Source organism: Methylobacterium terricola, assembly GCF_006151805.1.
In the GTDB taxonomy this organism is placed as follows: Bacteria; Pseudomonadota; Alphaproteobacteria; order Rhizobiales; family Beijerinckiaceae; genus Methylobacterium; species Methylobacterium terricola.
This window is the reverse complement of record NZ_VDDA01000017.1, coordinates 57,672-113,688: the sequence shown is the minus strand read 5'-3', so window position 1 is coordinate 113,688 and position 56,017 is coordinate 57,672. Positions and strand designations below refer to the sequence as shown.

49 protein-coding genes are annotated in these 56,017 nt (G+C 71.2%); 24 read left to right on the top strand and 25 right to left on the bottom strand.

Annotated elements, in window-relative coordinates; genetic code table 11:
- Window positions 1-106 precede the first annotated feature (106 nt).
- Window positions 107-1,156 carry a 30S ribosomal protein S2 gene (locus FF100_RS26620; protein ID WP_139038782.1) on the bottom strand — a complete coding sequence of 350 codons (1,050 nt, stop codon included), beginning with the start codon at window positions 1,154-1,156 and terminating at the stop codon, window positions 107-109.
- A gap of 286 nt (window positions 1,157-1,442) precedes the next feature.
- Here FF100_RS26620 and FF100_RS26615 point away from each other — a divergent pair, with 286 nt between their 5' ends.
- The gene (locus FF100_RS26615) at window positions 1,443-2,246 is read left to right on the top strand and encodes an ISAs1 family transposase (protein WP_139038781.1); all 804 of its coding nucleotides are present in this window, start codon (window positions 1,443-1,445) and stop codon (window positions 2,244-2,246) included.
- Window positions 2,247-2,368: 122 nt separating this feature from the next.
- Here the strand turns inward: FF100_RS26615 and FF100_RS26610 are convergent, their stop codons facing one another.
- Window positions 2,369-3,580, bottom strand: coding sequence for a glycosyltransferase family 61 protein (locus FF100_RS26610; protein WP_139038780.1), 1,212 nt, complete (start codon window positions 3,578-3,580; stop codon window positions 2,369-2,371).
- A 704-nt stretch (window positions 3,581-4,284) separates the two neighbouring features.
- Between FF100_RS26610 and FF100_RS26605 the strand changes: the two genes are divergently transcribed.
- Window positions 4,285-5,664, top strand: a complete 1,380-nt coding sequence (locus FF100_RS26605) for a glycosyltransferase family 2 protein (protein ID WP_139038779.1) — start codon at window positions 4,285-4,287, stop codon at window positions 5,662-5,664.
- Window positions 5,665-6,367: 703 nt separating this feature from the next.
- Here the strand turns inward: FF100_RS26605 and FF100_RS26600 are convergent.
- From FF100_RS26600 to ispG, 4 genes are all read right to left on the bottom strand, one after another.
- Window positions 6,368-6,574 (bottom strand): hypothetical protein, encoded by a 207-nt coding sequence (locus FF100_RS26600; protein WP_139038778.1) that lies wholly within the window; start codon window positions 6,572-6,574, stop codon window positions 6,368-6,370.
- Window positions 6,575-6,640: 66 nt separating this feature from the next.
- Window positions 6,641-7,870 carry a bifunctional phosphopantothenoylcysteine decarboxylase/phosphopantothenate--cysteine ligase CoaBC gene (gene coaBC, locus FF100_RS26595; RefSeq protein WP_139038777.1) on the bottom strand — a complete coding sequence of 410 codons (1,230 nt, stop codon included), beginning with the start codon at window positions 7,868-7,870 and terminating at the stop codon, window positions 6,641-6,643.
- 16 nt (window positions 7,871-7,886) lie between these two features.
- Entirely contained in the window at window positions 7,887-9,857 is a 1,971-nt protein-coding gene (locus FF100_RS26590; RefSeq protein WP_139038776.1) for a potassium transporter Kup, read from the bottom strand.
- 194 nt (window positions 9,858-10,051) lie between these two features.
- Window positions 10,052-11,362 (bottom strand): flavodoxin-dependent (E)-4-hydroxy-3-methylbut-2-enyl-diphosphate synthase, encoded by a 1,311-nt coding sequence (gene ispG, locus FF100_RS26585; RefSeq protein ID WP_139038775.1) that lies wholly within the window; start codon window positions 11,360-11,362, stop codon window positions 10,052-10,054.
- Between the two features lie 440 nt (window positions 11,363-11,802).
- Between ispG and FF100_RS26580 the strand changes: the two genes are divergently transcribed.
- Window positions 11,803-12,891 carry a patatin-like phospholipase family protein gene (locus tag FF100_RS26580; protein ID WP_246102395.1) on the top strand — a complete coding sequence of 363 codons (1,089 nt, stop codon included), beginning with the start codon at window positions 11,803-11,805 and terminating at the stop codon, window positions 12,889-12,891.
- 257 nt (window positions 12,892-13,148) lie between these two features.
- On the opposite strand, the gene FF100_RS26575 is transcribed toward FF100_RS26580, so the two are convergent.
- Complete coding sequence (locus FF100_RS26575) at window positions 13,149-14,426, bottom strand: alpha-hydroxy acid oxidase (protein WP_139038773.1); 1,278 nt, start codon at window positions 14,424-14,426, stop codon at window positions 13,149-13,151.
- Between the two features lie 138 nt (window positions 14,427-14,564).
- Between FF100_RS26575 and FF100_RS26570 the strand changes: the two genes are divergently transcribed.
- Both FF100_RS26570 and FF100_RS26565 read left to right on the top strand, forming a co-directional pair.
- Complete coding sequence (locus tag FF100_RS26570) at window positions 14,565-15,374, top strand: formate/nitrite transporter family protein (protein ID WP_139038772.1); 810 nt, start codon at window positions 14,565-14,567, stop codon at window positions 15,372-15,374.
- 155 nt (window positions 15,375-15,529) lie between these two features.
- Complete coding sequence (locus tag FF100_RS26565) at window positions 15,530-15,964, top strand: tellurite resistance TerB family protein (protein ID WP_139038771.1); 435 nt, start codon at window positions 15,530-15,532, stop codon at window positions 15,962-15,964.
- A gap of 4 nt (window positions 15,965-15,968) precedes the next feature.
- Here FF100_RS26565 and FF100_RS26560 read toward each other — a convergent pair whose 3' ends face one another.
- From FF100_RS26560 to FF100_RS26535, 6 genes are all read right to left on the bottom strand, one after another.
- Window positions 15,969-16,955, bottom strand: coding sequence for a GlxA family transcriptional regulator (locus FF100_RS26560; RefSeq protein WP_139038770.1), 987 nt, complete (start codon window positions 16,953-16,955; stop codon window positions 15,969-15,971).
- Complete coding sequence (locus FF100_RS26555) at window positions 16,952-17,512, bottom strand: isochorismatase family protein (RefSeq protein ID WP_139038769.1); 561 nt, start codon at window positions 17,510-17,512, stop codon at window positions 16,952-16,954. Before FF100_RS26555 ends, FF100_RS26560 begins: the two co-directional genes overlap by 4 nt.
- Window positions 17,513-17,612: 100 nt before the next feature.
- A complete protein-coding gene (locus FF100_RS26550) occupies window positions 17,613-17,978 on the bottom strand; it encodes a VOC family protein (protein ID WP_139038768.1) in 366 nt (121 codons plus the stop codon).
- A 71-nt stretch (window positions 17,979-18,049) separates the two neighbouring features.
- A complete protein-coding gene (locus FF100_RS26545; RefSeq protein ID WP_139038767.1) occupies window positions 18,050-18,739 on the bottom strand; it encodes a helix-turn-helix transcriptional regulator in 690 nt (229 codons plus the stop codon).
- A gap of 73 nt (window positions 18,740-18,812) precedes the next feature.
- The gene (locus FF100_RS26540; RefSeq protein ID WP_139038766.1) at window positions 18,813-19,424 is read right to left on the bottom strand and encodes a LysE family translocator; all 612 of its coding nucleotides are present in this window, start codon (window positions 19,422-19,424) and stop codon (window positions 18,813-18,815) included.
- Between the two features lie 66 nt (window positions 19,425-19,490).
- Entirely contained in the window at window positions 19,491-20,663 is a 1,173-nt protein-coding gene (locus FF100_RS26535; protein WP_139038765.1) for an MFS transporter, read from the bottom strand.
- Between the two features lie 97 nt (window positions 20,664-20,760).
- Here FF100_RS26535 and FF100_RS26530 point away from each other — a divergent pair, with 97 nt between their 5' ends.
- The gene (locus FF100_RS26530; RefSeq protein WP_139038764.1) at window positions 20,761-21,675 is read left to right on the top strand and encodes a LysR family transcriptional regulator; all 915 of its coding nucleotides are present in this window, start codon (window positions 20,761-20,763) and stop codon (window positions 21,673-21,675) included.
- A gap of 21 nt (window positions 21,676-21,696) precedes the next feature.
- Here FF100_RS26530 and FF100_RS26525 read toward each other — a convergent pair whose 3' ends face one another.
- The 4 genes from FF100_RS26525 to FF100_RS26510 all read right to left on the bottom strand — a co-directional run bounded on the left by FF100_RS26525 (window position 21,697) and on the right by FF100_RS26510 (window position 26,450).
- Window positions 21,697-22,593: an alpha/beta fold hydrolase gene (locus tag FF100_RS26525; protein WP_139038763.1), complete on the bottom strand. Its 897-nt coding sequence runs from the start codon at window positions 22,591-22,593 to the stop codon at window positions 21,697-21,699.
- A gap of 79 nt (window positions 22,594-22,672) precedes the next feature.
- On the bottom strand, window positions 22,673-24,910 hold the full coding sequence (locus FF100_RS26520) for a xanthine dehydrogenase family protein molybdopterin-binding subunit (RefSeq protein ID WP_139038762.1): 2,238 nt from the start codon (window positions 24,908-24,910) through the stop codon (window positions 22,673-22,675).
- An 8-nt stretch (window positions 24,911-24,918) separates the two neighbouring features.
- Complete coding sequence (locus FF100_RS26515; protein WP_139038761.1) at window positions 24,919-25,932, bottom strand: FAD binding domain-containing protein; 1,014 nt, start codon at window positions 25,930-25,932, stop codon at window positions 24,919-24,921.
- Window positions 25,929-26,450 carry a (2Fe-2S)-binding protein gene (locus FF100_RS26510; RefSeq protein ID WP_139038760.1) on the bottom strand — a complete coding sequence of 174 codons (522 nt, stop codon included), beginning with the start codon at window positions 26,448-26,450 and terminating at the stop codon, window positions 25,929-25,931. The genes FF100_RS26515 and FF100_RS26510 overlap by 4 nt, the downstream gene beginning before the upstream one ends.
- Before the next feature lie 338 nt (window positions 26,451-26,788).
- Here FF100_RS26510 and FF100_RS26505 point away from each other — a divergent pair, with 338 nt between their 5' ends.
- Entirely contained in the window at window positions 26,789-28,171 is a 1,383-nt protein-coding gene (locus FF100_RS26505; protein ID WP_139038759.1) for a M20/M25/M40 family metallo-hydrolase, read from the top strand.
- A gap of 121 nt (window positions 28,172-28,292) precedes the next feature.
- On the top strand, window positions 28,293-28,997 hold the full coding sequence (locus tag FF100_RS26500; RefSeq protein ID WP_139038758.1) for an aspartate/glutamate racemase family protein: 705 nt from the start codon (window positions 28,293-28,295) through the stop codon (window positions 28,995-28,997).
- 9 nt (window positions 28,998-29,006) lie between these two features.
- On the opposite strand, the gene FF100_RS26495 is transcribed toward FF100_RS26500, so the two are convergent.
- Window positions 29,007-30,362: an 8-oxoguanine deaminase gene (locus tag FF100_RS26495; RefSeq protein WP_139038757.1), complete on the bottom strand. Its 1,356-nt coding sequence runs from the start codon at window positions 30,360-30,362 to the stop codon at window positions 29,007-29,009.
- 142 nt (window positions 30,363-30,504) lie between these two features.
- On the opposite strand from FF100_RS26495, the gene uraH reads away from it, so the two are divergent.
- On the top strand, window positions 30,505-30,870 hold the full coding sequence (gene uraH / locus FF100_RS26490) for a hydroxyisourate hydrolase (RefSeq protein ID WP_171070337.1): 366 nt from the start codon (window positions 30,505-30,507) through the stop codon (window positions 30,868-30,870).
- An 89-nt stretch (window positions 30,871-30,959) separates the two neighbouring features.
- On the opposite strand, the gene FF100_RS26485 is transcribed toward uraH, so the two are convergent.
- Window positions 30,960-31,259, bottom strand: a complete 300-nt coding sequence (locus FF100_RS26485; RefSeq protein WP_139038756.1) for a hypothetical protein — start codon at window positions 31,257-31,259, stop codon at window positions 30,960-30,962.
- 363 nt (window positions 31,260-31,622) lie between these two features.
- On the opposite strand from FF100_RS26485, the gene FF100_RS26480 reads away from it, so the two are divergent.
- The 3 genes from FF100_RS26480 to FF100_RS26470 all read left to right on the top strand — a co-directional run bounded on the left by FF100_RS26480 (window position 31,623) and on the right by FF100_RS26470 (window position 34,569).
- A complete protein-coding gene (locus FF100_RS26480; RefSeq protein ID WP_139038755.1) occupies window positions 31,623-31,895 on the top strand; it encodes a DUF6894 family protein in 273 nt (90 codons plus the stop codon).
- A gap of 180 nt (window positions 31,896-32,075) precedes the next feature.
- On the top strand, window positions 32,076-32,306 hold the full coding sequence (locus tag FF100_RS26475; RefSeq protein WP_139038754.1) for a hypothetical protein: 231 nt from the start codon (window positions 32,076-32,078) through the stop codon (window positions 32,304-32,306).
- A gap of 562 nt (window positions 32,307-32,868) precedes the next feature.
- Entirely contained in the window at window positions 32,869-34,569 is a 1,701-nt protein-coding gene (locus FF100_RS26470) for a methyl-accepting chemotaxis protein (protein ID WP_246102393.1), read from the top strand.
- A gap of 29 nt (window positions 34,570-34,598) precedes the next feature.
- On the opposite strand, the gene FF100_RS26465 is transcribed toward FF100_RS26470, so the two are convergent.
- Genes FF100_RS26465 through FF100_RS26455 form a run of 3 tightly spaced genes read right to left on the bottom strand, consistent with a single transcriptional unit; the run spans window position 34,599 to window position 38,657 of the window.
- Window positions 34,599-36,800 carry a xanthine dehydrogenase family protein molybdopterin-binding subunit gene (locus tag FF100_RS26465; RefSeq protein ID WP_139038753.1) on the bottom strand — a complete coding sequence of 734 codons (2,202 nt, stop codon included), beginning with the start codon at window positions 36,798-36,800 and terminating at the stop codon, window positions 34,599-34,601.
- Complete coding sequence (locus tag FF100_RS26460; RefSeq protein ID WP_139038752.1) at window positions 36,797-37,288, bottom strand: (2Fe-2S)-binding protein; 492 nt, start codon at window positions 37,286-37,288, stop codon at window positions 36,797-36,799. The genes FF100_RS26465 and FF100_RS26460 overlap by 4 nt, the downstream gene beginning before the upstream one ends.
- A gap of 13 nt (window positions 37,289-37,301) precedes the next feature.
- Entirely contained in the window at window positions 37,302-38,657 is a 1,356-nt protein-coding gene (locus tag FF100_RS26455; RefSeq protein ID WP_205825034.1) for a cytochrome c, read from the bottom strand.
- 363 nt (window positions 38,658-39,020) lie between these two features.
- Here FF100_RS26455 and FF100_RS26450 point away from each other — a divergent pair, with 363 nt between their 5' ends.
- Together FF100_RS26450 and FF100_RS26445 are read left to right on the top strand one after the other, a co-directional pair.
- Window positions 39,021-39,269 carry a hypothetical protein gene (locus FF100_RS26450; RefSeq protein ID WP_246102391.1) on the top strand — a complete coding sequence of 83 codons (249 nt, stop codon included), beginning with the start codon at window positions 39,021-39,023 and terminating at the stop codon, window positions 39,267-39,269.
- 72 nt (window positions 39,270-39,341) lie between these two features.
- Window positions 39,342-39,806, top strand: coding sequence for a GNAT family N-acetyltransferase (locus FF100_RS26445; RefSeq protein WP_139038750.1), 465 nt, complete (start codon window positions 39,342-39,344; stop codon window positions 39,804-39,806).
- A 227-nt stretch (window positions 39,807-40,033) separates the two neighbouring features.
- Here FF100_RS26445 and FF100_RS26440 read toward each other — a convergent pair whose 3' ends face one another.
- The 3 genes from FF100_RS26440 to FF100_RS26430 form a co-directional block, all read right to left on the bottom strand.
- Entirely contained in the window at window positions 40,034-41,353 is a 1,320-nt protein-coding gene (locus FF100_RS26440) for an MFS transporter (protein WP_425463359.1), read from the bottom strand.
- A gap of 226 nt (window positions 41,354-41,579) precedes the next feature.
- Window positions 41,580-42,329, bottom strand: a complete 750-nt coding sequence (locus FF100_RS26435; protein WP_139038748.1) for an SDR family NAD(P)-dependent oxidoreductase — start codon at window positions 42,327-42,329, stop codon at window positions 41,580-41,582.
- 4 nt (window positions 42,330-42,333) lie between these two features.
- The gene (locus FF100_RS26430; protein ID WP_139038747.1) at window positions 42,334-43,194 is read right to left on the bottom strand and encodes a 2,4-didehydro-3-deoxy-L-rhamnonate hydrolase; all 861 of its coding nucleotides are present in this window, start codon (window positions 43,192-43,194) and stop codon (window positions 42,334-42,336) included.
- A 171-nt stretch (window positions 43,195-43,365) separates the two neighbouring features.
- On the opposite strand from FF100_RS26430, the gene FF100_RS26425 reads away from it, so the two are divergent.
- The 10 genes from FF100_RS26425 to FF100_RS26380 all read left to right on the top strand — a co-directional run bounded on the left by FF100_RS26425 (window position 43,366) and on the right by FF100_RS26380 (window position 56,007).
- Window positions 43,366-44,187, top strand: coding sequence for an IclR family transcriptional regulator (locus FF100_RS26425; protein ID WP_139038746.1), 822 nt, complete (start codon window positions 43,366-43,368; stop codon window positions 44,185-44,187).
- Window positions 44,188-44,504: 317 nt separating this feature from the next.
- A complete protein-coding gene (locus tag FF100_RS26420; protein WP_139038745.1) occupies window positions 44,505-46,316 on the top strand; it encodes a methyl-accepting chemotaxis protein in 1,812 nt (603 codons plus the stop codon).
- Window positions 46,309-47,613: a chemotaxis protein CheW gene (locus FF100_RS26415; RefSeq protein ID WP_139038744.1), complete on the top strand. Its 1,305-nt coding sequence runs from the start codon at window positions 46,309-46,311 to the stop codon at window positions 47,611-47,613. The genes FF100_RS26420 and FF100_RS26415 overlap by 8 nt, the downstream gene beginning before the upstream one ends.
- The gene (gene cheB, locus FF100_RS26410; RefSeq protein ID WP_139038743.1) at window positions 47,610-48,722 is read left to right on the top strand and encodes a chemotaxis-specific protein-glutamate methyltransferase CheB; all 1,113 of its coding nucleotides are present in this window, start codon (window positions 47,610-47,612) and stop codon (window positions 48,720-48,722) included. Before FF100_RS26415 ends, cheB begins: the two co-directional genes overlap by 4 nt.
- The gene (locus FF100_RS26405) at window positions 48,719-49,564 is read left to right on the top strand and encodes a CheR family methyltransferase (protein ID WP_139038742.1); all 846 of its coding nucleotides are present in this window, start codon (window positions 48,719-48,721) and stop codon (window positions 49,562-49,564) included. Before cheB ends, FF100_RS26405 begins: the two co-directional genes overlap by 4 nt.
- A complete protein-coding gene (locus FF100_RS26400; RefSeq protein WP_139038741.1) occupies window positions 49,557-51,626 on the top strand; it encodes a chemotaxis protein CheA in 2,070 nt (689 codons plus the stop codon). Before FF100_RS26405 ends, FF100_RS26400 begins: the two co-directional genes overlap by 8 nt.
- On the top strand, window positions 51,623-51,892 hold the full coding sequence (locus FF100_RS26395; protein ID WP_139038740.1) for a hypothetical protein: 270 nt from the start codon (window positions 51,623-51,625) through the stop codon (window positions 51,890-51,892). The genes FF100_RS26400 and FF100_RS26395 overlap by 4 nt, the downstream gene beginning before the upstream one ends.
- 554 nt (window positions 51,893-52,446) lie before the next feature.
- Window positions 52,447-52,857 carry a response regulator gene (locus FF100_RS26390; RefSeq protein ID WP_139038739.1) on the top strand — a complete coding sequence of 137 codons (411 nt, stop codon included), beginning with the start codon at window positions 52,447-52,449 and terminating at the stop codon, window positions 52,855-52,857.
- Window positions 52,854-53,507, top strand: a complete 654-nt coding sequence (locus tag FF100_RS26385) for a chemotaxis protein CheX (protein WP_139038738.1) — start codon at window positions 52,854-52,856, stop codon at window positions 53,505-53,507. The genes FF100_RS26390 and FF100_RS26385 overlap by 4 nt, the downstream gene beginning before the upstream one ends.
- A 43-nt stretch (window positions 53,508-53,550) precedes the next feature.
- Window positions 53,551-56,007 carry a PAS domain S-box protein gene (locus FF100_RS26380; protein WP_205825032.1) on the top strand — a complete coding sequence of 819 codons (2,457 nt, stop codon included), beginning with the start codon at window positions 53,551-53,553 and terminating at the stop codon, window positions 56,005-56,007.
- The last annotated feature ends 10 nt before the right edge of the window (window positions 56,008-56,017 follow it).

Genomic DNA, 56,017 nt, shown 5'->3' with positions numbered 1-56,017 from the left:
CGACGCCGGTCGGCGGATAAAGGGAACCCGGCGCCGTGGCGGCGCCGGGCTTGGAAGCGTCAGGTCCGCAGGGCAAACGCGCCCCGCGTGAGATCCGTGCCGGCGGTTACGCCGCGGCGGCGGCCTCGACGAAGCCGCGGGCCTGGTTCACCCAGCCGTCGCGGTCGATGCGGCCGTTGAGCTTCAGGTCGGCATCGACCTTGGCGATGTCCTCGGCGCTCATCGCGGCGATCTGCCAGTAATGGTAGATGCCGGCGTCGTTGAGCTTCTGCACCAGCTGCGGGCCGACGCCCGTCAGCTTGGTCAGGTCGTCCGGGGCGCCGCGGGGGGCGGCCAGCAGCTCGAAGGGCTCGCCGCTATAGGGCTCCGAGATGTCGACGGTCGCGACCTCGGGCTCGTTGGCCAGCGCCGGCAGCTCCTCGGCCATCGGCTCGTCGGACTCGCCGAGGTCGATGCCGAGCGCACCCTGGCCGCGGGAGATGCCGTCGATCGCCGCGCGGGCGACGAGGTCGCAGTAGAGCGCGATGGCGCGGCCGGCATCGTCGTTGGCCGGAACCACGTAGGTGATGCCGTCCGGATTGCAGTTGGTGTCGACGATGGCCGCCACCGGGATCTTGAGGCGGTTCGCCTCCTTGATCGCCAGCTGCTCCTTATTGGTGTCGATCACGAACAGCAGGTCGGGCACGCCGCCCATGTCCTTGATGCCGCCGAGCGCCTTCTCGAGCTTGTCCTTCTCGCGGGACAGCATCAGGCGCTCCTTCTTGGTGAGGCCCTGGCCGCCGCCGGCGAGGATCTCGTCGACCTTGCGCAGGCGCTGGATCGAGCCCGAGATGGTCTTCCAGTTGGTCAGCGTGCCGCCGAGCCAGCGGGAGTTCACGTAGTACTGGGCCGAGCGCTTGGCCGCGTCCGCGATGGTGTCGGCCGCCTGGCGCTTGGTGCCGACGAACAGCACCCGGCCGCCCTTGGCGACGGTGTCGCTCACCGCCTGCAGCGCCTGGGCCAGGGCCGGCACGGTCTGGGCGAGGTCGATGATGTGGATGTTGTTGCGGGTGCCGAAGATGTACGACTGCATCTTCGGGTTCCAGCGGTGCGCCTGGTGGCCGAAGTGGGAGCCGGCCTCGAGCAGCTGGCGCATGGAGAAGTCGGGAAGGGCCATGGTCTCTTGTTCTCTCCGGTTGTCACCGCCGCGGAGGAAGCGACCGACGCACCGAGGGAATTGCCGAGAGACAAGAACCAGGAGGCGACCGGCCACCGGAAGCGCCTCATTCAGGCATGAGGCCGGCTCCGCGTGTGGGATGGGCGGGCCTTTATCCGATCGGGGGCGGGATGGCAAGGCGGCGCCCAATCGGCGCAGGGCAATCGCCTCAGCGCTGGAGCGGGTTTGAGCTGCGCGCGGATGAGGATCGTGTTTCAGGAGGGGCCTGGCGCTCTGCGAGGCCCCCATGCCGTCATCGCTGTCGATCCTCGACCATTTCTCATCTCTGGGAGACCCGCGCCAGCATTGGCGGGTGATCTACCCGCTGCCCGAGATCCTGCTGCTGGTGTTGTGCGCCACGCTCTGCGGCATGGGCGACTTCGTCGAGATCCGGCTGTGGGGCGACCAGCGCCTGGACTTCCTGCGTCGCTTCCTGCCCTACGCGCGGGGCCTGCCCGCTCACGATACCCTCAACGACGTCATAAACGCGCTCAAGGCCAACCGTCCCGCCACCCACGATGCCGTCGTGCGCGTCTTTGCCGATTCCAGCGACATGATCGTGGACACTCACGAGACGCTCGACAACGATCATGGCCGCCTCGAACGCCGCCGCGCCAGCGTATGCCATGACGTGAGTTGGCTGACCTCGGATCGCCGCTACCCCGATGAGCCGCACATGCCTCATCTGGCGATGGTCGGCATGATCGAGACGCAAGTCGAACGCGCTGGTCGGATCGAACACGAGCGCCGCTACTATCTCTCTTCAGCGAGGCTCGACACCAAGACCTTCGCAGCTGCCATGCGGGCGCACTGGCAGATCGAGAACCGCCTGCACTGGGTGCTCGACGTCGTCTTCCACGACGATCTCGTGCGGCTGCGGACCGGATCAGGCCCGCAGAACATGGCGGTGGTGCGCCATATGGCCATCAACCTCGTACGCACACCGTACGACCGCCACAGCCTCAAGGCCCGCAGAAAGCTCGCCAATCTCATTCCCAACTACCTCGAAGCCCTGCTCCGACACACACCCGCAGACCCTTCAAAAAGCTGAAGCGATTCCCCTGCCAATCGGCGAGGAAGCCCGCCGCACTTGCCACCTTCTGGACGAGTGGGTTTGCTGGCAGTCGGATCATTGACGGACCTCGCCCGAGCGCAAGGCCAGACGACCGGGAGTCACAAAGACAGGCTATCGTAGAGGTGTTTGGCGACCAGCGGGGCGTTCGGCATGTAGATCACTTCACCAAAATTTTTCCGCGGCACGGGGCTGGTATGTGCCTCAGGGGAGTACAAATACTTCGTGCGGGATTCGCAGATTCGATCGATGAGATGGTAATTTGCGTTGACTGACCTTTTCATGCTCAAGATATTCATATGTCTTGGCGGGCAGAACACGCTCGCGTGCAGGAAAGACCCGGCGGTTCCGAGGATGAAACGACGCTCGGACATGAGCTTAACCTGATCAACAATCGGGAGAGTTTCTGGATAAACGATCTCGACACCGCGCGAGGCCAGATTTTCCTCAATCTCCAGTTCGTTGGCTATGCAGCCGACCCCGATCGAGAGTCTGGTTTTGGAGTAATAGATAGGCCGGTTGTTTGAGTCGATCGTACCGGCGAGAACGTCGCGGAATAAATCGCGGGCGAAATGCGCGTAGCAGCGATGTGCTGAGTTCTGCGGAAGTAAGCTCGTGCGTGGGATGATTACGTTGCGAAGCCGCGTCGGACGATCGAGAACGTCGAAGTTGTCCGGAGTCAGACCAAGTCGCCCCATAATCTCGGCAATGTACGGGAACCGGAACCAGTGACTCGGCGGCGCGTCACTGTGGCACAATAGCTTGCTTTTCCTGGAATAGGCTGAGCGGAACATCCACAGCCGTGGTAAGGTATCGACTAGAAAGTGGCCGAAATGGCAATTAAAATATCTTACATACATATAATTTGTGATATCTGCGACCTCCTTAATGCTATCTGCTGTTAGATTCGTTTTTGTGCTCTGTCGGTAGATCACAAAATTTCCGAACGCATCAAGTTCAGGGCTGCCGTCTGTATTGAAGAGTCCCCATGTGCCATCAGGGGTAAAAGGTAGATAGATACAAGAGTCTTTGATTGTGACACTTGGATCGGAAGCAATGATTTTCGCCTGCCCCCACATCATGTCGCATTCGACCAGAGGACTACCCGTACGTTTTTTCTCGGCGACCGCGAGATGCGAGAGCATGGCGGCCTCGCTGACGGGCGTGAACGTCTCCCATTCACCGACGCGCTCCCGATCGGCTGAAAGATCTTGGCGATCAGGCGCAGCGCAAAAATAGAAGCTTCCATCACTGATTGTTATGCCAGCGTTTGACCGCTGAAGATACAGGCCAGCGAACGGGCCGTCCGCCACAAGGCCCAGCTCGTCTGGCAATGAGATGAGCAGCGGGAGTGCCTGATTTGTCAGGCTGATATGGCCCAGAGCGCCGCCATCGACGATGCCGAGGTAGGTACCGTGCTAAGTTCTGAGATACATCATACTGTCACTTTCGATCAGCGCGTGCTTCTAGCTGGAGAGCGACAATTTTGACAAGTCCGCATGTCGCAAAATATAAAATGCAACACTCTATGTATGTGCGCGTATATGTCGCAACTATGACGCGCAAAATGCGGCTTAAAATTGTCAATTACGGATCGATTGTCGGGGGGGTGACGCATTTCAAGGAAAATTTAAATAAATAAATTTTTTTTCGCTGCCGTTACTTGAAAATTCAAGCGTAAATCATTGATCGCGCGTTATCCGGAGGAGGTAGGCGTGCCCTTCCCGCTTTACCGGCAGTCATGAATTTTTCATTTTCAATGTTTCTCGCGAGCATATCCGGAAATAACACAATACTTGGAAGCATCACGCATAGCCTGCGGATAATTAGCATAGAGTAAAGATTGACTGAGGCCCATTCAGATGATATATGCGGCGCGAAAAAGTTCTAACGTCCACCGTCGTGACGGCCGGCGCGCTGGAACACGATATCGTGGCAATGGGTTTCGCCTTGAGGTCAGTGTGCTAGCACGCACGCTGCGTCTTGGCGAGCGGTGAAAAGGTTGTGCGAGTCATTCATGGCTAAATATCAACATGCAATTCTTAATACTGCCCGGTGGGAGAGTGCCACCATTGTCGAATGGCTCCAGTATTATATCTCTCTTGGCTTTGATCATGCCTATATATATTGTAATGATGACGATCCTGCTGAAATGTATGAGCAGCTTCTGCCCTATATCGAATGTGATCGTCCGTTTGTAACTTTCCATCATATGCCTTATCAGGGCCAGCAGGCTGCATGCTGGGTTCATTTTTTGGAGAGCCATAAAAACGAGTGTGACTGGTTCCTGTTTATCGACGCGGATGAATTTCTCACGTTGAAGCCGCATAACTCGATCAAGGAATTTATGCGCGGACGTGAGGGCAATGTCGATTGCATTCATTTCAATTGGATCTGGTTCGGTCCCGAGGATTTTGAAGAACGGCCGGCTGGCAGCACCTTGCTGCAGTTCACGCACCGGGAGAGTGAAATGGTGCAGATGAACTACTTCACGAAGACGTTGAATCGCAGCAGCGCCATCGATGCGCGCCATATTGGGCGCCCTCCCGTCGATATGTTGAATCACCGTTGGCCACCCACTGTCGCTGCAGGTTTGCGTGAGGTCAACGTCCTGGGTGAGTCGATGACAGAGTTCTTCGCTGAATTTCCGCATTCGGCCGAGCGCTTCATGGCCGATATCGGCCGGCGGAAACGAATTATCGAAACGGCAGTCCTATATCATTATCTATTTAGGTCGAAGAAGGATTTTCAGCGGCGCGCCGATCGTGGCACGTTAGGAGCGTATTACTTCCAACCGATGTGGGCAGGCTTGCCCAGTCGGACGGAGGAATTTGCTGGCTTCCTCGGACGATTGGCTGAGAAGGAAGATCTCTACCTGCACGATTACTGGAGTAGTTATAAGAGCGAGATCGCTCGGCGTGCCCGATCGACGTCATTGGTGACGCCAAATCCTTTGCCGAATCTCGCGCGCGGATCGAGCCCCGAGCAGAGTTCGATTAGTCCTTGGTCGGTCGGCAAGGATCCTGTCTCGGATGCACGCGGTGCGATCAGTGGCATTCACACGGGGGCAGACGGTTTTCACACCGAGATCGAGGAGAATCCGTGGTGGAAGACGGACCTCGGCGGCCTAGCGCAGATTTCGGAGATCCGCGTTTTCAATTCACTTAAGAATCCGAGTATGGCAGCCCGTGCTTATCCACTCGTGATCGACACGTCGGTCGACGGGGAGAACTGGGAGCGCTTATTTCACAACTCTGGCGAGTCGCCTTTCGGAGGCGTCGACGGGCATCCGTTGATCGTGAGAACTGATCGAAAAGCAACATTTGTCAAGCTCTGGTTGACAACCCGGGACTATTTTCATCTTGATGAAGTCGAGATTTATGGGGCAATTCTATAAGTAAAGTTGCACAGGATCGGCGGTGTCAATGTCAACGAGCCACGCTAGCGGCTTGGCGTTGTGTGAGATGTGATCGGTTCTTGGAGCCGATCTCACCGCCTTGGACGATACAAGTACCGTGGCCAGGGAAATCTGGAGCAATTTCAGGCGAAGTGGATACCGGTTCGTCGCAGAAAATGCGGTGAAATTGGAGCACAAGAGCAGCGTCAGACCGCTACATGGCGCCGCTCTCTTTGGTGCTGGATTCATCTTAGCTTCTCGAAGGGATTCGGTGCTCCTTGATGGCATAATGGTTATGTGAAAGGGCGTTTCCTAATATTTTACCCCTTTATTCGGTTGCCGTTTTCGTTAAGTTCGTGCTTCATTATCATGTTGCGGTGGATAGCTTGGATCCAGCTGGCTCCGAAGGCCGTCATGAACTCGTAAGATCGCTGTCTGCTAACCGGTTGGCGGCGTCCGCGGGATCTAATCGCGATAGGGGTCTCGTTAAATTCCGATCTTTGGCCTGGGTGATGCCGAACAAGGCAGTTGCCTTGACCGCCTGAACCCTTGGATCAGCTTTCATCTGGCCGAGCCCTTCGGCGGTGATCAGGACTGGCGACAGGCCGCCCGCCGATTGAGCGTTCGCCACCAGTCTGGAATCGGGCATGGCTGGAACGAGCGAGCGAGAGGAAGGCGCGTCGGCTGGACTCGATCGCAGGCATTAGCGCCGCCGCTCGCACAACGTCTTCACATAGGTCCCCGCCTCGGTGCCTCGACCCGAGCCAGCCGCGATGGCGGGGCCCAACAGCAGGCATTCCTGCGGCGTATGGGCCGGATGGGTGATCACGTCCTGGGCGGTGTCGCGGGTGCAATCCTTCGCCGCCAGGGACGAGGCGCAGATCAGCGTGACGACGAGGATGGTGGGCAAGGCGGCCTCCCGGTGGAAGGCGGAGACATAATGCCGGATCGGCCTGCGCCCACCGCCGATCCGGCGCTATCTTGCCTCAGGGGGAGGGGCCAGTTCGGCGAGCCGCGCGACGAGGCGGCGGGCCACCTCATCCTTACCGAGGGTCGGCCAGGTCTCGAGGCTGCCGTCGCGGCCGATCAGGTGGACGCTGTTGCGGTCGCCGCCCATCACGCCAGACTCGGCCGAGACATCGTTGGCGACGATGAGGTCGCAGCCCTTGCGGGCGATCTTGGCCCGGGCATGGGCGATGACGTCGGTGGTCTCGGCGGCAAAGCCCACCACCAGGGGCGGGCGCCCGTCGGTCCGGCGCGCGATCGTCGCCAGGATGTCGGGATTCTCGGTGAGACGGAGGGGAGGGGGGCCGTCGGGCCCTTTCTTGATCTTCTGGTCGCCGAGGCTCTCCGGGCGCCAGTCGGCCACCGCTGCGGCGAAGACCGCGATGTCGGCCGGCAAGGCGGCCTCGACCGCCGCCAGCATCTCGCGGGCGGTCTCGATCCGCACCACCGTGACGCCGGGGGGATCGGGCAGGGTCACGGGTCCCGAGACGAGGGTGACCCGGGCGCCCGCCGCGGCGGCCGCCGCCGCGATGGCGTGGCCCTGCTTGCCGGAAGAGCGGTTGGCGAGATAGCGCACCGGGTCGATCGGCTCGTGGGTCGGCCCGGAGGTGACGAGGAGGTGACGGCCGGCGAGGGGCTTGTCGTCGGGCGATCCGGCCAGCAGCGCCTCGACGGCGTCGGCGATCTCCTCGGGCTCCGCCATCCGGCCGGGACCGGTCTCGGCCTCGGCCATCCGGCCGACATTCGGGCCGACCACCGCGACGCCGTCACCCTTCAGCAGCGCGAGGTTGCGCTGCGTCGCCGGGTGCAGCCACATCCGCACGTTCATCGCCGGGGCGATCAGGATCGGCAGGGTGGTGGCGAGCAGCACCGTCGAGGCGAGGTCCGGCGCGTGGCCGCCGGCGAGGCGCGCCATCAGGTTGGCGGTGGCCGGCGCCACCACCACGGCATCGGCGTCGCGGGCAAGCTTGATATGGCCGATATCGGCCTCGTCGGCCCGGTCGAACAGGTCGGTATGGGCGCGCTGCCCGGCGAGCGCCGCCGCGGCGAGCGGCGTGACGAATTCCTGCGCGCCCTTGGTCAGCACGCAGCGCACCGAGGCGCCGCGCTCGCGCAGGCGTCGGATCAGGTCCAGCGCCTTGTAGGCCGCGATGCCGCCCCCGATGACGAGGAGCACCCGCCTGCCGTCCAGGGCCGCCATCTCCACCGTGACCCCTCTAGACAGTGACCTGGGTGCCGACCTCGACCACCCGGCCGGTCGGGATCTGGAAGAAGTCCGTCGCGTCGTTGGCATTGCGGGCGAGCGTGATGAACACCCGGTCCTGCCAGAGCGGCATGCCCGATTGCGCCGCCGGGCGGATCGAGCGCCGCGACAGGAAGAACGACGTCGCCATGATGTCGAACTTGAAGCCCTGCTTGCGCAACAGCGCCAGGCCCTTCGGGATGTTCGGCGATTCCATGTAGCCGAACTTCATCACGACCTTCCAGAAATGCGGGCCCATCGGCTCGATCCGGACCCGGTCGGCATCGTTGAGGCGCGGCAGGTCGATCGTCTTGACGGTCAGCACGACGTTCTTCTCGTGCAGCACCTTGTTGTGCTTCAGGTTGTGCAGCAGCGCCGCCGGTGCCGTCTCGGGGTCGGAGGTGAGGAACACCGCCGTGCCGCGGACGTGGTGCGGCGGGCTCTTCTCCAACATGGCGACGAGCTCGGTCAGCGGCACGTCGGTCTTGCGCGTCTTGGTGAACAGGATGGTGACGCCGCGTACCCAGGTCCACATCAGCAGCACCAAGCCGCCGGCGAGCAGCAGGGGCATGTAGCCGCCCTCGAACACCTTCAGCAGGTTCGAGGCCAGGAACAGAAGCTCGACCGCGATGAACGGCACCATCACGGCGCCGGCGGCGAGCGGCGTCCACTTCCATACCCGCCACAGCACCAGGAAGGCGAGGCCGGCGGTGATCAGCATGGTGCCGGTGACGGCGATGCCGTAGGCCGAGGCGAGCGCCGAGGAGGAGCGGAACAAAATCACCAGGATCACCACGCCGAGCATCAGCAGCGTGTTGATCTGGGGCAGGTAGATCTGGCCCGAATGCGATTCCGAGGTGTGCCGGATCTCGAGCCGCGGCAGAAGGCCGAGCTGCACCGCCTGGCGCGAGAGCGAGAAGGCGCCGGTGATCACCGCCTGGCTGGCGATGACGGTGGCGGCGGTGGCGAGCAGCACCATCGGCAGCAGGCCCCATTCGGGGACGAGCTGGTAGAACGGGTCGGTGGTGTCCGGCTGCGCCAGCACCAGGGCGGCCTGGCCGAGATAGTTGACCGCGAGCGCCGGGCCGACGAGGACGATCCAGGCGGTCTGGATCGGCCGGCGGCCGAAATGGCCGAGATCGGCGAACAACGCCTCGGCCCCGGTCACCGCCAGGAACACCGCGCCGAGCGCCACCAGGGCGCCGGTGCCGTGCCCGAGCAGGTAATGGACGGCGTGCCAGGGATTGAGCGCCCACAGAACCTGCGGCGTGCGGGCGATGTGCGGCAGGGCCGCCAGCATCAGCACCGAGAACCAGACCAGCATGATCGGGCCGAAGAACGTCGCCATCCGGGCGGTGCCCCGGCTCTGGACCAGGAACAGCGGCAGGATGATCGCGATGGTGATCGGCAGGACGTAGTGGTCGAGGGCCGGGGTGACGAGCTTCAGGCCCTCCACCGCCGACAGGACCGAGATCGCCGGGGTGATGATCGCGTCGCCGTAGAACAGGGCGGCGCCGAACAGGCCGAGCATGAACACGATGTGGGAGCCGCCCAGCGCCTTCCGGGCGAGCGCCATCAGCGAGAGGATGCCGCCCTCGCCCTTGTTGTCCATCTGCAGCAGCAGCAGGACGTACTTGATGGTGACGATGAGCACGAGGGCCCAGAGCAGCAGCGAGACGGTGCCGAGCACCTCCTCGCCGGTGAGCACGCCGTCGGCCCGGCCCGGGCTCAGCGCCTCGCGGAAGGCATAGAGCGGACTCGTGCCGATATCGCCGTAGACGACGCCGACCGAGCCGAGGAACAAGGTCCAGAAGCTCGCCTTGGCGTGGCCGTGGCCCTCGGCCTCGTCGACGCTACCCGCCTTGGTCGGCGGCCCGCCGCTCGGCGGAGTGAGGGTTTCGGGCGGCGCGACGGGCCCGCCCGTGGGTGCGGTCGACTGTGTCATGTCTGATCGGGGATGCGCCCGCGGGCGGCCGGAGGTGCCGCCAAGCGCGCTGATGGGCCGGGTGGCGGGCTCGAGGCCTGAAGCAGCCCGGCGCGTCCGCCGGGCCTGAATGTGGCGAGATTGTAGCACGGGCCGGGAGGGGCGCAAGGCGGCGTGCCTGCCCCTCCGTTACGTTGCTCGGGAAGACGATCGCCTCACTCGGCGGCGCTGCGGCGACCTTGGCCGAAACGGCGCTCGATGTAGTCGATGACGATGCCCTCGAAGTCCTTGGCGAGCGTCGCGCCGCGCAGGGTCATCGCCTTCTTGCCGTCGATGAAGACCGGGGCGGTCGGCGTCTCGCCGGTGCCGGGGAGCGAGATGCCGATATCGGCGTGCTTCGATTCGCCCGGGCCGTTGACGATGCAGCCCATGACCGCGACGTTCAGCCCCTCCACGCCCGGATAGGTCTTGCGCCATTCCGGCATCGAGGTGGTGATCCAGTTCTGGATGTCGCGGGCGAGCTCCTGGAACACCGTCGAGGTGGTGCGGCCGCAGCCCGGGCAGGCGGCGACGAGCGGCACGAAGGTGCGGAAGCCCATCGTCTGGAGCAGTTCCTGCGCCACCTTCACCTCGACCGTGCGGTCGCCGCCGGGCTCCGGGGTCAGGGAGTAGCGGATCGTGTCGCCGATGCCCTCCTGGAGCAGCACGCCGATCGCCGCCGAGGCCGCCACGATGCCCTTGGTGCCCATGCCGGCCTCGGTCAGGCCGAGATGGATGGCGTAATCGGAGCGGCGCGCCACCTCGCGGTAGACGGCGATCAGGTCCTGCACCGCCGAGACCTTGGCCGAGAGCACGATGCGCTCCTTCGGCAGGCCGATCTCCACCGCCCGGTCGGCGGAGAGGAGGGCGGATTGCACCATCGCCTCGCGCATCACCGCGCGGGCGTCGCGCGGCTTCGCCGAGTTGGCGTTCTCGTCCATCATGTGGGTGAGGAGCGCCTCGTCGAGGGAGCCCCAGTTGGCGCCGATGCGCACCGCCTTGCCGTAGCGGGCCGCCTGCTCGACGATGGTGCCGAATTGCAGGTCCTTCTTCTCCTTGAACCCGACGTTGCCCGGGTTGATCCGGTACTTGGCCAGCGCTTCGGCGCAGGCCGGATGGTCGGTCAGGAGCTTGTGGCCGATATAGTGGAAGTCGCCGACGAGCGGGACATGGACGCCGATGCGGTCCAGGCGCTCGCGGATCTTCGGCACGGCGACCGCCGCCTCGTCGCGGTCGACGGTGATGCGCACGACCTCGGAGCCGGCCCGCGCCAGCGCGGCCACCTGCGCCACCGTGGCGTCGATGTCGGCGGTGTCGGTGTTGGTCATCGACTGCACGACGATCGGGGCGCCGCCGCCCATCACCACGGCGCCCTCGCCCTCGCCGATCCGGACGCCGACGGTGCGGTGCCGGGGGCTCGGGCCGGCGATCTCGGGGGCGGTCGTGTCCGCCGGGGCGGTCGCGGCGAGGGCTTCCATGGCTTCCATCGGATACCTTCAGGGGGTCGTTCGCAGGAGACGTGTGGCGCGTGGCGGGTTCGGGGTCGCGACGAGCGCGGCGTGACCCCCGTCTAGAGCATTTCCGGCCGGGGTGGAAATCGCTTCCCGCGCATGAAAGCCCGGCGCGATCAACGGACTAGGATCGCCCGGAACGGAATGCCGCGACATCCTTGCCGAAACCTTGTCCTTCTCTCGCGGGCCGAGCCGCCGCTTCGCCGCGGCGAAGCGAACCGCCGCCTTAGCTGAGGATGCCGGGCGCAGGCGTCAAGCGCGTGACACCGGACGCGGACCGGGTTCCCCAACGCGACTTTGCACCGCACCATTTGGCTTTCGCGGTGCAGCGCACCACATTCCTCCCCATGACGGATTCAGCCACACTCCACGAACCGGACCGGAGCGCGGGTGACCGCGATTCCCTGTCCCATGCCATGCCCCATGCCGAGCCGTGCCCGCAGGCGACCCAGGGCTCGCAAGCGACCAGCGGCCCCCTCGGCCGCGGCCTTCTCGGTCCAAGGGCCGAGAAGGCGATCGCCCTGGCGCTCCAGGGCGGCGGCGCCCACGGTGCCTTCACCTGGGGCGTGCTCGACGCCCTGATCGAGGATAGCCGCCTCGCCTTCGAGGCGATCACCGGGGCGAGCGCCGGCGCGATGAACGCCGTCGTGATGGTCGATGGCTGGCTGCGCGGCGGTCCCGATGGCGCGCGCGAGCGCCTGGAGACGTTCTGGCGCGAGATCAGCCTCGACGCCGACCTCTCGCACGCGCAGCAGAGCGTCGTCGACGGGGTGATGAGCTTCTGGAAGAAGACGCCGGTCGGGGCGTTCTGGAACGCCGTCGCCAGCCCCTACATGACCAACCCGCTCAACATCAACCCGCTCAAGCGGGCGCTGGCCGACACGGTCGATTTCGAGGCCGTGCGCCGGGATGGGCCGGCCGACCTGTTCATCTCGGCCACCAACGTCTGGACCGGCAAGATGGCGGTGTTCGAGCGGCCGAATCTCACCATCGACCACCTGATGGCGTCGGCCTGCCTGCCGACGGTGTTCCAGGCGGTCGAGATCGACGGCGTGCCGCACTGGGACGGCGGCTATCTCGGCAACCCGCCCCTCTATCCACTCTATCACGGCGCCCGGTCCCGCGACATCCTGCTGGTCCAGATCAACCCGGTCGAGCGCCGCGAGACGCCGCGCAGCCCGGCCGAGATCCGCGACCGCCTCAACGAGATCACCTTCAACGCCAATCTCCTGCGCGAATTGCGGGCGATCGACTTCGTCGACGACCTGATCGCCGACGGGGCGCTCGGGCGCTCGAATGCCTACAAGGAGGTGCTGCTCCACCGCATCGACGGCAGCGGCGGCGCGCTCGACGACGCCTCGGCCTCGTCGCGGCTGCGGGCGCAGTGGCCGTTCTTCCTCCACCTGCGCGATGCCGGCCGCGAGGCGGCGAAGGCGTGGCTCGATCAGCATTACGACGCGGTCGGGCGCGCGAGCAGCCTGGATCTCAAGGCGATGTACACCTGACGGCGGCGTCCCGCGGATGGCATGTCCGCGGGCGCGGCGGCGATACCGCCGTGCGTCACGGGCGTAGGGCGCTGCCAACCATCGAGCGGGTCGCGGTCGAGAAGGCGCCGCAGACGGGAACCCGGGATCCATGAACGCCGAGGGTTCGGCGCACGGCATCGGCGTTCCGCCTCTTGCGGCATCGTCGGCCGAGTTGGACCCCGGGTACCGCCGCGCGGCCCCGCGATGACCTGAGGAGTGTCGGAACCCTGGTCGGGTTACCCGGCACTCGACCTCTCCCACCCGCCCCGCCGCGCCCGCACGTGATCCCGCGTGATCGCGTCCAGGCTCGGTGTCCCGAGCAGCGTCATTGCGGTGTCGAGCTCGTTGCGAAAGATCTCGATCGCCCGCGACACCCCCTCGGTTCCGCCGGCCGAGAGCCCCCACAGGAAGGGCCGCCCGAGGCTGCAGGCGGTGGCGCCGAGCGCCAGGGCCTTGATCACGTCGGTGCCGCGGCGCACGCCTCCGTCGAGGATCACCTCGGCCCGGCCGGCCACCGCCTCGGCCACGTCCGGCAGGGCCTCGATCGCCGCCGGCACGTCGTCGAGCTGCCGGCCGCCGTGGTTGGAGACGATCACCGCCTCGATCCCGAGCGCGACCGCCCGCTCGGCGTCGGCCGGGTGCAGCAGACCCTTCAGTGCCATCGGCCCGCGCCAGGTGTCGCGGATGCGCGCGATGTCGTCCCAGTTCGCGGACGCATCGAACAGCGAGGCGACGTGCTGGGCGACGCTGGTGAAGCCGCGTCCTGCCACCTGAAAATTGCCGAAGCCGAGCCGCGAGCGCGCCGCACCCGCGAGCCAGGCCGGGCGCCGGGCGAGGTCGAGGGCGGTGGAGAGGCGGGGCCTGAGCGGCATGGTGAAGGCGTTGCGCAGGTCGCGCTCGCGCCGGCCCTGCACCGCGAGGTCGACGGTGAGGCACAGCACCCGGTAGCGCGCCGCCGCGGCGCGGCTGAGCAGCGCCTGCATCCAGTCGCGGTCGCGCAGGAAGTAGAGCTGGAACCAGCGCTCGCCCTCGGGCGCGCCGTCCGCCACCTGCTCGATCGAGGCGACGGAATTGGTCGACAGGCAGTAGGGAATGCCGGCCCGGCCCGCGGCCCGCGCGCCCGCCACCTCGCCGTCGGGCCAGAAGAAGCCGGCGAGTCCGGTCGGCGCCATCATCAGCGGCAGGGACGAGGGGTAGCCGAGGATCGACCGCGACAGGTCGCGGGTGCCGACATCGACCCCGACCCGCGGCATCAGCATCCAGCCGTCGAAGGCCGCGACGTTGTCGCGCAGGGTGCGCTCGTCTTCGGCACCGCCGTCGATGAAGTCGAACACTGCCTTCGGCAGCCGCCGGGCGGCCTGGGCCCGCAGGTCGGCGATGGCGTGGGCCCGCTGCAGGCGGGTGGCGAGCCGGGTCGGGGCGGAGCCCCGCACCGGCACGGGCGGCAGCGCCGTCATCGCGGTGGAAGGACGGTGGGCGACCGCCCGCCCGGTCCGGCGCTCGTCTGCGTCCACGCTGGCCTCCCCGGTCGTCCGATTCTCGCGTTCGGCCGCAGACGGGTAGCATGGGGCGAGCCCAGGATGGAACGGCGGAAGGCGCTGCGCGTCGAGCCGGCGCCGGCCACGCGCGGTCGGCAGGGGACGGACGGAGCCATGGCGGAACGCGACGAGGCCGAGCGCGGCGAGATCGAGGATCGTTCGGCGCCGCGTGCCCGGATCGTCCACGAGGTGGTGCGCAAGCAGGGCGAGGAGGAGCTGTCGCGCCCCGCCGGCTCGCTGTTCTGGTCGAGCGTCGCCGCCGGCATCGCCATCACGGCCTCGGTGCTCGCGCAGGGCGCGCTGCATCACAAGCTGCCGGCCGGGATGGAATCCCGCACCCTGGTCTCGCAGCTCGGCTATCCCCTCGGCTTCCTGATCGTCATCCTCGGCCGGCTCCAGCTCTTCACCGAGCAGACCATCGTGACCGTGCTGCCGCTGGCCACCCGCCCGAGCGGGCCGGCACTCGCCCGGACGGGGCGGCTGTGGGGCATCGTGCTCCTCGGCAACCTCGTCGGCACCTGCGCGGCGGCCGCACTCTACGTCCACGGCCGCCTGACGAGCCCGGGGCTCCTCGACGCCATGCTGACGGTGTCGCGCGAGAGCCTGATGCACAAGGCCCCCTCGGCGATGCTGCTCCAGGGCATCCCGGCCGGGTTCCTGATCGCCACCGTCGCGTGGCTGCGGGCGGCGTCGAGCGGGGGCGAGTTCTGGATCGTCTTCGCCCTGACCTTCGCGATCGTGCTCGGCGACTTCACCCACGTGGTGGCGGGCGCGGCGGAAGCCTTCCTGCTGCTCTGGGCCGGTGAGGTCGGTCTCGGCCAGGCCCTCGGCGGCATGATCCTGCCGGCGCTGATCGGCAACGTGATCGGCGGCACCGGCCTGTTCGCGCTGCTGGCCCACGCACAGGTCCGGCAGGAGCTGTGAGCGAGAATGGACAGGTCCGGCAGGAGCTGTGAGCGAGAATGCACAGGTCCGGCAGGAGCCGCGAGCGCGGGTGCTGCGCTGCGGCAGGCTGCCGATTTTCTCAATCCCCCGCGCTTGATAAGCAGGCCCGATCGATTCGCGCGTAAGGGAGTGTCATGAGCTTCGTCCAGGCGGCCTTCGGCCGGTTCAAGCAGACGGTGACGGCCTATGCCGGCGACGATGCGCTGATGCGGGCCGCGGTGTCGGCCTGCGCCAACGTGATCGTGGCCGACGGCGAGGTCGCGGGGGCGGAGTTCGAGGCGGCGCTCAAGGGCATGCTGGCCGACCCGATCCTCGAGAAGGGCTATGACAGCCTGATGCTGGAGGAAGAGCTCTACGACGGCATCGGCCGCGCCCGCACCCGGGCCGGGCGGATGCAGAACATGCACTTCATCGAAGCCATCGCCGAGCGCCCGGCGGAGCAGCGCCAGAGCGTCTTCCTGATCGCCGCCGACGTCGCCGATTTCGAGGGCATCAGCCCGTCCGAGCACCGGGCCCTGACCGAGGTCGCGACGGCGCTCGGGCTCGACCGGGACACGCTGCTGGCCTGACGCGTCATCCCTCGCGCAGCGCGCTCGGCGGGCGGTCGTGCAGGCGGCCCCAGGCCCGCCGGAGCTGGCGCGGCGAGGCAAAGCCGGCCCGCTCGGCCACCCGTTCCATGTCGAGCCGGGTCTGGGCCAGGAGGTCGCGGGCGAGCGCCACCCGCAAGCTGTTGACATAGGCCGGCAGGCTCATGCCGGCATGGCGGTTGAACAGGCGCGAGAGGTGGCGCGGGCTCGTCGCCGCGATGTCGGCAAGGGCCTCCAGGCTCCAGGCCCGGGCCGGATCGGCGCTCACCGCGTCCTGCACCCGGTGGATCGCCGGGTGAAGGTGATTGCGGCCCTCGAGCCAGGGTGAGAGCTGCGGATCGTGGCCGGCCCGCCGCAGGTACACGACGAGGTAGCGCGCCACCGAAGCCGCGCAGGCCGGGTCGACGAGGCGCGCCACGAGATGCAGCATCAGGTCGATGCCGGCGGTGATGCCCGCGCTCGTCAGACGCTCGCGATCCTCGACGAACAGCCGGTCCTCCAGCACCCGCGCGGCCGGGGCGAGCGCCGCCAGCTCGGCGCAGGCGGCGTGGTGGGTGGTGCAGGCATGCCCGTCGAGGAGCCCGGCCCGGGCCGCCAGCAGGGCGCCGGAGCAGATCGAGACCAAGCGGTGGCCCGGTCGCACCTGCGCCTTGAGCCAGGCGACGATTGCGTCCTCGGCCGCCCGCTCCGCCTCGCCCGGCGGCGAGGGATCGCCGAGCACCAGCTCCGCCGTGCCGGCGAGCAGGACGGTCGCCCCCTCCGGCAGCGGATCGGGCAGGGGCGCAAGGCCGGCGAGCCCGAGACCGATCGAGCTCACGACCTCCGGGCACGGCCCGGCATGGACGACGCGGAACCGCACCCGGTCCTGGATCAGGTTGGCCTTGCGCAGGACCTCGACCGGTCCGGCCACGTCGAGGAGCAGGGTGCGCGGCGGGCACACCACGATGACGGGGATGTCCGCCGGTCCGCTCACGCGGCGAGACGGCCGGCCGGCCCGGCCAACGCCTCCTCGACGGTCGCGATGCGGGCGAAGCGGCCGGCCAGGACCAGCTCGGTGCGGGCCCGGATCTCGTCAGCGCTCCAGCGCCGCCCGGCCGCGTCGGTCATGGCGAAGGTCAGGGTCGCCTCAGCCACGTAATCGACGGCGTAGCCGAGATCGGAGGCGTGGCGCGTCGTGGTCTCGCAGCACTGCTCGGTGCGGATGCCGCTGACGAGGAGCCGGCGGATGCCGTTCTGGTTCAGCCAGACCTCGAGCCCGCTGCCGACGAGCGCGCTGTGGCGCCGCTTCTGGAACACCGCGTCGGGGGTGATCCGCACCGGCTCGAGGGTGCGGACATGGCCGGAGGCGAGGGAGAACACGCCCTGATCCTCGACGTGGAAGACCTGCACCACGGGGACGTTTCGCGCCATGGCGCCGTCGATCAGGGCCTGCTGGCGGTCAAGGTAGCGCGGCAGATCGGCCTCGTCCCAGTAGGGGCGGTGGCGAAAGGAATCCTGAACGTCGATGACGAGGAGGGCGGTGTCGGGCATGTGCGCGATCCCTATCGGAGGAGACGGCGCCAGGATAGGCGCCGCCTCATCGTCCGAAAGGCCGCGTCCGGACCGGAAGCGGACGAAAAAGGACAGGGGCTCAGCCCGGCCGGAAGACCCGCAGGCGGTGCCCGTCGGGATCGCGGGCGACGAAGGTGCGGCCGAAATCCATGTCGGTCGGCGCCTGGAGGATCGGTACGCCCTTCTCCACCCAGGCGGCGTGCGTGGCGTCGAGCGCGGCGTCATCGGATACCGTGACGGCGATCTCGGCGCCGCCGCCGGTGGCGGTCGCGGCCGGCGCGACGCTGTGGCGGGACCAGAGCCCAAGCTTCTGGCCGCCTTCGAAGGCGAACAGCACGAAGGTCGGCGCAGCCTCGATCGGGGCACGACCGAGCAGGGCGGCGTAGAACCGGCCGCTCGCTACGGGGTCGTCGACGTAGAGGAGGGTATAGGTCGGCTGGAGCATCGTCGGGGTTCCCGTCTGGTGCGACGCCCCGGGGATTAGGCGACCCCGCTGACAGATTCCGGCAGCAGCCGTCACGCGGCGGGTGCGATGCCTTGCGCCGTCCGCCAGTCGCGCAGCAGGGCGTGGCGGGAGCGGGGATAGCGCTCGCCGGTCAGGGTCAGGGCCTCCATCCGGTCGGTACGGAAATGGCGGAAATCGTCCCGCGCCTCGCACCACGCGACGACGACCCGCACCCGCTCGAAATAGCCGAGGGCCACGGGCCAGATCACCCGCTTGGATCCGGCCCCGGCGGCATCGCGGTAGCGGATCGCCACCTTGTGCTGGGCCCGGATGGCCCCGCGCAGGGCGGACAGGTCGACGCCGTCCGGCACCGTCCCGGCGGGGCCGACCATCAGGGTCGAGGCGTCGAGCCGGTCGCGCAGCTCCGCCGGCAGCACCGCGGCGATCTTCGCCAGGGCGTCGCCCGCCGCGGCCGCCAGGGGGCCGTCGGTCCGCCCCGCGACCCAGCGCATCCCGAGGACCAGCGCCTCGATTTCCTCGTCGCGGAACATCAGCGGCGGCAGGGTGAAACCGGGACGCAGGACGTAGCCGAGGCCCGGCTCGCCCTCGACCGGCGCCCCTTGCGCCTGGAGGCTGGCGATGTCGCGGTAGAGGGTGCGCAGGCTGACGCCGGTTTCCTGCGCGAGGAGCCGGCCGCTGACCGGATGGCGGTGACGGCGCAGGACCTGGAGCAGGTCGAGCAGGCGTTCGGCACGGGACATCGGCGGGCTCGCGACGGGTCGGGCGCCGCTCCGTCGCAGAAGGAGCGCCGGAGCGGAAGGCCCCCCTTACGGCTCAGCGGGCCGCGACCACCGCCACGCCGGCCCCGACCATGACACTGCCGGCGACGCGGTTCGCCCGCCGGACCGCGATCCGGGTGCGCAGGATGCGGCGCAGCCGGCCGGCCAGAACGACATGGCCGCCGATCACCAGGGCTTCCACCGCGAGGATCACCGCCGCCAGGATCCCGACCTGCGCCGGGGTGAGGGCGGCTCCGACGACGTTCGGCAGCAGGGCGAGGTAGAACAACGGCATCTTCGGGTTGCCGAGGTTGAGGGCGAGGCCGGTCAGGACGCTCGCCGCCACGCCCGGCCGCGTGCCCGCGCGCTCCGCCGGCAGCACCGGCTCCGCGGTCCAGAGCCGGATCCCGGCCCAGACCAGATAGGCGGCGCCGGCGTAGCGCAGGACCGTCATCACGACACCCATCTCCTGCGCCACGACCGCGAGGCCGGTCGCGGCGAGGACAAGGAAGGCCAGGATGCCGAGCACCATGCCGAGCCCGTAGGCGAGGCCGGCGGCCGGCCCGTGCGAGAGCGTCCGGGCGATGATGGTCATGTTGTCGGGGCCCGGGCTCGCGGCAAAGACCAGGAAGGCGGCCGCGAAGGCCAGAAGGGTCGCGGGATCCATGGGACGCTCCGGATCGGCGGTAGGACATTCCGTCTCATCAAGAACCGGGCCACGGATCCCGCAGGGTCATGCCGAGGCCGGGGCAGGTTCCGGGCGCTGCCGTCCGCGGCGCAGGGCCAGCAGCAGGGCAAGGGCCGAGGCTGCCGCGGCGGCGCCGGCCAGCGACACGGCCGGGAAGCCGAGGCCCGCATCGATCACGGCGCCGCCCAGCGCCGCCCCGATCGCATTGCCGAGGTTGAAGGCGCCGATGTTCATCGCGGAGGCGAGGTTGGGCGCCGCGGCCGCCGCGCTCACCACCCGCATCTGGAGCGGCGGGACGATGGTGAAGCTCGCCACCCCCCACAGGAAGATCAGCGGCACGCTGGCCCATTCCGAGCGCATGCCCGCCGCGAACAGGACCAGGATCACGATGAGGCTCACCAGCGAACCGAGCAGCGTCCCGTCGAGCGAGCGGTCCGCCAGCCGGCCGCCCAGCCAGTTGCCGACCGCGAGCCCCAGCCCGTAGACGACCAGCATCGCCGTGACGAAGGCGTAGCCCGCCCCGGTCTCCACCCGCAGGATCGGCGCGATGTAGGTGAAGACGGTGAACATCGCGCTGGCGCCGAGCACCGTCAGCAGCAAGGCCGAGAGGACGGACCCGTGCCGCAGGGCGCGGAGCTCCGCGCGCATGTCGGTGCCCGCCTCCACCGGAAGCGGCGGCAGCGAGAGCCGCAAGGCCAGCATGGCCGCGCCGCCGATCGCCGCGATGCCGAGGAAGACGATGCGCCAGCCGGTCGTCTCGCCGATCCAGGCCGCGAGCGGTACGCCCCCGACCGTCGCGAGGGTCAGGCCCGAGAACATCGCGGCGACCGCGGAGGCCTGCCGATGCGGCGGCACCAGCCCCGCGGCCACGACGGCCCCGACGCCGAAGAAGGCGCCGTGGTTGAACGAGGTGACGACCCGCGCGGCGAGCAGCGTCCCGTAGCCGCCGGCCAGTCCCGAGAGCAGGTTGCCGAGGGTGAACACGCCCATCAGGCCGATCAGGAAGGTGCGGCGCGGCGTGCGGGCGAAGAGCAGCGTCATCAGGGGGGCGCCGACGAGGACGCCGACAGCGTAGGCGCTGACCAGCAGGCCGGCCGCCGGGATCGAGACCCCGAGATCGGAGGCGATGGCCGGCAGCATCCCCATCGGGGTGAACTCGGTGACCCCGATGCCGAACGCGCCGATCGCGAGCGCCAGCAGGGGTGGATTGATCGTCATGGGAGGCTCCCCGTTCGTTCCGAGCCGGCATTGTCTTGACGTGTGCCCTGAGCGGTAGTCAGGCTCGCGGACCAGGATCTGTGTGCTGGAGTCACGAATGCCGCGGGACGCACCCGACCGGGCCGGGGAGTTGGCGGTCTTCGCCGCCATCGTGCGGGCCGGCAGCCTGTCCGGCGCGGCGCGGGCGCTGGGCCTGACCCCGTCCGCCGTCAGCCGGATCGTCGCGCGCATCGAGGCGCGCCTCGGCGTGCGCCTGATCGTGCGGACGACCCGCAGCCTCCACCTCACGGCGGAGGGCGAGGCCTATGCCCGGGCGGCGCGCCGCATCCTCGCCGATCTCGACGAGGCGGAGAGCGCCATCGCCGACCAGGCCTCGCCGCGCGGCAAGGTGCGGGTCAGCGCCGCCACGGCCCATGGCCGCCTGGTCGTCGTGCCGCTGCTGGCGGAATTCGTCGCGCGGTACCCCGCGATCACCGTGGAGATCGATCTCAGCGACCAGATCGCCGACGTGCTCGGCGGGCGCGTCGACGTGGCGATCCGGTTCGGGCCGCTCGCCGACAGCCCGCTCACCGCCCGCCGCCTCGGCGAGACGGGCCGCATGGTGGTCGCGGCGCCGGCCTATCTCGCCCGGGCCGGCGTGCCGCGGGTTCCGGCCGATCTCGCGCGGCACAATTGCCTGGATTTCAGCTTCCGGCGCATCGAGCCCGGCTGGCCGTTCCGCGAGGACGGCCGTGACGTCCTGCTCGCGGTCCGGGGCAACCTCACGGCCAATAGCGGCGAGACCCTGGTGCAGCTGGCGGTCCAGGGCATCGGCATCACCCGGGTCGGCACCTTCCATATCGGCGAGGAAGTGGCGAGCGGGCAGCTCGTCCCGCTGCTCGAAGCCTACAACCCGCAGGACCGGGAAAGCATCCACGCGGTGTTCGTCGGCGGTGCCGCGATGCCCGCGCGGGTGCGGGTCCTGGTCGACTTCCTGGCCGAGCGGATGCGGGGCCGCCCGCCCGGCGGGTGATGCCGCCGGGTGAGCGCGCCGTCAGTGCTGCCCGACCTCGCCCAGATGCGTCAGCAGCGCCTCGGCCACCTTGTCCGGCGCCTCGCGGGTCGGGAAATGCCCGACGCCCTCCAGCTCCACTCTCCGGTAGGTCCCGGTGAAGTGTTGCTCCTGGCCCGCGAACGAGGCCGGCAGCACGCAGGTATCGGCGGAGCCGTGGATCACCAGGGTCGGCACCGCGATGCTGCGGGCTTCCTCCGCCTCTCGGGTCAGGTCGGCGAAGCGCGGGTCCGGCGCGTCGGCGCCCCAGCGCGAGCGGTAGAAGTTCAGCGTCACCGCGGCCCAGTCCGGGTTCTGGAACGACGGGGCGGTCTTGCCGAAGGTCTCGTCGCTGAACCAGGGAGCGGGCGGGCTCCAGGCCACCCATTGCTCGCGGGCGAAGGCCAGCGGGTTCTCGCGCACGAAGGCGGCGCCCGGCTCGGTGTTCATGAACCACTGGTACCAGAAGGCCCGCACCTGCGGCAGCGGCGGCACGCCGATGCGGCCCGGCGCCCACGGCACCGACAGCGCCGCGATCGAGGCGACGCGCTGCGGCCGGGCCGCCGCCAAGAGGTAGGCGACGCGGCCGCCCCAATCGTGCCCGACCACCGGCAGGCGGGAGAAGCCGAGGGCATCCATGAAGGCCAGGATGTCGGCGGCGAGCGAAGCGGTCTCGCCGGTCTTCGGCCCTTCGGGATTCAGGAACTTGGTCGGCCCGCAGCCGCGCCAGTAGGGCACGATGGTGCGCCAGCCGGCGGCGTTCAGCTGCGGCACCACGCCGTCGAACGTCCGCGGGTCGTCCGGCCAGCCGTGCAGCAGCAGGACCGGCTGGCCCATATCGGGCCCCGAGGCCTCGTAGGTGATCTCGACCTCGCCGGCGGCGACGCTGTTGACGTCCATGCTGGTGCTCCCGTCGCAAACGCGAAGGGCGGGGCCCGTGGAGGCCCCGCCCTTACTCCCCTTCAGCTGACGAGATGGGTCAGCCGAGGATCTTGTCGATGGTGATCGGCAGCTCGCGTACCCGCTTGCCGGTGGCGTGGAACACCGCGTTCGCCACCGCGGCGGCGGCGCCCACGATGCCGATCTCGCCGAGGCCCTTGACGCCGAGCGGGCTGACCTTGTCGTCGTGCTCGTCGACGAAGATCACGTCGATGTCGTGGATGTCGGCATTCACCGGCACGTGGTACTCGCCGAGATTGTGGTTCATGATCCGGCCGAGGTTGTGGTCGACCATCGACTCCTCCTCGAGCGCGGCACCGATCCCCATCACCACCCCGCCGAGGATCTGGCTGCGGGCGGTCTTGAGGTTGAGGATCTTGCCGGCCGCGATGGCGCTCACCACCCGCGTCACCCGGACCACGCCGAGTTCCTCGTCGACCTTCACCTCGGCGAAGACCGCCGAGTGGGTGTAGGCCGAGAAGCGCATGTTGGTGAGCATGCTCGGCTTGACCTTGCCCGTCGCCTCCACCGTCTCGGCGCCGCCGGCCCGCATCGCCTCGGCGATCGTCACCTTGCGCGATGGGTTGCTCTGGAGCCGGATCTCGCCGTCGGCGAAGGTGACGTGGGCGAGATCGGCGTTGGCGAGCGGCGAATCGGCCATGCCGCGGGCGTAACCGAGCAGCGTGTCCGCCACCTTGCGGCAGGCCTCCTGCACGGCGGCACCCGAGGAAGCCGCGGTCCAGGAGCCGCCGGCGAGCGGCGCCTCAGGCAGCGCGGTGTCGCCGAGCCGGGTCGTGACGTGATCGAGGTCGAGGCCCAGCGCGTCGGCGCCGATCTGGCTGAGGATGGTGTAGGTGCCGGTGCCGAGATCGGCGGTCGAGCAGGCGAGTTCGAGCTTGCCGTCGGGCGTGAGCGTGGCGCTCGCGCTCGACTGCATCATCATCGCCTCCCACACGCCGGTCGCCATGCCCCAGCCGACGAGCTCGCGCCCGTCGCGCATCGCGCGCGGCTCCGCCTTGCGCTTCGACCAGCCGAACCGCGCCGCACCCTGCTCGTAGGCGGCGCGCAGCGCTTTCGAGGTGAAGTCCTTGCCCTCGCCCTCGTCGCGCTCGGCGTAGTTGCGCAAGCGTAGTTCCAGCGGATCGATTCCGGTGGCGTAGGCGAGTTCGTCCATCGCCGATTCGAGGGCGAAGATGCCGGTCACCGCCCCCGGCGCCCGCATGTCGGACGGGGTGTAGGTGTCGATCTTGGCGAGCTTGTAGTCGAGCGTGACGTTCGGGCAATGATACAGCAGGCCCGACCAGTTGACGACCGCCTCCTGGTAATCCTCGAAGGTCGAGGTGCCGGCGACCGCGTCGTGGGTCAGCGCCTGGAGGCGCCCGTCATTGTCCGCCCCCAGCGCCACGGTCTGGAACGTCTCCGGCCGGTAGCCGAAGGTGAACATCTGGTCGCGGGTCAGCACCACGCGGACCGAGCGCTTGAGATCGAGGGCCGCCGCGACCGCGAGGTAGAGCTGGTATTGCGGTCGGAGCCCCGAGCCGAACCCGCCGCCGACGTAGGGCGTGATCACCCGCACATTGTCGGGCTTCAGGCCGAACACGCCGCAGACGTAGCCTTGCGTGTTGTTCACGCCCTGGATCTTGTCGTGGATGGTGAGCTTGCCGTCGCCCTCGTAGACCACCGTCGAGGCGTGCGGCTCCATCGGGTTGTGGTGCTCGATCGCCTGCTTGTATTCCTGGCGCAGCTGGATCGGCGCCGTGTCGTAGGCACCCGCGGCGTCGCCGCGCGGGTCCGGCGGCGGCTTGATGCCGGAGCGCTTCTTCGGCGGCACGTAGGCGGCGTCGCGATTCTTGTTGAGGTCGGTGTTCGGCACCTCCTCGGCATAGGTCACCCTGACCAGGCTGGCGCCGTAGCGGGCGAGCTCGAAGCTCTCCGCCACCACCAGCGCCACCGGCTGGCCGCCATAGACGATCTCCGGCCCGTTGAGCGCCCGGAACGGCGAGCCGGGGGGCGCGACCTGATCCTGGTAATTGTAGTCGAGCCAGGCGGTGCGCGGCTTGTTCTTGTGGGTCAGCACCTTGATCACGCCGGGCACCGCCTCGGCGGCGCTCGTGTCGATCGCCGTGATGCGGCCCTTGGCGATGGCGCTCGACACCACGACGCCGTGGGCGAGGTCGGGGGCGGTGAACTCGGCGGCGTATTTGGCGGCGCCCGTCACCTTGGCGGGACCGTCGAGCCGGCTCTGCGCGGTGCCGACGTAGCGGGAGGGAGTGGCCATGGGTTACCTCAGGCGATGCGCTTGTCGGTCTGGGATTGCGGCGTGCCGGCGGCGGCCTGGGACAGGCCCCGCACGATGGCGCGCCGCGCCAGCTCGACCTTGAAGGCGTTGTGGGCGTAGGGCCGGGCCTCGGCCAGGATCACGTCCGCGGCCTCGCGGAAGGTCTCCGGCGTGGCCGGCTTGCCCTGCAGGCGGCCTTCGGCTTCCGCGTTGCGCCAGGGCTTGTGGGCGACGCCGCCGAGCGCCAGGCGCGCGGTGCGGATCGTGTCGCCGTCCATCTCGAGCACGGCCGCCACCGAGACCAGCGCGAAGGCGTAGGACAGCCGGTCACGCAGCTTCAGGTAGGTGTAGTGCGTCGAGAAATCCTCGTCCGGCAGGTCGACCGAGAGCACGATCTCGCCGCGCTGGAGCGTGGTATCGCGTTGCGGCTCGTCGCCCGGCAGGCGGTGGAACTCGGCGAAGGGGATGGACCGGCGGCCGTCCGGTCCCTCGACCTGCACAACGGCGTCCAGCGCCGCCAGCGCCACGCACATGTCGGAGGGGTGGGTGGCGATGCAGGTGTCGGAGGCGCCGAGAATCGCGTGGATCCGGTTGACCCCGGTCATCGCCGGGCAGCCGCTGCCGGGCTCCCGCTTGTTGCAGGGCGTGCCCTCGTCGTAAAAATAATAGCAGCGGGTGCGCTGGAGCAGGTTGCCGCCGGTGGTGGCAGCGTTGCGCAATTGCGGCGAGGCGCCGGCCAGCAGCGCGCTCGCGAGCAGCGGATAGCGCTCGTTGACCAGCGGGTCGTAGGCGACGGTGGCGTTGGGCACCAGCGCGCCGAGGCGCAGGCCCCCCGCGTGCTGGACGATCTCGTCGAGCGGCAGCCGGGTGATGTCGACGAGACGGCCTGGCCGCTCGACATTGTACTTCATCAGGTCGACGAGGTTGGTGCCCCCGGCGATGAAGCGCGCCGCCGGATCGGCGGCCAGCGCCTGCACGGCCTCCTGCACGGTGCCGGCGCGGGTATACTCGAACCGGTTCATTCCGCGGCCTCCCGGAAGGACGAGCCCTTGTTCTTCAGCACGTCCTCGACGGCATCGACGATGTTGGAATAGGCGCCGCAGCGGCAGATGTTGCCGCTCATGTGCTCGCGGATCTCGTCGCGCGAGCGGGCCCGGCCCTCCTCGATCAGCGCCACCGCCGACATGATCTGGCCCGGGGTGCAGTAGCCGCACTGGAACGCGTCGTGCTCGACGAACGCGGCCTGGACCGGGTGCAGGCTCCCCGTCGACAGGCCCTCGATGGTGGTGACGTGGGCGCCGTCCTTCTGCACGGCCAGCGCCAGGCAGGAATTGATCCGCTTGCCGTCGACGATCACCGTGCAGGCGCCGCACTGGCCGTGGTCGCAGCCCTTCTTGGTGCCGGTGAGGTCGAGTTCCTCGCGCAGCAGGTCGAGGAGCGTGGTCCAGGGCGCGACCCGGAGCTGGCGCTCCTGCCCGTTGACCGTAAGCGTGACCGGAATCGTCTCCGGTGGGGCGGAGGAGCCGCTTTCGCTGAGCATGGGCTTGGCCATCGATCGTGAGAGGCCCGGCCTCGGCGCGCGCCGAGAGCGGGCGCGCGGCCCCCGGCCGGGCGGCATACCCGATAACCGTTCCAGTGTGCGGACGTTCCCCAAGGGAGTATCGGGGGATGTGGGCGGGCGGTCGCCTGCGGGACGCGAGGCGGGAAACCTTCCCCCCTCCGAAGGGGAGAGGGTGCCCCGTGCAAACCTCGGAGCGCCATGCGTCCACCGCCGCCCGTCGCCCGCACCTCACCGCTTCTGGCCGTCGCCCCGCTGCGCTAGTGATGGCACCCTGAGCGCCGGGCCGACTGAGGGCCCGGCCAGACCGGAGACCCCGCATGGCCGCGCCCGACCGGATTCTCAACGACATCGACCGTGACCTCGACAATTCCCTGGAGCGGCTGTTCGCCTTCCTGCGCATCCCGTCGATCTCGACCGATCCGGCCTTCGCGGCGGAGTGCCGGAAGGCCGCCGAATGGCTGAAGGGCGACCTCGCCGCCATGGGCTTCGACGCGTCGTTGCGCGAGACCGGCGGCCACCCGGTGGTGCTCGCCCATTACCCGAAGCCGGGCGCGCCGCACGTGCTGTTCTACGGCCATTACGACGTGCAGCCGGTCGATCCGCTGGAGCTGTGGGAGACGCCGCCCTTCGAGCCGCGGATGGCGACGCTCCCCGACGGCCGCACGGTCATCAGCGCGCGCGGCGCCTGCGACGACAAGGGCCAGGTGATGACCTTCGTCGAGGCCTGCCGCGCCTTCAAGGCGATCGACGGCGAGCTGCCGGTCGGCGTCACCCTGTTGATCGAGGGGGCGGAGGAGAACGGATCGCAATTCCTGCCCGAATGGGTGGCGGCGAACCGCGACGAGCTGAAGGCCGACGTCGCGCTCGTCTGCGACACCGGCATGTGGGACCGCGACACCCCGGCCATCACCTCGTCGCTGCGCGGGCTGGCCTATTTCGAGGTCACGGTCCGCTGCGCCGACCGCGACCTGCATTCCGGCCTGTTCGGGGGCGCGGCGGCCAACCCGATCCGGGTGCTCTCGCGCATCATCGCCGACCTGCACGATGAGGACGGCCGGGTGACGGTACCGGGCTTCTACGACGGCGTGCACGAGACGCCGCCGGAGGTGCTGGAGCAGTGGCGCGGCCTCGACCTGACGCCCGAGAGCTTCCTCGGCACCGTCGGGCTGAACCGGCCGGCGGGCGAGCGCGACCGGATGCTGATCGAGCAGATCCAGTCCCGCCCGACCTGCGACGCCAACGGCATCATCGGCGGCTATACCGGCGAGGGCACCAAGACGGTGATCGCCGCGCAGGCCAGCACCAAGATCTCGTTCCGCCTCGTCGGCGACCAGGATCCCGAGGCCCTCGACCGCAACTTCCGCGCCTTCGTCGCGGCTCGCATCCCGGTCGATTGCTCGGCCGAGGTCATCACCCACAAAGGCTCGCGGGCGCTCGCGCTGCCCCACGGCATGCCGGCGCTCGAGGCCGCCAAGCAGGCGCTCGCCGAGGAATGGGGCCGCGCCCCGGTCACCATCGGGTCGGGCGGCTCGATCCCGATCGTCGGCGACTTCAAGCGCACGCTCGGCCTCGACACGCTGCTGGTCGGCTTCGGCCTCGACGACGACCGGGTGCACTCGCCGAACGAGAAGTACGATCTGCAGAGCTTCCACAAGGGCACGCGCAGCTGGGCGCGGATCCTGGCGGCGTTGGCGAAGTAGGGGGCGGCGCCGGGCCGGGTCGATCGGCCCTCCCGGCGCCACCTCACAGGATCGTCCCGGGTTCCGCTGTCGCCGCCCCGGGATGACGATCGAGGGATCTCCGCGAGCAGGGCAGGCTGGAATGCAGCAGAAAGTCATCGGCCTGATCGGCGGGATGAGCTGGGAGAGCTCGGCCGAGTACTACCGCATCATCAACGAGACGGTGCGCGCCCGTCTCGGCGGCCTGCGCTCGGCCCGCTGCCTGCTGTGGTCGTTCGATTTCGGCGAGATCGAGGCCCTGCAGCAGGCCGGACGCTGGGACGAGGCGACGGCCGCGCTGATCGAGGCCGCCCGGCGGCTGGAGCGGGGCGGGGCCGAGTTCGTGGTGATCTGCACCAACACCATGCACCGCATGGCCGACGCGGTGCAGGCGGCGATCGGCCTGCCGCTCCTGCACATCGCCGACCCGACGGCGGAGCGGATCCGCGCCGCGGGCATCCGCCGGGTCGGGCTCCTCGGCACGGCCTTCACGATGGAGCAGGACTTCTACAAGGGCCGCCTCGCGGCGCGCTACGGCCTCGACGTGCTGGTGCCGGAGGCCGACGACCGCGCCGCGGTGCACCGGGTGATCTACGAGGAGTTGGTCCGGGGGCGGGTCGAGCCCGCCTCGCGCGAGGCGTATCGCGCGATCATCGCCCGGCTGGTCGAGCGGGGCGCCGAGGCAATCATCCTCGGCTGCACCGAGATCATGCTGCTGGTACGGCCCGAGGACAGCCCGGTGCCGCTCTTCGACACCACGGCGCTGCATGCCGAGGCGGCGGTCGATCGGGCGCTGGCGGGACACTGACCCGGGCCGCTACTCCCCGTTGATCAGCCGGCGGCTCAGCGCGTTGTGATCCTCGGCCAGCACGCCCGTATCCAGCGTCGTGAGCCGCCCCTCGCGCACCACGATCCGCCCATTGATCACGCTGAGCGCCACGCCCGGCGGTGCGCAGAACACGAGCGCCGCGACCGGATCGTGCAGGGCGCCCGCGGTGGACAAGCCGCGCAGGTCGAAGGCGACGCAATCGGCAGCCATGCCGGGTTTGAGCGCCCCGATATCGTTGCGTCCGAGCACCCGGGCGCCGCCGAGGGTCGCGAGTTCCAGGGCCGCGCGGGCAGTCATCGCGGCGGGGCCGTGGCCGACCCGGGCGAGGAGCATCGCCTGGCGCGCCTCGCCCAAGAGATGACTGCCATCGTTCGAGGCCGAGCCGTCGACGCCGAGTCCGACCGGCACGCCCTCGCAACGCATCCGCGGCACCGGCGCGATGCCGGAAGCGAGCCGCATGTTCGAGCACGGGCAGTGCGCGACGCCGGTGCCGGTGCGGGCGAAGAGCCGGATGCCGGCCTCGTCGAGCTTGACGCAGTGGGCGTGCCAGACGTCCGGCCCAACCCAGCCGAGATCGGCGGCGTAGTCCGCGGGCGTCATCCCGAAGCGTTCGCGGCTATAGGCGACGTCGTCCTCATTCTCGGCCAGATGCGTATGGAGCGAGACGCCGTACGCGCGGGCCAGCATGGCCGCGTCCCGCATCAGACCCGGGCTGACCGAGAACGGCGAGCACGGCGCCACCACGATCCGGCGCATCGCGAACGGTGCCGGATCGTGCCAGGTCTCGATCAGCCTGCGGGTGTCGGCGAGGATCGCGGCCTCGTCCTCGACCAGCGCATCGGGCGGCAGGCCGCCGGCGCTCTCGCCGACGCTCATCGCTCCGCGGGCGGCGTGGAAGCGCAGGCCGATCGCGTCGGCGGCCTCGATGCTGTCGTCGAGGCGGCAGCCATTGGGATAGAGGTAGAGGTGGTCGCTCGAGGTGGTGCAGCCCGACAGCATCAGCTCGGCCATCGCGGTCTGCGTCGAGACCCGCACCATCTCGGGCGTCAGCCGGGCCCAGATCGGATACAGCGCCTTCAGCCAGCCGAACAGGTCGGCATCCTGCGCCGCCGGCACGGCCCGGGTCAGCGACTGGTACATGTGGTGGTGGGTGTTGATCAGGCCGGGCAGCAGCACGTGGCCGGACAGATCGATCACCGTGTCGGCGCTCTCGGGCAGCGTCTCGGGCCCGCCGACCGCGACGATGCGGTTGTCCGCGAGGAGCACGAAGCCGCCCTCGATCTCACGCCGCGCCTCGTCCATGGTGACGACGCGGTCGGCGTTGCGCAGGAGAAGCGTGGCCATGCGAGACTCCGGCAGGTGAGGCCGCATGCTGCGCGGACCGGCCGGGGCCGGTCAAGCCACGCTTGACCGAACGGCAGCCCTCAAGCACCTCACGAGTCCTGCACCGCCCACGTCCTGCATCCCCCGAGACCGGAGACCGATCATGTCGAGCCAGAGCCTGCCACGCCTGACGACCCATGTGCTGGACACCGCCCATGGCCGCCCGGCCGCCGGTGTGGCCCTGCAACTCTGGCGCATCACGGACGGCGTGCGGGAGGAGGTCGCCCGCACCCTCACCAACGCGGATGGGCGCTGCGACGCGCCGCTGCTCGCGGGCGAGTCGCTGCGGCCTGGCACCTACGAACTGGTCTTCGCGGTCGGCGCCTATTTCGCGGGCGCGGGCGATGCGGGGGCCGGCGACTTCCTCGACGAGGTGCCGGTGCGCTTCGTGGTCCGGCCGGGGCTCGACCATTACCACGTGCCTCTCCTGATCGCGCCCTATTCCTACAGCACCTACCGGGGCAGCTGAGCGACGGCGCCTGCCCCCGCGCATCGTCCGACGACGCGCGGACTGGTTCGTCCCGAACACTGCTGTGGCGCCGGGCGCCGGTCCGCCGATCAGGCGCCCGGCTTCTGCCAGCCGCGGCGGCGTTCGGCGAGGCCGTGCTCGCGGTAATGGAGCAGAGGATTGACGCCAGCCCGCGCCACGTCCGGATTGGCCGAGAGGTAGCCGCTGGTGCTGAACTCGGCCGATGGGTCCCGACCCTCGCGCCAGCCGAAATACAGGTAGTGGTCGAGGGGATCGCACCCCTCCGCCGCGACGTCCGGGTTCTTGCCGAGGTAATAGACCGGATCGAAGCCGCCGATGAGCGCGGGGGGATCGGGTCTGCGGTTCCAGTTGACCATGCGCCAGAACATCGGACGTCTCGGGCTCCCATGCGGGAGACCGCGCGACACCCTTATGCGACGATGGGCGTTTCGGCGGAGTCCCTGACCTCAAGGAAGCCCGAAATCCGGGGCCGGCGCAATAGGCCTCTCGCCGGCTTCCCCCCGGCGTCCCGACCGCCTTTCGGGGGGACCCCGGCGATCCTGCGGCACCTCCCGGCCCTGCCCGTGCCCCGTCGCGGTCAGAGCTGCGCCGAAAAGGCCGATCCCCGTTCCCGGACCAGTGAACAGACCGGAATCGGCATTGTAACCCCCGGTGAGGGGACTGGAACGGAGGGAACAAACAGGGCAGGTAGAGCCACCTGCACACACACTGTTCGCTGGGAAGGACTGCCCATGCCCCGATACTTCTTCAACACTCATATCGGCGAGGACGTCATCACCGACCTGAACGGTGAGGAGCTGCGCGATCCCGATCACGCCTGGGAGGCCTCGCGCTCGATCATCCGCGCGATGATGGACGACCCGAAGAACCAGGACCGGCTGCTCGCCGCGAGCCTGGTGGTGACCGACGAGGCCGGTGAGGTGGTGCTGGAATTCCCCTTCGCCGAGGCCCTGGCCGGGGACGCGCCCGAGGAGCCCCGGCACGACAGCCCGAACCTCCATTGAGGCGGGGCGCCGCCTCTCCGCGGGCCGCGTTCGGCGCCGGTCGGTCGTGAGAGCATGACAAATCACCGCCGCGCCCTACATGAATGTCTGGCGCCGGCGGCGGACCGCACTCGGCGGCCCGTTCGACCCGGTGCCCTCCGAGGCCGCGGCCCGCCCGCGCCTCGCAAGAGGGATGACGTCATGGCGACCCAAGACAGCACCGCGCGCGGACAGGCCGAGACCCGCGCGGCGCGGGCCCAGATGCAGGCCGAGATGGCGGCGCAGGCTTGGGCCGATCTCGCCAACGCGGAGCGCAACCGGGACGACAACACGGCGCGCCTGAAGGCCCTGCGCCTCGCCCGCCAGGCCGAGGCCGAGGTGGTCGCGGCCGCCAAGCCCGCGCCGAAGGCGCGGGCGAAGAAGAAGGCCTGAGGTCTACCGCGCCGACGGCGCGGGCGAAGAAGACAGCCTGAGGTCTACCGCGCCGGAGGCGTGGAGCGACGAGACGGTCGATGGTGCGGCGGGGCAGGGGCCCCGCCTTCCGCCCGACCCGGCCGGGACGAGGGCCGTCCGACGCCGGGTGGGGTAAGCCGGGGTGAGATGCCGGCCGACCGGAGAACGGCATGCCGCCCGCGACCGGGCCGCCCCTGGCAGCCGTCCGGCCGCACCCCGCCGAATGTCACCGGCCTGGCGGATGGCGCCGGCCGCGATCCCGGTGTCGTTCGAAGCTCCAGGCGAGGCCTGGAAACTCCCATCGAGTATCGCGTCGCCGCATCGACATGCGCGGCACTGCGGAACATGCCCGTCACCCGCAGCCGCATCATGGCCCATCGGCAATCATTCTTGCGCTGACACGACCGAACGCGCAAGCATCGCATCAGTACTGTCTTGGACTCTAGTGTGCCGGCAGCGTCTTCGGGCGCCGGCGGCCGGTCTAGCGATACCAATCGTCAACATGTCTCGCCTACCCGGTTCCCGAAACAGGGGAATGGGCATGAAGAACCGCTTCGGCATGACGACGAAGGTGGTCGTCATCGTTGCGTGCGCGATCGTGGTGACGACGGCAGCGATGTGGGTGGCGGCCTCGCGCCAGATCTGGAGCGATCTGCAGCGCCAGGATCTGGAGCGGACGCACCAATACGGGCGCACCCTCGCCCTGGTCTTTGCCGGCCGGGTGCCGGGCGCCACGGCGACGATCGCGGACGGGCGGGTCGCGGCGGTCACCGCGCCCGGTCTGACCGCCTTCGCCGACAGCACGGTGGTCGACGATGCGGTCGCCTATGTCGGCGGCAGCGCCACGGTGTTCGCCTACGACCCCGCGCGCGACACCTTCATCCGCCGGGTGACGACGATCCGCAGGGAGAATGGCGAGCGTGCGGTCGGCACGCCGCTCGCGCCCGACGGCCCGGCGCAGGCCGCCCTGCGCCGCGGCGAGGCTTTCCAGGGCGAGGCGATCCTGTTCGGCCGCCATTTCCAGACGCTCTACCAGCCGACCCGCGACGCTGGGGGCCGCGTCAACGGCGCGCTTTATGTCGGCGTACCGGTCGAGGAATCCTATCTCGGCTATGCGGCGACGATGCGCACCGTCACCCTCGCGGCAGGAGCGATCGCGCTCCTCGCCTGCCTGGTGGCGGCTTTGGCGGCGCGCCGCCTGGTGCGTCCCCTCGTCGACATCGCGACCCGGGTCTCGAGCCTCGCCGCCGGCGATCTCGACGCCCCGATCCGCCACGCCGGGCGCGGCGACGAGATCGGCGCCGTCGCCAAGGCGCTCGAATCCTTATGCGAGACGAGCCGGCACGCCCGGACCCTCGAGGCGGAGGGCCGGCGCGGCAGCGAGGCGGCGGAGCGCCGGCGCGCCGCCCGCGACGCGGCCATCGCCGCCTTCCGGGGCGAGGTGGCCGCCCTGGTCGCGGCCCTCGGGGGACGCGTCGCGGCGCTGACCGAGCGGGCCGGCGCGATGGCCGTGCAGGCGCAGGCCGCCGAGGGCGCGATCACCGCGGCCTCCGCCCGGTCCGAGGCCGCCTCCGGCAACGTCGCCACCGTGGCGGGCGCCGCCGAGGAGCTGTCGGCCTCGGTCGCCGACATCACCGGCCAGGTGGTCCGGGCGCAGGACAGCACCGCCTCGGCCCTCGCCGAGGCCGTCGCGGCCGACGGACGGGTCGGCGAGCTGGTCCGCGCCTCGACGCAGATCGGCGACGTGGTGGCGCTGATCGACGCCATCGCCGCCCAGACCAACCTGCTGGCGCTGAACGCGACGATCGAGGCCGCCCGGGCGGGCGCCGCCGGCCGCGGCTTCGCAGTGGTCGCCGCCGAGGTCAAGGCGCTCGCCGGCCAGACCGCGAAGGCGACCGAGGAGATCACCCGGCAGGTCGACGGCCTGCGCGCGGCCACCGACGAGACCGCCGGCGCCCTGGCGCGGATCCGCGCCCGCATGCACCGCATCGACGAGACCACCGCCGGCATCGCCTCCGCGGTGACCCAGCAGGGGGCTGCGACGCGGGAGATCTCCCGCAGCGCCGGCGGCGCGGCGGAAGCATCGTGCGCGATGGCGCGGGACTTCGACACGGTGCTCGCCGCATCGCGCTCGACCGCCGGCGCCGCCGGGACGGTCGATGCCGCTGCCCGCGAGGTCGACGACCTCACCGGGCGGCTCGACGCCGAGGTCGAGCGCTTCCTGCGGCAGGTGGCGGCCTGAGGTGGCGGCCTGAGGCGGCGGCCTGGCTCTCACACGCCGATCGCGGCCTTCACCAGTTCCGGCCGCATCGGCAACTCGCGCAGGCGCACGCCCGCCGCCTGCCGGATCGCGTTGGCGAGCGCCGCGGCGGTCGGGCCCTGCGCCACCTCGCCGGCGCCGAGGAAGGGCGATCCGGGCCGGTCGATCAGGTGGACGTCGATCCGGTCCGGCACGTCGGGGAATCGGGCGATCGGGTAGGTGCTCCAGTCGCGGCTCGTCGGGCCCTCGGCGTCGTGGCCCACCGCCTCGAACAGGCTCCAGCTCATCGCCTGGATGATCCCGCCCTCGATCTGGTCGCGGATCCCGTGCGGGTTGACGACCTCCCCGGCATCGACCGCGGCTTGCGCCCGCACCAGCCGGACCCGGCCGCTCTCGCGCTCGAGCGCCACCTCGACCGCGAGCGCGCAATAGGCGGCCAGGTTCTTGTAGCGGGCGAAGGCGAAGCCGGCGCCCCGATTCTTCGGCAGGATCGTGCCCCAGCCGAACCGCGAGGCGGCGGCCTCGATCACCGCCCGGGCGCGCGGGTCGTCGAGATGGCGCAACCGGAACGCGACCGGATCGGCGCCCGCGGCCTCGGCGAGCTCATCCAGGAAGCTCTCGATCGAGAACACGTTCATGTAGGCGCCGAGGCTGCGCAGGGCCGAAACCCGCAGCGGCATGTCGGTGACGAAATCGTGCGCCACCCGCGCCCGCGGGAGGCGGTAGAGCGGAATCGCGTTGCGGTCGCCGCCGCCCTCGGGCTGGGCCAAGGCCTTCGGCGGCGGCGCTGGGAAGGGCGTTTCGAGCATCCGGGCCGAGAGCAGCTGGCCGGCGCCCGGCGGGCGGGTGAGGTGGGTCGGGCTGCGCACCGCATAGTCCCAGTCGGCGATGCGGCCGTCCGGCCCGAGCGCCGCCGAGGCCGTGGTCAGCATGGCGCCGCCATAGGGTTCCCACAGGTGCTCCTGCTCGCGGGTATACTGCACCCGCACCGGCCGGCCGGGGAGGGCCTTCGCCAGCAGGGCGGCGTCGCCCGCCGCGTCGTCGGCGCCGTTATGGCCGTAGCAGCCCGACCCCTCGACATGGATGCAGCGGATCCGGTCCTCGGGCAGGGCCAGCATCTCGGCGAGCGCCTTGCGCAGCGGGAACATCCCTTGCGCGTGCGACCACACGGTGAGGCGGTCGCCGTCGAACTCGGCGACGGCGCAGGACGGGCCGATCGAGCCGTGCATCTGGTAGCGGCGGCGGTACTGCGCGGTGAGCCGCCGCCCGGCGGGCGCCGGAGCGCCGGTCCCCGCCTCGTGGATCACGCTCCGCGTGGCATCTCGACTGGCGAGGTCGGTGAAGAGCGCGTCGGGCTCCGGCACCGGGGTGCCGCCCTGCCAGACCGCGACCTGCGCCAGCGCCCGCATCGCCGTGACGGCGGCGTATTCCCGCTCGGCCAGTACCGCCAGGAAGCTCCCGTCGCGGTGGATCCGGACCACCCCGGGCCGGGTGGCCACGGCGGCGGCATCGACATCCACGAGCCGCGCGCCGGGGCGGGGCGGCCGCACGATCCGGGCATGGACCATCCCGGGGGCGCGGATATCCTGGACATAGGCCGCGCCGCCCGCGACCTTGGCGGGAATGTCGACCCGCGGCAGCGGCCGGCCGACGATCGCGTAGGTCGCCGGATCGCGCGGCCGCACGCTGGCCGGCACGTCCGCATCCAGCGCGACCTCGGCGGCGATCTCGCCGAAGGCGAGGCGGCGACCGTCGGGGGCGGCGACCGCGCCGCCCGCCACGGTCAGGGTCTCGGGCGCCACGGCGAGCCGGCGCCCGGCGGCCTCCGTGAGGAGGGCGCGGGCCGCCGCGGCGGCGTGCCGGATCGCGGTGGCCGAATCCTGCATCGAGTGGCTGCCGGCGGTGTAGCCCTCGTTCGGGGTCAGCTCGGTATCGGCGGTGACGAGGCGCACGGAGTCCGGGGCGACCCCGAGCTCCTCCGCCGCGACCTGGATCAGCGCCGTCTTGATCCCCTGGCCGAGTTCCGCCTTGCCGGTCAGCACCGTGACCGCGCCGTCCTCGCCGATGCGGATCCAGGCATCGATCCGCGGCGCCTCGGGCAGGCTGCCGGGCAACTTGCTGGGGGAGTCGGCGGCAAGCGCGGTCCGCTCCGGGCCGATGCCGACGAGGAGCGCGCCGCCGACGAGCAGCGTGCGGCGGGTGAACGCGGTCATCGCGCCGCCCCCGTGGTGGTGGGCCCATGATCGGCTTCGCGTCCGGCGGCGCGCGCCACGGCGGCGAGGATCCGCATGTGGGTGCCGCAGCGGCACAGGTTGAGCCGCAGGGCCGCCCGGATCTCGGCCTCGTCCGGATGCGGGTTGGCCTTCAGCAGGGCGTGGGCCCGCATCACCATGCCGGCGATGCAATAGCCGCATTGCGCCGCGTTCTCGGCGATGAAGGCGGCCTGGAGCGGGCCCGGATTCTCCGGGCTTCCCAGCCCCTCGACGGTGGTGACGGGCCGGCCCTCCAGCACCCCGATCGGGGTGAGGCAGGACAGGACGGCCCGGCCCTCGACCTCCACCGTGCAGGCGCCGCACTGGCCGAGCCCGCAGCCGAACTTGGCGCCGTTGAGCCCCAGCTCGTCGCGGAGCACGTAGAGCAGCGGGGTCTCGGGCTCGGCCGCGACGGCGTGCGTGCGGCCGTTCACCGTCAGGTTCGGCATCGGCGGCTCCTCGTCACGGGCTCGGCCCGGCCCGCGCGGCACGGGGCGAGGGATCTCGGGTCTGCGGATCACGCGGTCGTGCGTCCCGCATCACGTCGCGCACCGTCGCGTCGAGCGTCGGCCACGGCCCGTCCGGGCTGAAGCGGGCACGCAGGTAGGCGGCGAGATCGGTCATCTGGGCCTGTGTCAGCAGGGTGCCGTAGGCCGGCATGATCGGCCCCGGGGCGTGGTCCCGCGGCGCGATGCCGTCGCGCAGCACGAGGATCAGGTTGCGTGCATCGGGCGCCCGCAGGGTCGTGCGGTGGCCGAGCGAGGGCGTGGTGTAGGGCACGCCGCCCGCCGCGCCGCCGCCGCTCTCATGGCAGACCGCACAGGCGCCCGCATAGGTCGCCGCTCCCCGCGTCAGCGCGGAAGCCTCGGTGGCGACCGCCCGGTCGACCGGGCCGGTGCGGCTGCCGTCCGGGCCGGGCCCGTAGAGCGTCGCCACGTAGGCGGCGAGCGCCCGGATCTCGCCCGCCGGGACGGCCCGGTGCGCGTCGACCACCGGGCGCATCGGGCCGGCGGCGCCGCCGTGGAGCGGGTCCCAGTCGGCGAGGTAGCGGGCGAGGTCGTCCCGGCTCCAGGGCAAAGGCGAGGGCGAGGAGCGGTCGAGGGGCGGCGCCCACCAGCCGTCGGCCACGCCCCCCGCATAGGCCCTGGACCGGATCTCGGCGCCGAGCCAGTTGCGCGGCGTGTGGCAGGCGCCGCAATGGCTCAAGGCCTCGGCGAGATAGGCGCCGCGGTGCCATTCGGGATCGCGGCGGGGATCGGCCGGGGCGGTCGCGCCCGGAATCGTGGGCGTCCGGACGAACAGGAGCTTCCAGCCGGCGATCAGCGGGCGCCAGGACAGGGGGAAGGGCAGGGCGTTGGCCTTCGCCTCCGCCCGTACGGGCTCCCGGGTCATCACGAAGGCGTAGAGGGCGGCGATGTCCGGTTCCGAGAGGCCGGCATAATGCGTGTAGGGGAAGGCCGGGTAGAGGTGGCGCCCGTCGCGGTCGACGCCCTCGCGCATCGCCCGGGTGAAGGCGGCGAGCGTCCAGTGGCCGAGCCCGGTCTCCGGATCCGGCGTGATGTTGGTGGCGTTGATCGTGCCGAACGGCGTGGCGATGCCGCGGCCGCCGGCATAGGGCCGGCCGCCCTCCGCGGTGTGGCAGGAGGCGCAGTAGCCGAGGGAGGCGAGGACCGCGCCCTGGCGCACCAGGTCCGGCGCGGTCTCGGCCGGGCTGGGACCGCCGGGCGGGAGCGCGGGCCGCCAGGCTGCGAGACCCAACCCCGCGGCGGACGCGAGTGCCGCCGCTGCGAGCCAGACGGCGATGCGGCGACGCTGCACCCGCGCGGACCTCCCGTGACGTGTCGTGCCGGACAAGCCCGTCCGGCATCGACACAACCTGCGCTTCCGGTCACGGTTCCTGCGCGCCGCCGCCGCAGGCCGGCGTCGCCACCGCTCGCCCGCCATTCGGCGAGAGCCGACCCCCGTGCCGCCGCGCAGTCTTGCCGCAATCCGCCGCAACAATGCTATCGTTCGATCCGACCGGCGAGGCCGGATAGGCTTGGCTGTGTTCGGACCGGCGGCGGAGCTTCCGTACGGTCCCGTTCTTGCTGATCCCACGGGGTCAGGAGGGCCATCCGCCCCGGGATCGGCCCGGGTCAGCCCCCGCGCCCGAGACCGATGCCGTCACGAGACCGATTTGCCATGGCGCAGCAGAGCTTCCAAACCCGCCACACGCCGCCGCCGATGAGCGACGACGACGCGGCCTGCCGGGCCTGCTGCGGGCAGATGCGCGCGCATTGGGACGAGCGGCCCCATGCCCGCCTGATGGTAGTGGCCTCGACCCCTGTGGTCGAGGCGTTCGGCGGCGGCGTCGAGACCCGCTACCTCTGCCTCGAATGCGGGCACACGCTGATGCATTCCACCGGCCGGTTCGGCCAGGGTTGGCACTGACGCGAGCCGTCCCGGGCTTGAGCGGCGCCCCAGGCCGGGCGATGGACGGGACGGTCTCTCGGGAATCGCCGCATGCCCCTCGCGCTCGTCACCACCACTGAGCGGCCCGACCTCGTGCCCGTCACCGCGCGATGGCGCTGGGAGGCTTTCCTGCAGGGGCAGGGCCGCTCCCTCGCCGAGGTGACGGCGGCGGAGGCCGTGCCCGCGCCCGGCCCGATGCCCCGCACCTGCGTGCTCCTGGCCGACGACGAGCCCGTCGGCATGGCGAGCCTCGCCGCCCACGACCTCGATCCGCGTCCCGACCTGACCCCGTGGCTCGCCGGCGTCTACGTCGCCCCGCCGGCGCGGGGGCGGGGCCATGCCGTGCGGCTCGTCGCGGCGGTGGAGGCGGAAGCCCGCTCCCTCGGCGTCCCGACCCTGTGGCTCTACACGCGCAGTGCGGAAGCGCTCTATGCCCGGATCGGCTGGCGAACGGTCGATCGGTTTCCGTACCGGGAAAAGACGTACGCGCTGATGCGGCGGGATTTTGCCCAATGACGAGCACGGTCCACGACATCGGCCGACGCGATGCCGCGGGCCCACGATCCGTCACAAGCCACAATCCCGTCCCCGGACGACCGAAACGACGTCGGAGGTGATCCGGGACAGGGGCGGCGGTTCGCGAGGGAACGTCGCCACGCCGAATCGTCTCCACGTCATCCCGGGTTCCGCTGCACGGCCCCGGAATGGCGGTGGAAAGCGTCGCGTCCGCGTTGGCCCCCCCGTCAGGCTGCCGGCTCGCGCCGTACCCGCACGGCCAGCAGCAGGAAGGCGGCGATCACCGGACCGGCGGCGAGCGCCAGGAGGGCCGGGGTGAAGCTCTGGGTCGCGTCGCGAATCCAGCCGACCAGGTAGGGCCCGCCGAATCCGGCGATCTGGGCGAGCCCGTTGATCATCGCGAGCCCGCCGGCGGCGGCGGCCCCGGTGAGGAACTGGGTCGGCAGGGCCCAGAACACGCCGAGCAGCGCCCAGACCCCGAAGGCGGCGGCGCAGAGCAGGAGCAGGCTGAGGAGCGGCGTCGGCGCCACCGCGCTCGCGGCGAGGAACAGCCCGCCGATCAGCGCCGAGAGGGCGGTGTGGTACTTGCGCTCGCCGGTGCGGTCGGAGGAGCGCGCCACCACCACGAGGCCGATCGCCGCGAACACGAACGGGATCGCCGTGACGAAGCCGGTCTGGAGATCGGACAGGCCGCCGATGCTGCGCACGATCTGCGGCAGCCACAGCACCACGCCGTACACCGCGACCGCGTTGAACATGTAGACCAGGGTCAGCAGCCAGACCCGGTGATCGCGGAAGATGGCGCGGAACTCGTGCGAGCCGACGCTCTCGACCTGGCGGTTCTCCTCCGCCAGCGTGCGGATCAGCCAGGCGCGCTCCTGCGCGTCGAGCCAGCGGCCGTCCTCGGGCCGGTCGACGAGGTAGAAGAACGTCACCACGCCGAGGATCACCGCGGGCGCCGCCTCGAGGATGAACAGCCACTGCCAGGCGGCCAGCCCGAACCAGGTCGGGTTGGCCGACAGGATCCAGCCCGAGAGCGGCGCGCCGATCACGCTGGACAGCACGGTCGCGGTCATGAAGCCGGCGGTCGCCTTGGCGCGGTCGCGGGCCGGGTACCAGTAGGTCAGGTAGAGCAGGATCCCGGGCACGAAGCCGGCTTCGGCCAGCCCGAGCAGGAAGCGCATGGCGTAGAAGCTCCACTCGCCCTGCACGAAGGCCATGCCGCCGGAAACGAGGCCCCAGCTCACCATGATCCGGGCGATCCAGCGCCGGGGCCCGACCCGGTGCATGATCATGTTGCTCGGCACCTCGAAGGCGATGTAGCCGAGGAAGAAGATGCCGGCGCCGAGCCCGTAGGCGGTGGCCGACAGCCCCAGATCCTTGTTCATGTGAAGCGCCGCGAAGCCGACGTTCACCCGGTCGAGGTAGTTGATGATGAACAGGACGAAGCAGTAGAGCACGATGCGCGGCCGGAGCTTGGCGAGGACCTGGCGGCGCAGGGTCTCGTCCTGGTTCGGCGGGGCGGCGGCGCCCGCGACGGCGGTCATGGATGCGGTGGTCATGGGGTCCTCCCGATGGATCGCCGGCGGGCGCGCCATGGGGTGGGCCGCGCGACGATGCGGGGTCTTTCCAAATATTCTGAGGGATTGGCCCTGCTGGGGGCGTATGGATCGCGCAAAAGATGACGCGCATCCCCCTCTCCCTGCGGGCGGGGAGAGGGGGATGGCCCGCGATTTCACCATGAAGCGGGTGAGTGGCTCGCGCCACGACCGCTCAATACGTCGCCCGCCCTCCCGACACGTCGAACACTGCACCGGTCGAGAACGACGCCTCCTCGCTGGCCAGGAAGCAGATCAGCGACACCACCTCGTCGATGGCGCCGAAGCGGCCGATCGGGATCTTCGACAGCATGAAGTCGATGTGCTGTTGCGTCATCTGGTCGAAGATCGCGGTGCGGACCGCCGCCGGGGTGATGCAATTGACCCGGATCTCCGATTTCGCCAGCTCCTTGCCGAGCGACTTGGTCAGCCCGATCACCCCGGCCTTGGAGGCCGAGTAGGCCGAGGCGTTGGGGTTGCCCTCCTTGCCGGCGATGGACGCGACGTTGACGATGCGGCCGTAGCCGCCCGCCTCCATCGCCGGCACCGCGGCGCGGTTGCAGTAGAACAGGCCGTTGAGATTGACGTCGATCACCCGCTGCCAGGCCTCGACGGGGTAGTCGCGCAAACTCGTGTTCGGCCCGGTGATGCCGGCGCTGCACACGAGCACGTCGAGCCGGCCGCCGAGGGCCGCCAGGGTCTCGCCCATCGCGCTCTCGACCGCGGCGGCATCCGCGATGTCGAGGGCGCGGGTCTCGGCGGCGCCGGATTCGCCCTTGGCCTTCGCCAGGGCCTCCGCGTTGAGGTCCCAGAGCGCGACCGTCGCGCCCTCGGCCCGGAGGCGCGCGGCGACGGCAAGGCCGATGCCGGAGGCGCCGCCGGTGACGAGCGCGGTGCGGCCCTCGAAACGGTTGGGATAGGTCATCGCCTCACGCCTCCCGGCGCTTCCAGGCGGTCACGTCCTGGCGCTGCTCGCCCAGCTTCTCGATGCCGAGCGTCATCACGTCCCCGGCCTTGAGGAAGACCGGATCGGGCTTCATCCCCATCCCGACGCCGGGGGGCGTGCCGGTGGTGATGATGTCGCCGGGCATCAGGGTCATGAAGCGGCTGACGTACGAGACGATCTGCGCGCAGGTGAAGATCATCGTCCGGGTGTTGCCGGTCTGCATGCGGCGGCCGTTGAGGTCGAGCCACATGTCGAGATTCTGCGGGTCGCCGACCTCGTCCGAGGTGACGAGCCAGGGGCCGACCGGCCCGAAGGTGTCGCAGCCCTTGCCCTTGTCCCAGGTGCCGCCGCGCTCGATCTGGTACTCGCGCTCCGAGACGTCGTTGACGAGGCAGTAGCCGGCGACGTGATCGAGCGCCTGCGCCTCCTCGACGTAAGACGCGCGCGTGCCGATGACGATGCCGAGCTCGACCTCCCAGTCGCTCTTCACCGAGTCCTTCGGCAGCATCACCTCGTCGTTCGGGCCCGACAGCGAGGTGATCGCCTTGGTGAAGACGATCGGCTCCTTGGGCACCGGCAGGTTCGACTCGGCGGCGTGATCGGCGAAGTTGAGCCCGATGGCGATGAACTTGCCGACATTCGCCACCGGCGTGCCGAGGCGGGCCGAGCCCTCGACCACCGGCAGGCTGCCGGCGTCGATCGCCTTCAGGCGCGCGAGCGCCTCGGCGCCGAGGGCGGCCGGCCCGAGATCCGGGAGATGGCCGGACAGGTCGCGGATGCGGCCCTCGGCGTCGAGCAGGCCCGGCTTCTCCTGGCCCGCGGGGCCGTAGCGCAACAGCTTCATGGGGAGACCTCCTTCGCGGCGCGCCGTCGCGGCGCGCGGGTTCACGGGCGCGAGGCAGGGCTTGCGACGGAGGGCGACGGCATCGCTCGGTTTCCTCCGGCACGGCCCTGGCGCCGCACCATCTGATCCCATATATTGGGATCTTGTTCTTCTATGTGGGACGATACGCCTATGGCCGCGAAGCCGTCAACCGGGGGCGAGGGCGCCGCACCGGGAAGTCAGACGCTCTTGCGCGGCCTCGCGATCCTGGAGGCGGTGGCGGCGGGCGCCCGCGACCTCGCCGGCCTCGCGTCGGCTCTGGGTACGACGCGCAGCACCACCCACCGCCTCGCGGCGGCTCTGGTCGAGCAGCGCTACCTCACCTTCGCGCCGCGGGACGGCTACGGGCTCGGGCCCAAGCTCCTCGAACTGGGGTTCCGGGCCCAGCAGGCGGCGCCGGTGACCCGGGTCGCCCGGCCGCATCTGGAGCGCCTGTCGGAAGCCTGCGGCGACACCATCCATCTCGGCGTCCTGGAGGGCGACTGGGCGCTCTACCTCGACAAGCTGCCGGGGCGCCGGCGCATCGAGATCAGCTCGCGGGTCGGCGAGCGCCAGCCGGTCTGGTCGACGGGCCTCGGCAAGGCCCTGATCCTCGACCTCGACGAGGCGCGCTGGCGTCACTTCCACCATCTTGGCGAGGCCCGCGGCGGTCACGATCCGGACCTCGAGACGTGGCTGGCGCGGATGCGGGCTTACGCGGCGCGCGGCATCGCCTACGACCGGGAGGAGAACGAGCCGGAGGTGCGCTGCGTCGCCGCCCCGATCCGGGATGCGAGCGGGGCCATCGTGGCAGCGTTCAGCGTGACCAGCACGGTGCAGTACATGGACGAGGTGCGGATGGAGGATCTCGCCGGAACGGTGCGGGAGGCCGCCCGCGCGATCTGCCGGGATCTCGGCTGGCAGGATCTCGGGTGGCAGGATCTCGGCCGGCCCGCCATCGGCTGGGCGGAGTAGGCCGTCCTCCTCCCCAGGCCGATCCCCCGGCGCGCTTGCTCCCGCCGCCTGCCTCCGGCAAACCGGTATCGACGGTGCGCGGATTGTTGGCGGCGATGGCATTGGTGAAGAAGGCGAAGCTCGCAGGTCCCGCCGCTGCGGCAAGCCCCGCCGGCGCGGCAAGCCCTGCCGCTGCGGCAAATCCGGCTGGCACGGCAAGACCTGCTGCGTCGGAGAGCCGGGACGGCGCGACAGCGGAGCCCGCACCCGCCGTCGCACCGGCGGGCCGGCGCGGCCGGACCCGCGAGCGGGCGATCCAGGCGACGCGCGACGGCACGATGACGCGCCGTCAGAAGGCGACCGAGCGCCTCGGCGCCGCCACCGAGGAGCTGGCCGCCGGCGTCGCCGAGGCCTCGGCGGCGGCCGAGGAGCTGCGGCGGGCGATGGAGCAGATCGCCGGCGGCGCCGAGGAGGCGGCCGGCGCAGCGCAGGAATCGCTCTCGGCGGTCGGGGCGATCGTCGCGCGCCTCGGCGAGGCGCGGGAGCGGGCCGACCTGTCGCGTCGCCGCACCGCCGCGTTCCAGACGCTGCTGGCCGAGGCGAGCGCCCAGGCGACCCAGTCGATCGCCGCGATCGAGGCCGAGGCTGGGCGCCAGGAATCCACCGTCGCCCTCGTCGACGGCCTCGACCGCGGGGCGGCCAGCATCGGCGAAGTCACAGGCACCGTCGGCGACATCGCCGACCAGACCGGGCTGCTCGCCCTCAACGCCGCCCTGGAGGCGGCCCGCGCCGGGGCGCACGGCGCCGGCTTCGCGGTGGTGGCCGACGAGGTGCGAGGGCTCGCCGAGACCGCGGAGACGAGTGCCGGAGAGGTGCGCGAGCGGGTGGCGGCGATCCGCGGCGAGATCCTGTCGCTGGGTGGCGCGATCCGCACCGCGGCGGCGCAGGCGGCCGCCGAGGCGGCGTCGGCCGGGCGCGTCGCCCGGCAGCTCGAGGAGGCGAGGGGCGATCTCGGGGTGCTGGCCGAGGGCGCGCAAGCGATCCTGGTGGCGTCCCGGCAGGCGGAGGCGACGACCCGTCAGGCCCAGGCCGGCGCCGAGCAGGTCGCGGCCGCGGCCGAGGAGCAGGCGGCCGCGGCCGAGGAGGCGCAACGCGCCGTCGCCCAGCAGACCGAGGCCCTCGACCAGGGCCAGGTGACCGCCGAAAAGCTGGCGGCGCTCGCCGAGACGCTGCGCGGGACACCCGAGGCGCGCGGCGGCCTGTCGGAGATCGGGACGGCCGCGGACGTGCTCTCGGCCTCGATCCAGGAATTGTCCGGGGCCGCGGCCGAGATCCTGGCCGCCGCCGACCAGATCAGCCGCGGCCTCACCCTGCAGAGCGCCGCCGTGCGGCAATCCGCCGAGGCCATGGCGGAGGTGGAGGCCGCCGCCGCCGGGGCCCGGGCCGGCGCCGACCGGGCCCTGGCGCAGGTCGCCGCCATCGCCGGGACGCTGCACCGCGCCCGAGCTGCGATCGACGGCCTCGCCGACGGGGTCGGGCAGGCGCTGACCGGGATGCGGGACTCGCTGGCCCGCCTCGACGCGATCGAGGACGAGGCCCGGCGCATCGAGTCGATCGGCGAGGGGATCGCCCTCGTGGCGGTGCAGATCGGCATGCTGGCGGTGAGCGGCACCATCGAGGCGACCCGGGCCGGCGAGGCGGGCCAGGGCTTCGTCCTCGTCTCGGCCGATATCCGCGCCCTGGCGCGGGACGCCGCCAAGGGAGCCGACCGGATCCGCGCCACCGTGAGGGGGATCCGGGACGGGAGCACCACCCTGCTGCGCGCTCTCGAACGGTCGATCGGCGCCGGCGAGGCCGAGGTGGCGCGGAACCGCGCGCTCACCGCGAGCCTCGCGACGGTCGCCGCCGACGTGACGGAGCTGGAGCGCGCCAATCGCGAGATCCTGGAGGGCGCCGAGGCGGTCCTGGCGGCGGCCGCCGATATCGCGGCCGGCGCACGCCAGATCGCCGCCGCTGCCGAGGAAGCCGACCGGGCCTCGACCGAGGCCGCCATCGCCGCCCGCCAGCAGGCCCGCGGGGCCGAGGATCTGGCGGCGGCGGTGGAGGAGATCGCGCTGCTCGCCGACGAGCTGCAGGGCGCGGATGCCTGAGGCCGGCCTCGAGCGCTTCCTCGTCGTGTCGGTCGGATCCGGAGCCCGCGTGGCCCTGCCGGCGGCGCGCGTTCGCAGCGTGGCGCCGGTCCCGGCCCTCACCCGGGTCCCCGGGGCGTCGGCGGCGCTCGCCGGCCTCGCGGCCACCCGGAACGGGGCGCTTCCCGTCCTCGACCTCGCCCGCCTGCTCGCCCCGGAGGCGGCGCCGACGCCGGCCGGCCGGATGGTGCTGGCCGAGGCGGACGCGCCGGTCGGGCTCCTCGTCGGCGGCGTCGCCGGCCTGACGGCGGATCCCGGCGCGGCGCCGGTTCTCGACCTGCCGGCCCTCGTGGCCGGATGCCGTCCCCGCCGGACCGCCCTCACCCCGGGCGCGGTCGAGCGTCCGGGCGGGAGTCCCACGCCGGCCCGCCCGCCCGTCGCCCTCCTGATGCTCACGGTCGCGGGATCGCCCTACGCCTTGCCGCTCGACATGGTCGAGGAGGTGGTGGCCCTGCCCGCGATGGTAGCGCCGGTACCCGAGGGCGGGCCCGCCACCCTCGGGGCGATGCCGTGGCGCGGCCGGGTGCTGCCGCTCCTGTCCGTCTCCGCCCTGCTCGGCCGGGAGCGCGCTGCCGGCAGCCGGGCCGCGGTGGTGCGCGGCGTCGGGCTGGTGGCGGAGCGGATCGGGCCGGTGCTGCGCCTGCCCGCGGAGGCGATCGATCCGGTGCCGCGGGCCTGGCCGCGCGGTGGCGCGGCCGCCGGCTTCGCCCGCTTCGACGGCGGCCGGATCCTGGTCTGCATCCTGTCGGCTCAAGCCTTGATCCGGGAGGGGGAGCCGGATCCCGGCCACCAGCCCCGGGTCCCGGTCCGGACCGAGTCCGTGCTGGCGCTCGACCTCGCCGGCGAGCGTTACGGCCTGCCCGCCGACGCCGTGCGCGCGGCGGTGCCGGCGCCTGAGACCCTGGTGAGAGTGCCCGGGGCGAGGGACGGGCTTGCCGGCCTCGCGACCCTGCGCGGCCGGGCGCTGCCGGTCCTCGACCTGCGCCGCCGCCTCGGCCTGCCATCCGCGCCGGCGACGGGACGCCGGCGCCTGCTGGTGATCGAAGCGGATGGTGCCCGGGCGGGACTCCTCGTCGACGGGACGGCCCGCCTGATCCGGCCCGAGGCCGGGGCGATCCGGCCGGCCCCTCCCGGGACCGGGAACGGACTGGTCGCCCGGGTCGCGGCCCTTCCCGACGGGACCCTGTCCCTGATCGATCCGGCGGCACTCCTGGCGCGGCCGCCGCGGAGCATGGCCCCGGAAGGCCGGCCGGCATGATCCGCCTTCTCGTCGTCGACGACTCGGCGCTGATGCGCAAGGTGCTGGGGAGCATCTTCGCCGCCGAGGGCGATTTCGAGGTCGCCTTCGCCCGCGACGGGCTGGAGGCCCTCGACCTCCTGCCCCGCTTCGCCCCGGACGTGGTCACCCTCGACGTCACGATGCCGGGTCTGGACGGGCTCGCCGTCCTCGACCGGATCATGCTGGAGCGACCCTGCCCGGTGGTGATGCTCTCGACGCTCACCGCGTCCGGCGCCGAGACGAGTCTCGACGCCCTGGCGCGGGGCGCGGTCGACGTCCTGGGCAAGCCTGCCGGCGCGGTGTCGCTGGCGATCGATCGGCTCGCCCCCGTGCTGGTCCAGAAGGTGCGCGCGGCCGCCAAGGCCCGGCCGCGCACCGCCCACGGCCTTGCGGCGCGCCTGCGGGCCCGCCATGCCGGCCTCGGCCCCGATCAGGCGCGTCCGCCGGGTCCCCCGCCTCCTTCCCCTCATCCCGCCCGCCCCGCGGCCGAGCCCGAAGCCGCGCCCGTGGACGCCGGCGGCGGCCTCGTCCTCGTCGGCACCTCGACCGGCGGTCCGCCGGCGCTCACCGCCCTGCTCGGCGAGTTGCCGGCCGATTTCCCCTGGCCGATCGTCGTTGCCCAGCACATGCCGGCGAGCTTCACCGGGCCGCTGGCGCGCCGGCTCGACGGGCTCTCGGCCCTCGCGGTGCAGGAGGTGACGGCGCCGGTCGCCCTGGTCCCGGGCCGGGTCTATGTCGGGCGGGGCGATGCCGACGTGATCGTGGTGCGCCGCCCCGGCGGCCTGATGGCGGCGCCGGCCCCGGCGCAGGCGGAGTATCCCTGGCACCCGAGCGTCGACCGGCTGGTGGAGAGCGCGCTCGGCCTGGTGCCGCCCGCCCGCCTGGTCGGGGTGCTGATGACCGGGATGGGCCGCGACGGCGCCCGGACCATGGCGGAGCTGCGCCGCCGCGGCGGGCGCACCATCGCGGAGGCCGAGGCGACGGCGGTGGTCTGGGGCATGCCCGGCGAGCTGGTCCGGGCCGGCGGCGCCAGCGTGGTCGCGCCCCTCGACGCCATTGCGGCCGAGCTGCGGGCGCTGCTGCCGTGACCCTCGACGAGTCCGACCTGACGCGGATCTGCGACCTGCTCTACCGCCATACCGGCATCCTGGTGCCGGGCAACCGCCGCCCGTTCATCGAGCGCCGGGTGCAGGAGCGGATGCGGGCGACCGGCGCCGGCACCCTGCCGGCCTATCTCGCGCGGCTGCGGGCCGACGCGGAGGGCGAGGTGCAGCTCTTCGTCAACGCCTTCACGGTCAACGAGACCTACTTCAACCGCGAGGAGCACCAGCTGCGCTGCCTCACCGCCTCGCTTCTCGGCCCGCTCACCGCCGGCCGGTCGCGGTCCGATCCCATCCGGATCTGGTCGATGCCCTGCGCGACGGGCGAGGAGCCGTACTCGCTGGCGATCTGGCTCCTTGAGCACTGGCCCGAAGTCGACGCCTGGGAGATCGAGATCGTCGGCTCGGACATCGACACGCGGGCGCTCGCCGCGGCGGAGGCCGGGCTCTACGGAGCCCGGGCGCTGATGCGGCTCCCGCCCGTCCTCGTCGCGCGCTACTTCATCCGGGAGGAGGCGGGATCGGGGGGATCCTGGCGCCTGCGGCCGGAGCTGCGCGGCTCGGTGCGCTTCACCCGCCGCAACCTCGTCGACGGGGCCGGGATGGCCGAGGAGGGGCGGTTCGACGTCGTGTTCTGCCGCAACGTCCTGATCTACTTCGACGACGCCTCGCGAAAGGTCGCCGCCGACAACCTGTTCGCGTCCTTGCGGCCCGGCGGGTTCCTCTGCCTCGGCCATACCGAATCGATGGCCCGGATCCCGTCGCGGTTTTGCACCCGCCGCTTCCCGGATGCGATCGTCTACCAGCGTCCGGAGGAGGCCCATGACTGAGGATGCAGCCCCCGCCGCCCTCCCGCCGCCCGACGATCTCGTGACGGAGTTCGTGACCGAGGCCCGCGAGCTGATCGCGGCGGCGGCCGAGGACCTGCTGGCGCTCGACGGATCCTCCGGTGCCGGGACCCCCGATCCCGACGTCGTGAACCGGGTGTTCCGCGTCGTCCACACCCTCAAGGGCTCGGCCGCCCTGTTCGACTGGCCGGCGATGCTGGCGCTCCTGCACGCCGCCGAGGACGGGCTGGCGGCGGCTCGGGTCGGCACGCTCCAGGCCGGCGCCGATCTCGTCGACCTGTCCCTGGCCGCCCTCGACGCCGTCGCCCGCTGGACCGAGGCGATCGCCGCGACCGGCGCGCTGCCGGCCGGCGCCGCGGCGGAATCGGCGCGGCTCATGGCGCGCTACCGCGCCCGGCTGGCGCCCGCGACAACCGCGGCCGAGCCCGATGACGCCCTGGCCGGTCCGGTGCCCGGCTGGGCCGCGGCCCTCCTGGCGGATCTCGGCGAGCGTTCCGCCGGGCCGCTGACCGCCCTGCGCTACGCCCCGCGTCCCGATTGCTTCTTCTCCGGCGACGACCCGGTCGGGCTGGTACGCCGGCTGCCCGGGCTGGTGGCCCTGCGCCTCGATCCCGCCGCGCCCTGGCCGCCGCTCGACAGCCTCGACGTCTTCGCCTGCAACCTCGCCGTCACGCTGCTGACCACCGACCCGCGGGCGGAGGTCGAGGCCGTGTTCCGGCTGGTGCCGGATCAGGTCGAGGTGGCGGCGCTGGGGCCCCCCGTGCCGGCGCAGGCCGCGCCCGAGCCCGCGACGGGAGCCGAGGCCGCCGCGATCCCACAGAGCGAGGTCTCCAGGACCCTGCGGGTCGAGGCCGGCCGGATCGACGCCCTGGTGGCCCTCGCCGACGATCTCGCCGCCGCCCGCACGCTCCTCGGCGAGGTCGTCGCCCGGGCCGGCGCCGGGGCGAACCTTGCGGATTGTCTCCCCGCCCTGCGGGCGAGCGACGAGCGGATCGGCCGCCTCTCGGCCGAGCTGCACCGCGAGGCCGTGGGCCTGCGGCTCCAGCCCCTGGCGCGGGTCTTCCGCCGCTTCCCGCGGGCGTTGCGCGACATCGCCCGCCAGCTCGGCAAGGAAGTGACCCTGACGCTCGCGGGCGAGGAGACCGAGATCGACCGCGACGTGGCCGAGGGGCTGTTCGAGCCGCTGCTCCACCTCCTGCGCAACGCCGTCGACCACGGCATCGAGCCGCCGTCGCTGCGCGAGGCGGCCGGCAAGCCCGCAATCGGGCGCATCGTCGTCGCGGCAGAGAGCCGGGCCGAGCGGGTCGTCGTCACGGTCAGCGATGACGGCCGCGGCCTCGACCCGGCCTTTCTGCGCCGCCGCGCCGCCGAGCGCGGCCTGATGGCGCCCGAGGCCCTGGCCGCCCTCGACGAGGCCGGGGCGATCGACCTGATCTTCGCCCCCGGCTTCTCGACCGCCGCGTCGGTCGGCGCCGTCTCGGGCCGCGGCGTCGGCATGGATGCGGTGCGCGCCGCTGTCGCCCGCCTGGGCGGCACCTGCACCGTCGAGAGCCGTATCGGCGCCGGCACCACGATCCGCCTGCGGTTGCCCCGCGCCCAGTCCCTCGTCCGGCTGCTCCTGGTCGAGGTCGGGCCGGAGCGCTACGGTCTGCCGATGGAGGCCGTGGTCGAGCTCGCCCGGATCCCGCGCGCCGAGATCCGCGACCTCGCCCCGGGGGCCGTCACGGTCCTGCGCGACCAGACGGTGCCGGTGCTGCACCTCGCCGACCTGCTCGACCTGCCCCGCGGGCCCGATGAGCCTCGCAGGGCGTGGCCCGAGGCGCGGCTCGCGGTGGTGCGGGCCGGGCGCGAGCGCGTCGCGATCGAGGTCGACCGCTTCGCCGGCCGGTTCGACGGGCTGGTCCGGCCGTTGCCGCCGCTCGCCGCCGCGCCCGGCCTCGCCGGCACCACGCTGTCCGGCGACGGACGAGTGCTGCTGGCGCTCGACCCGGAGGCCCTCGTCGGGCGGGACGATCCGCGAGGAGAGGGGGAGAGCCTGCCGTGAGCGTGCGCCGCGACGGAGACCTGATCCGGCTCGAAGGCCCGTGCCCGGTCGAGGAGGCCGAGACCCTGGCCGCCCTGCTCCTCGCCCATCCGGGGATCGCCGTGGAATGGAGCGGTTGCACCGGCCTCCATACGGCGGTGGTGCAGGTGCTGCTGCGGCTGCGCCCGCCGATCCACGGCCTCTGCGGCGATGCCTTCGCGGCGCGCTGGATCGCGCCGTTGCTGAACGCGTCCACGGACGGTCCGTCGGCGCAAGGCGAGGCGTGAGACGACCGACCTCGCACTCTCCCCGGTCCCCGGTCCCCCCGGAGCCGTGCGGCGCAACCCCGTATGACGGCGACAGGGTCCTGGGATCGGTCTTCGACGATCCCCACCCGGCCGTCCGTCCTGCCGGGCTGACCCGTGTGCCGGCCACGCCGACGCAGGATCGACCTCCGGATCGACGGTTCGCCGACGAGCTGCACGGACGCGGATACGCGTCGTTCCGCGACGTTCGGGAGCGTGGGCCGCGACATCCGGCGCGCCCCGCATCGGCATGTCGCTTGCTCACGATCCGCCGCAGCGTCGTACCGGAGCATCGGTCGCTCGTCGAAGACGATGCGCCCGTCGGCGTCCCGGCAACGCGGCCCAAGGCCCTGGCGAACCCGGACGAGTGATCGGTGCGGCGATGGCCGCGACCCCGTGCTCGACCGGTCCGCGGCGCGCGCGTCGGCGATCACGGCGCCTTCTCCCGCCGGGATCCGCTCTTTTCCGCAACACATCCTCGATGAGATCGCGCAGGATCCATTTCCCTTTGAGCGAAAACCGCCTAGATGCCGCCCATGTCGCAGACACCGACCGCTCCCGCGCCCATCACCGTCCTCGTCGTGGACGACAGCAAGCTCGCCCGGGCGGTCGCCCTGCGGCTCCTGCGCCAGCTCAAGCCGGACTGGACCCTGCGCGAGGCCGCCAACGCCGACGCGGCCCTGGCGGTGGTGGCGAGCGAGCCGGTCGATATCGCGCTCCTCGACTTCAACATGCCGGGCAAGGACGGCCTCGCCCTCGCCGAGGAGCTGCGCGCGGGCAAGCCCGGCATGCCGATCGCCGTGATCTCCGCCAACATTCAGGACGAGGTGATCGCCCGCGCCCGCCAGCTCGACGCCACCTTCATGGCCAAGCCCCTGACCGGGGACGCCCTGGCGGGCTTCCTCTCGGGCGCGTCCCTCCGCCTGCGCCGGAGCGCCGCCCCGTGAACAACGACACGGTCGGCCTGACCGAGCTGCAGCAGGACGCCTTCGCCGAGCTCGTCAATATCGGGGTCAGCCGCGCCGCCGCGAGCCTGCGCACGATGATCGGCACCCAGGTGCTGCTCTCGGTGCCGTCGGTGGAGATCGTCTCGCGCGCCGCCGCCGCCCGGCTGATCGGCGAGCGCGAGGCCGCGCCCCTCGTGGTGGTGCACCAGGACTTCGAGGGCGCCTTCGCGGGTCGCGCCCTCCTGATCTTCCCGCAGGAGAACGGCCGCGAGCTGGTCCGGGCGGTCGCCGGCGAGGAACTCTCGCCCGAGGAGGTCGCGGCCCTCGAGGACGAGGCGCTCGCCGAGACCGGCAACATCATCCTCAATGGCTGCCTCGCCACGATGGCGAACATGCTCCAGCGCACGCTGACCATGTCGCTGCCCGGCATCGAGCGCGGCGACGGCCCGCGGATCTTCGGGACCGATGCGGGCAGCCCGGCCGGCTCGGGCGCCGACGCGCTGGTGCTGTTCCTCTACATCGACTTCTCGGTGAGCGAGCGCGACATCCGCGGCTACCTGGCGATGCTGATGGACCTGCCCTCCCTCGAGAGCCTGCGCGCCCTGGTGGACGAGTTCATCGCCCGCGCCCTCGGCGACCTGGACGCGTGATGGCAGGCGCCGCATCTTTGCTCCGGGCCCGGCGGGCATGAGCATGCCGGACGTCACCGAGGCCGACCAGGCCGCGGCGCTCGCCGCCGCGATCGCGGCGATGCGGGCCCGCGTCGGGCCGTTCATCGCCGGGCTGGAGCTGTCGCGCCAGCCGATGCTGATCAGCGACCCGGGTCTGCCCGACAATCCGGTCGTCTTCGCCAATCAGGCCTTCCTGACGCTCGTGGGCTACGAGGCCCACGAGGTGGTGGGCCGGAACTGCCGCTTCCTGCAGGGGCCCGACACCGATCCGGGGGCGCTGGCGGCGATACGCGAGGGCCTGCACGAGGAGCGCGTCACCCGGGTCACGATCCTGAACTACCGCCGCGACGGCAGCCGGTTCTGGAACCAGCTTCTGATCTGCCCGATCCGCGACGACGCCGGCGCGGTCGTCAACTACTTCGCCTCGCAGGTGGACATGTCGCATGTCCACGAGGCCGAGGCCGGGCGTGCGCGGCTCGCCGATATCGAGCGGCGGCTCGCCGAGGCGCAGCGCCAGCTCTCCCTCACCCTGTCGTCGGCCGGCATCGCCGGCACCTGGGACTGGGACATCGCGGCCGGGCGCCTTCACGTCGACGGGCGCTTCGCGGCGCTGACCGGCCTCGCGCCCGCGCCGCGGCCCGGCACCGTGCCGCTCTCCCCCGGCCCGCTGCCGGCGACCGCCTTCTTCACCGGCATCCACCCCCTCGACCGCCTGCGGATCCGCCTCGCGGTGAGCGGCATCCTCGGCGGGGCCGAGGTGTTCGACAAGGAATACCGCCTGCTGGCGCCGGACGGCTCGGTGCGCTGGGTCCATGCCCGCGGCCGCTGCCATTTCGGGGCCGACGAACGGCCCGCCCGCTTCACCGGCGTCCTGGTCGAGGTCACCGAGCAGAAGCGGGTCGAGGAGCGCCTGCGCATCGCCCAGTCGGCGGGCCGTGTCGGCGCCTTCGAGCACGTGCCGGGCTTCGCCACCGTGGCGGCCTCGCCGCAATTCTGCAGCCTTCTCGGCCTGGTGCCGGCCAGCACGGTGGCGGCGAGCGCGGTCAACGCCCTCGTGGTCGAGGGCGACCCGCCGCTGCTCGCACCCGACCAGCGCCAGGAAGGCGAGCTGCCGCCGATCGAGACGCGGGTGCGCCTCGCCGATACCGGGGAGGTGCGCTGGCTGGTGCGCCGCGGCGAGGCGATCCGCGATACCGAGACCTCGGGCCTGCGCCATGTCGGGGTGATCTACGACGTCACCGAGGCCAAGCGGGCCGAGGTGACGCTCCGCGAGCTCAACGACACCCTGGAGGTGCGGGTGCGCGAGGCGGTGGCCGAGCGCGAGCGGGCCGAGGAGCAGCTGCGCCAGTCGCAGAAGATGGAGGCGGTGGGCCAGCTCACCGGCGGCATCGCCCACGACTTCAACAACCTGCTCACCGGCATCGTCGGCTCCCTCGACCTGATGCAGACCCGCATCAACGAGGGCCGCACCGAGAACCTCACCCGCTATGCCGGCCTCGCCATGGCCTCGGCCCAGCGCGCCGCGGCCCTGACCCACCGCCTGCTGGCCTTCTCGCGCCGCCAGCCCCTGGAGGCCAAGCCCGTCGACGCCAACCGCCTGGTCAGCTCGATGGACGACCTGATGCGCCGTACCCTCGGCGAGCGGGTGCAGCTGGAGGTGGTGGTGGCGGGCGGCCTGTGGCTGACGCTCTGCGACCCCAACCAGCTCGAGAACGCGATCCTCAACCTGGCGATCAACGCCCGCGACGCGATGCCGGAGGGCGGGCGCCTCACCATCGAGACCGCCAACGCCCATCTCGACGACGGGTACGCGTCCCGCGAGGTCGGGGTGCGGGCCGGTCAGTATGTCTGCGTCAGCGTGACCGATACGGGCACCGGCATGCCGCCGGACGTGATCGCCCGGGCCTTCGACCCGTTCTTCACCACCAAGCCCCTGGGCCAGGGCACGGGCCTCGGCCTGTCGATGATCTACGGCTTCGCCAAGCAATCCGAGGGCAACGTCAAGATCTACTCGGAGGCCGGTCAGGGCACGACCGTCAAGCTCTACCTGCCGCGCTATCACGGTGAGATCGAGGCCGCCTCCGAGATCCGGGGCGAGGCACCGCGGGCCGAGCGCGGCGAGACGGTGCTGGTGGTGGAGGACGACTCGACCGTGCGCGCCCTGGTGGTCGAGGTGCTGCACGAACTCGGCTACCGCACCCTCGAGGCGGCCGATGGGCCGGCGGGCCTGCGCCTGCTGCAATCGGCCTCCCACATCGACCTGCTGGTCACCGATGTCGGCCTGCCGGGCCTCAACGGCCGCCAGCTCGCCGACCAGGCCCGGCTGGTGCGCCCGACCCTGAAGGTGCTGTTCATGACCGGCTACGCCGAGAACGCGACCTTCGGCAACGGCCATCTCGGGCCCGGCATGCAGATGATCACCAAACCGTTCCCGGTCGAAGGGCTGGCGACCAAGATCCGCTCGATCATCGAGGGGTGACAGCGAGATC

What these genes read in the sequence shown, in the direction of transcription:
- FF100_RS26620 (WP_139038782.1), bottom strand. Translation starts at nt 1,156, where the DNA reads ATGGCCCTTCCCGACTTCTCCATGCGCCAGCTGCTCGAGGCCGGCTCC.
- FF100_RS26615 (WP_139038781.1), top strand. Translation starts at nt 1,443, where the DNA reads ATGCCGTCATCGCTGTCGATCCTCGACCATTTCTCATCTCTGGGAGAC.
- FF100_RS26605 (WP_139038779.1), top strand. Translation starts at nt 4,285, where the DNA reads ATGGCTAAATATCAACATGCAATTCTTAATACTGCCCGGTGGGAGAGT.
- coaBC (WP_139038777.1), bottom strand. Translation starts at nt 7,870, where the DNA reads ATGGCGGCCCTGGACGGCAGGCGGGTGCTCCTCGTCATCGGGGGCGGC.
- FF100_RS26590 (WP_139038776.1), bottom strand. Translation starts at nt 9,857, where the DNA reads ATGACACAGTCGACCGCACCCACGGGCGGGCCCGTCGCGCCGCCCGAA.
- ispG (WP_139038775.1), bottom strand. Translation starts at nt 11,362, where the DNA reads ATGGAAGCCATGGAAGCCCTCGCCGCGACCGCCCCGGCGGACACGACC.
- FF100_RS26580 (WP_246102395.1), top strand. Translation starts at nt 11,803, where the DNA reads ATGCCCCATGCCGAGCCGTGCCCGCAGGCGACCCAGGGCTCGCAAGCG.
- FF100_RS26570 (WP_139038772.1), top strand. Translation starts at nt 14,565, where the DNA reads ATGGCGGAACGCGACGAGGCCGAGCGCGGCGAGATCGAGGATCGTTCG.
- FF100_RS26565 (WP_139038771.1), top strand. Translation starts at nt 15,530, where the DNA reads ATGAGCTTCGTCCAGGCGGCCTTCGGCCGGTTCAAGCAGACGGTGACG.
- FF100_RS26555 (WP_139038769.1), bottom strand. Translation starts at nt 17,512, where the DNA reads ATGCCCGACACCGCCCTCCTCGTCATCGACGTTCAGGATTCCTTTCGC.
- FF100_RS26550 (WP_139038768.1), bottom strand. Translation starts at nt 17,978, where the DNA reads ATGCTCCAGCCGACCTATACCCTCCTCTACGTCGACGACCCCGTAGCG.
- FF100_RS26545 (WP_139038767.1), bottom strand. Translation starts at nt 18,739, where the DNA reads ATGTCCCGTGCCGAACGCCTGCTCGACCTGCTCCAGGTCCTGCGCCGT.
- FF100_RS26540 (WP_139038766.1), bottom strand. Translation starts at nt 19,424, where the DNA reads ATGGATCCCGCGACCCTTCTGGCCTTCGCGGCCGCCTTCCTGGTCTTT.
- FF100_RS26535 (WP_139038765.1), bottom strand. Translation starts at nt 20,663, where the DNA reads ATGACGATCAATCCACCCCTGCTGGCGCTCGCGATCGGCGCGTTCGGC.
- FF100_RS26530 (WP_139038764.1), top strand. Translation starts at nt 20,761, where the DNA reads ATGCCGCGGGACGCACCCGACCGGGCCGGGGAGTTGGCGGTCTTCGCC.
- FF100_RS26525 (WP_139038763.1), bottom strand. Translation starts at nt 22,593, where the DNA reads ATGGACGTCAACAGCGTCGCCGCCGGCGAGGTCGAGATCACCTACGAG.
- FF100_RS26520 (WP_139038762.1), bottom strand. Translation starts at nt 24,910, where the DNA reads ATGGCCACTCCCTCCCGCTACGTCGGCACCGCGCAGAGCCGGCTCGAC.
- FF100_RS26515 (WP_139038761.1), bottom strand. Translation starts at nt 25,932, where the DNA reads ATGAACCGGTTCGAGTATACCCGCGCCGGCACCGTGCAGGAGGCCGTG.
- FF100_RS26510 (WP_139038760.1), bottom strand. Translation starts at nt 26,450, where the DNA reads ATGCTCAGCGAAAGCGGCTCCTCCGCCCCACCGGAGACGATTCCGGTC.
- FF100_RS26505 (WP_139038759.1), top strand. Translation starts at nt 26,789, where the DNA reads ATGGCCGCGCCCGACCGGATTCTCAACGACATCGACCGTGACCTCGAC.
- FF100_RS26500 (WP_139038758.1), top strand. Translation starts at nt 28,293, where the DNA reads ATGCAGCAGAAAGTCATCGGCCTGATCGGCGGGATGAGCTGGGAGAGC.
- FF100_RS26495 (WP_139038757.1), bottom strand. Translation starts at nt 30,362, where the DNA reads ATGGCCACGCTTCTCCTGCGCAACGCCGACCGCGTCGTCACCATGGAC.
- uraH (WP_171070337.1), top strand. Translation starts at nt 30,505, where the DNA reads ATGTCGAGCCAGAGCCTGCCACGCCTGACGACCCATGTGCTGGACACC.
- FF100_RS26485 (WP_139038756.1), bottom strand. Translation starts at nt 31,259, where the DNA reads ATGTTCTGGCGCATGGTCAACTGGAACCGCAGACCCGATCCCCCCGCG.
- FF100_RS26480 (WP_139038755.1), top strand. Translation starts at nt 31,623, where the DNA reads ATGCCCCGATACTTCTTCAACACTCATATCGGCGAGGACGTCATCACC.
- FF100_RS26475 (WP_139038754.1), top strand. Translation starts at nt 32,076, where the DNA reads ATGGCGACCCAAGACAGCACCGCGCGCGGACAGGCCGAGACCCGCGCG.
- FF100_RS26470 (WP_246102393.1), top strand. Translation starts at nt 32,869, where the DNA reads ATGAAGAACCGCTTCGGCATGACGACGAAGGTGGTCGTCATCGTTGCG.
- FF100_RS26465 (WP_139038753.1), bottom strand. Translation starts at nt 36,800, where the DNA reads ATGACCGCGTTCACCCGCCGCACGCTGCTCGTCGGCGGCGCGCTCCTC.
- FF100_RS26460 (WP_139038752.1), bottom strand. Translation starts at nt 37,288, where the DNA reads ATGCCGAACCTGACGGTGAACGGCCGCACGCACGCCGTCGCGGCCGAG.
- FF100_RS26450 (WP_246102391.1), top strand. Translation starts at nt 39,021, where the DNA reads ATGGCGCAGCAGAGCTTCCAAACCCGCCACACGCCGCCGCCGATGAGC.
- FF100_RS26445 (WP_139038750.1), top strand. Translation starts at nt 39,342, where the DNA reads ATGCCCCTCGCGCTCGTCACCACCACTGAGCGGCCCGACCTCGTGCCC.
- FF100_RS26440 (WP_425463359.1), bottom strand. Translation starts at nt 41,353, where the DNA reads ATGACCGCCGTCGCGGGCGCCGCCGCCCCGCCGAACCAGGACGAGACC.
- FF100_RS26435 (WP_139038748.1), bottom strand. Translation starts at nt 42,329, where the DNA reads ATGACCTATCCCAACCGTTTCGAGGGCCGCACCGCGCTCGTCACCGGC.
- FF100_RS26430 (WP_139038747.1), bottom strand. Translation starts at nt 43,194, where the DNA reads ATGAAGCTGTTGCGCTACGGCCCCGCGGGCCAGGAGAAGCCGGGCCTG.
- FF100_RS26425 (WP_139038746.1), top strand. Translation starts at nt 43,366, where the DNA reads ATGGCCGCGAAGCCGTCAACCGGGGGCGAGGGCGCCGCACCGGGAAGT.
- FF100_RS26420 (WP_139038745.1), top strand. Translation starts at nt 44,505, where the DNA reads ATGACGCGCCGTCAGAAGGCGACCGAGCGCCTCGGCGCCGCCACCGAG.
- FF100_RS26415 (WP_139038744.1), top strand. Translation starts at nt 46,309, where the DNA reads ATGCCTGAGGCCGGCCTCGAGCGCTTCCTCGTCGTGTCGGTCGGATCC.
- cheB (WP_139038743.1), top strand. Translation starts at nt 47,610, where the DNA reads ATGATCCGCCTTCTCGTCGTCGACGACTCGGCGCTGATGCGCAAGGTG.
- FF100_RS26400 (WP_139038741.1), top strand. Translation starts at nt 49,557, where the DNA reads ATGACTGAGGATGCAGCCCCCGCCGCCCTCCCGCCGCCCGACGATCTC.
- FF100_RS26390 (WP_139038739.1), top strand. Translation starts at nt 52,447, where the DNA reads ATGTCGCAGACACCGACCGCTCCCGCGCCCATCACCGTCCTCGTCGTG.
- FF100_RS26380 (WP_205825032.1), top strand. Translation starts at nt 53,551, where the DNA reads ATGCCGGACGTCACCGAGGCCGACCAGGCCGCGGCGCTCGCCGCCGCG.